The following is a 55,602-nucleotide window of genomic DNA, read 5'->3' as shown; positions in this document are numbered from 1 at the left end:
GCGAGATTGGCGGGAATCGCGAAGCCGATGCCGATGTTGCCGCCGGACGGCGAGAAGATCGCGGTGTTGATGCCGACCAGCTCGCCGCGCAGGTTGACCAGCGCGCCGCCCGAGTTGCCCGGATTGATGCTGGCGTCGGTCTGGATGAAGTTCTGGTAGCCGAGGCCGCGCAGGCCGCTGCGGCCGAGCGCCGAGACGATGCCGGAGGTGACCGTCTGGCCGAGCCCGAACGGATTGCCCACCGCCACCACGAAATCGCCCACCCGCAGCGCGCCCGAATCGGCCAGCGGCAGGGCGCGCAGGTTCTCGGCCGGGATGCGCACCACCGCCACGTCGGTGTCCGGATCGGCGCCGATCAGCTCGCCGTCCAGCGTGCGGCCGTCGGCCAGGGTCACGGCGATGCCGTCGGCGGCCTCGACCACGTGGTTGTTGGTCAGCACCAGGCCCTGCTCGGCGTCGACGATCACGCCCGAGCCGAGCGACTGCCGCACCTGCTCCTGCGGCAGGTCCGGGAGGCCGAAGAAGCGGCGGAAGAACGGATCCTCGGCGAGCGGGTGGCGCACCCGCACCACCTGCCGGCTCTGGATGTTGACCACCGCCGGTGTGACGCGCTCGAGCATCGGCGCCAGCGTCGGCAGTGGCTGGCCCTGCGGGTCGGCCGTCGGCAGCGCGGCCTGGGTGTGGGCGGACGCAAGCGTGGCAACGGCAGCCAGCAGCAGGGCGAACAGGGGCGCGTTCGGGCGCATCGCTCTCCTCGTCGGGCGGGGTGGGGGATGCCTGCGTTATGGGGAGCGTGCCCCACGAACGCAAGCACGATTCCCAACAGGCTGGCGGCATGCGCTTGAATCCCCAGTGAAGCCGGCATCGATCCGGCCACCGCGCAGCCCCCGGCCCGACGAGGGCGCGCCATCTCCGGCGCCTGTGCTCCGGGTGCCCGGCGCGGGCCGCCGCCGGCCCTGCCGGAATGCCGGTGTTTCATTTCATGTCCATGAAACAAAAGGAAAAAATCGAGTGACTGGCGATTGTTTTTCCAGGTTGACAGCCTTGGGGGCGAGGCGTAATGTCGGTCTTCGGGCCCCACACAACATCTTGGGGTCGAGTAGCGAGGGCGACCCCAAGGCTTGGGCCTTGGCCGGGGTCGGAGGCGAAGGCGCCAGCGTAGGGGACGAGGGCGCATGAGCACCGGAAAACTCAGCCGCTGAACGCGATTTCCGGGCGCCCCGGGCGCCTGGCGGGGTGGTTTTCCCTTTCGTCAGGCCCGGACAGGGAATTCGAACGACAACTCCCGGCGGGGTCGCGGCCCCGCCGGCCAGCGGAGGAAGGAGCACAATGAGCACGGTTCGCCTCGAGGCGGTGAAGACGGATGCGGCCATGGACATCGACATGCAGCCGGCGTCCTGGGACATCTGGGACAAGAAGTACCGTCTGAAGACCAAGAAGGGCGAGCCGGTCGACGCCACGATCGACGACACCTACCAGCGCGTCGCCCGGGCGCTGGCCGAGGCCGAGCCGACCGCCGAGAAGCGCAAGTACTGGTACGAGCGCTTCCTGTGGGCGCTGCGCCGCGGCGCCATCCCCGCCGGCCGCATCACCTCCAACGCCGGCGCGCTCGAGCACAAGCCGGCCACCTCGACGATCAACTGCACCGTCTCGGGCACCATCGCCGACTCGATGGACGGCATCCTGCAGAAGGTCCACGAGGCCGGCCTCACCCTCAAGGCCGGCTGCGGCATCGGCTACGAGTTCAGCACGCTGCGCCCGCGCGGCGCCTTCGTCGCCGGCGCCGGCGCCTACACCTCCGGCCCGATGTCCTTCATGGACATCTTCGACAAGATGTGCTTCACCGTGTCCTCCGCCGGCGGCCGGCGCGGCGCGCAGATGGGCACCTTCGACGTCTCGCACCCGGACGTGAAGGACTTCATCCGCGCCAAGCGCGAGGACGGCCGGCTGCGGCAGTTCAACCTGTCGCTGCTGATCACCGACGAATTCATGCAGGCGGTGGAGAACGACGCCGACTGGCCGCTGGTGTTCCCGGTCAACCTGCAGGAGAAGGACGACATCGATCTCGGCAACCCGGAGCAGGTCGTCTGGCGCGACTGGCCGATCAAGGACAACTACATCGTCCGCGACGACGGCCTGGTGGCCTGCAAGGTGTATGGCCATGTCCGCGCCAAGCACCTGTGGGACATGATCATGAGCTCGACCTACGACTACGCCGAGCCGGGCTTCATCCTGATCGACCGCGTCAACGAGATGAACAACAACTGGTGGTGCGAGAACATCCGCGCGACCAACCCCTGCGTCACCGCCGACACCTGGGTGCAGACCGCCGAAGGGCCGCGCCAGGTCGGCGATCTGCTCGGACGCCAGTTCCTGGCCCGGGTCGACGGTGCGGACCATCTCACCGGTGCCGAGGGCTTCTTCCGCACCGCCACCAGGCCGGTGGTCCGCCTGCAGACCGTCGAAGGCTACGCCTTGCGCCTGACCGCCGACCACCGCGTGCGGCGCGTCGTACGCCAGACCCGCTGGTCGCTGGAGACCGAATGGTGCCAGGCCGGTCGGCTGGCCGCCGGCGACCGTGTTCTGCTCAACAACCACCGCGAAGGCGCCGAGTGGGCCGGCGCGCGCAACTTCGAGGAAGGCTTCCTGCTCGGCCTGCTGGTGGGCGACGGCACCCTCAAACGCGATGCTGCCGTGCTGTCGGTGTGGTCGCAGGCCGCCGCGGTCAATGCAGACAGCGGCGCCCCGGTGGCACTGATGGACGAGACCCTGCGCTGCGCCCGCCGCCTGCCGCATCGCGCCGACTTCGCCGGCTGGATGGAAGTCGAGGGTCGTGGCGAATACCGCCTCAAGCTCGCCGCGCTGCGCGACCTCGCCTTCGAGATGGGCATGCAGCCGGGGAGCAAGGCGATCACGCCGGCGATGGAAAAGACCTCCAGCGACTTCCACCGTGGCTTCCTGCGAGGCCTGTTCGACGCCGATGGTTCGGTGCAGGGCAGTCAGGACAAGGGCGTGAGCGTGCGCCTGAGTCAGTCCGACCGGGCGACGCTGGAGGCCGCGCAGCGCATGCTGTTGCGCCTCGGCATCGCCTCCCGCCTCTACCTCGAGCGGCGTCCGGCTGGCGAGACGCTGCTGCCCGACGGACAAGGCGGCCAGCGGGTCTATCCCAACCGCGCCCAGCATGAGCTGGTGATCAGCGGCGACAACCTTGCCGTGTTCGCCGAGCGTGTCGGTTTCGCCGACGCGGACAAGGCCCAGCGCCTCAAGGGCTTGCTCTCCGGCTATCGCCGCCAGCTCAACCGCGAGCGCTTCACCGCGACGGTCGAGGCGGTGTGCGACGATGGCGTCGAGGATGTCTTCGACGTGCAGGTCCCGGGCATCAACACCTTCGACGGCAATGGACTGCACGCCCACAACTGCGGCGAGCAGCCGCTGCCGCCCTACGGCGCCTGCCTGCTGGGCTCGGTCAACCTAACCAAGTTCGTGCGCGACCCGTTCACCGACAAGGCGCGCTTCGACTGGGAGGAGTACCGCGAGGTCGTGCGCGTGTTCACCCGCATGCTCGACAACGTGGTCGAGATCAACGGCCTGCCGCTGGAGCAGCAGCGCAACGAGATCCTGCGCAAGCGCCGCCACGGCATGGGCTTCCTCGGCCTCGGCTCCACCGTGACCATGCTGCGGATGAAGTACGGTTCACCGGAGAGCTGCGAGTTCACCGAGGCCGTCGCCCGCGAGATGGCGCTGGCCGGCTGGGAAGTCGCCCTGTCGCTGGCCAGGGAGAAAGGCCCGGCGCCGATCATGGAGGAGGAGTTCGAAGTCACCGCCGAGATGCTGCGCAAGCGTCCGGAGATGCTGCAGGACGGCTGGCAGGTCGGCATGAAGATCAAGGGCAAGGTGCTGCATGCCCGCTACTCGCGCTACATGCAGCGCGTGGCCGAAGTCGCGCCCGAGCTGGTCGCCGAGCTGGCCGAGGTCGGCGCCCGCTTCACCCACCACAGCTCGATCGCCCCCACCGGCACCATTTCGCTCTCGCTCGCCAACAACGCCTCCAACGGCATCGAGCCGAGCTTCGCCCACCACTACAGCCGCAACGTGATCCGCGAGGGCAAGAAGACCAAAGAGAAGGTCGAGGTCTACTCCTACGAGCTGCTCGCCTACCGCACCTTGGTCAATCCCAAGGCCATGCCGTTCTCCGACGACCCGGAGGCGAAGCTGCCCGACTACTTCATCGCCGCCGACGACATCACGCCGAAGGAGCACGTCGACATCCAGGCCGCCGCGCAGAAGTGGGTGGACTCGTCCATCTCCAAAACCGCCAACGTCCCCACCGACTTCCCCTACGAAGATTTCAAGGACATCTACCGCTACGCCCACAAGCAGGGGCTGAAGGGCTGCACCACCTTCCGCTTCAACCCGGCCGCCTTCCAGGGGGTGCTGGTGAAGGAAGCCGACCTGGAGAACACCACCTACCGCTTCGAACTGGAAGACGGCTCGGTGGTGGAAGTGAAGGGCAACGAGCAGATCGAATACGACGGCGAGATCCACACCGCCGCCAACCTGTTCGACGCCCTCAAGGAAGGCTATTACGGCAAGTTCTGAGGGCCGCCCGCCCGCGCGGCGCCGCGGGCACGGTGCAAGCCGCCGCGCGCCGCGCTAATTTCTACCTGCCGGTCCGTCGTCCGACGGGCCGGCCGTCGAAGAGACGTTTCGTTTCCGCTCAACCGATCGCCCGTGACGAGGAGGGGCCTATGAGCAATGGCAACGGAGTGACTTCCACCCTGGCCAGCGCCGCCGAGAACGCGGTGGAGGCTGCCCAGAACCTCGGCAGTACCGTCAAGCACAAGGCCGAAGAACTGGCCGCCGGTGCCGCCGCCACCGCCGCGCAGGCGCAGCAGGCCGTGGTCAAGACCGTCGGCGCGGTCAAGAAAAAAGCCGTCGCCACGGTCAAGAAGGCCAAAGCCGCTGTGAAGAAGGCCGAAGGCGAGGCCAAGAAGACCGTCAAGAAGGTCGTCGGCACCGCCAAAAAGAAGGTCGCTGCCGCCAAGAAGGCAGTCGCGAAGAAGACCGGTGCCGCCAGGACGGCAGTCGCGAAGAAAGCCGGCACGACCCGGAAGGCGGCCGCCAGGAAGGCCGTGACCACCAGGAAGGCCGTCGCCAAAAAGGCCGGTGCCGCGAAGAAGGCGGTGAAGAAGACCACCGGCAAGGTGGCCAAGACGACCAAGAAGGCCGCCAAGTCCGTCAAGAAGACCGCCGTCGCCGCGAAGAGGAAAACCGCCGCGGTGAAGAAGACCGCCGCCGCCAGGGCGGGCGGCAGGAAAGCCGCTGTGAAGAAGACCGCGAAGAAGACCGCGAAGAAGGGCGCGAAGAAGTAAGCAACCGCACGCGCCCAGGCGGCCCGGGCAGGCCGTCGCCAAGGCACCTTCTGCCCCGAGCGCCGCGCAGACCGCAACGCGCGCGCACCCGCCCTCCCGGAACATCGGGAGGGCACTCGAACAACCGCGCCCTGCCCCTTCGCGGGGCAGGGCGGGGCGGTCACCCCGCCACCCGCACACCTCACAAGGCGCCCGAGCGCCTCACCGCAACGCAGGAGTCGCACCCATGGCCGTCAAGATCAGCAAGAAAATCACGGGCTACAGCGTCATCAAGCCGGAAGACAAGGCCAAGGACACCGCCGCTCCCGCGCCCGCTCCCGTCGCCGAGGCGCCGGCCGCCGGCGAGCGCGGCAACATCATCCAGATGCACGAGCAGATCGAGCGCCCCGACGTGCTGATCGGTTCCACCTACAAGATCAAGTCGCCGCTGTTCGAGCACGCCCTGTACGTCACCATCAACGACATCGTGCTCAACCCCGGCACCGAACACGAGCTGCGCCGTCCCTTCGAGATCTTCATCAACTCGAAGAACATGGACCACTTCCAGTGGGTGGTCGCCATCACCCGCATCATGTCCGCCGTGTTCCGCAAGGGCGGCGACGTCACCTTCCTGGTCGAAGAGCTAAAGGCCGTGTTCGACCCGCGTGGCGGCTACTTCAAGGCCGGCGGCGTCTACATGCCCAGCATCGTCGCCGAGATCGGCGCGGTGGTCGAAGACCACCTGAAGATGATCGGCCTGATCCGCGACCCCGAACTCGATGAGCACCAGAAGGCGCTGATCGCCGAAAAGCGCCGCGCCTACGAGGCCCAGTCAAAAAAAAACACTGACCTGAGCCCCGCCCCCGGCGCCAACGAGTCGGTCGCCGTCACCGGCGAAGGCGCCACCTTCCCGCCCAGCGCCACCATGTGCCACAAGTGCAGCACCAAGGCGGTGGTGATCATGGATGGCTGCGCCACCTGCCTGAATTGCGGTTACAGCAAGTGCGGGTGAGCCAAGCTGGCGTACCGGCCTGACGGACGACTTCTGCGGTCATCTGCGTCATGGACCTTCTCTTCGACAGCCTCGGCCCCGATGCGCGTGCGCCGGAGGTGTCGGCGGCGCTGGATGCGCTGGCGGCGGTGGACGAGGCCGGGCGCGGTGCGGTGTTCACGCGGCCGGAAGTGGCGGCGGCGATTCTCGATCTTTCCGGTTACACGGCCGACCGGCCGCTGCATCGGCTGCGGCTGCTAGAGCCGGCGTTCGGCGAGGGCGATTTTCTGTTGCCGGCGCTGGATCGGCTGCTTGAGGCTTATTTCCGCGCGGGCGGGTCGCCGGCGCGGGCGTGCGTGGAGTTGGCCGGGGCGATCCGGGCGGTGGAGCTGCATCGTGACAGCCTGGTGCGCACGGCGGGGCGGGTCGAGGCGCGGTTACAGCGCGCGGGCGTGAGCGCGCGGGACGCGCAGGCGCTGACGGCGGAATGGCTGGTCTGCGACGACTTTCTGCTCTGCGCGTTGCCGGGCGGCTTCGACGTTGTGGTCGGCAATCCGCCGTATGTGCGGCAGGAGCGGATTCCGGGGGCTCTGCTCGACGAGTACCGGCGCCGCTACCGCACGCTCTACGACCGCGCCGACCTGTACGTGCCCTTCTACGAGCGCGCGCTGGATCTGCTGACACCGGGCGGGGTGCTGGGCTTCATCTGCGCCAATCGCTGGGTGAAGAACAAGTACGGCGGCCCGCTGCGGGCGATGATCGCCGGGGGCTTCCATCTGCTGCACTACATCGACATGGAGGGCGTGGATGCCTTTCATGCCGAAGTGATCGCGTATCCGGCGATCACGGTGATCCGCCGTCCGCAGGGCGGCGAAGTCGCGCCGCCGACGCGGGTCGGCACCGGCGCGGTGGCGCATTACGACGAACTGCCGGCGCTGGTGCGGGCGCTGCGCGCGCCGACGGCGGCATCGCCACGGGTGGAGGAGATCGCCTTGCACGGCGAGGGCGATGCGCCCTGGCTGCTCGACGATGTGCCGCGGTTGAAGTTGCTGCGGCGGCTGGAGGCCGAGTGGCCGACGCTGGAGCAGGCCGGCTGCCGTGTCGGCATCGGCGTGGCGACCGGCTGCGATCGCGTGTTCATCGGCGACTACGACACGCTGCCGGTGGAGCCGGCGCGCAAGCTGCCGCTGGCGATGGCGCGCGACCTGATCGAAGGCGAGCTGTGCTGGGGCGGCCGGGGGGTGGTCAATCCGTTCGAGGCCGACGGCCGGCTGGCCGCGCTGGACGACTACCCGGACTTTGCCGCCTACCTGCAGGCCCATCGGGAGGCGGTCGCCGGCCGGCATGTGGCGGGCAAGAATCCGGGCGGCTGGTACCGCACCATCGACCGCATCTATCCGGCGCTGGTGGCGCGGCCCAAGCTGCTGATTCCCGACATCAAGGGCGAGGCCACCGTCGTTTACGACGAGGGGCGCTGCTATCCGCACCACAACCTTTACTACGTGGTCTCGGACGACTGGGATCTGCGCGCGCTGCAGGCGGTGCTGCGTTCGTCGGTGGCGGTGATGTTCGTGGCCACCTACTGCACGCGCATGGCGGGCGGCTTCCTGCGCTTCCAGGCGCAGTATCTGCGCCGAATCCGGTTGCCGCGCTGGCGCGACGTGCCGGACGCGCTGCGCGCCGAGTTGGTCGCCGCCGCGACGGCGCGGGATGGCGATGCCGTCGATGCACCGGTATTCCGCCTGTACGGACTGAGCGCGACCGAGGGCGAGCTGGTGCGGCGTATCGCCCACGAGGCACAGGTCACGGTCAGAAAACGGAAGGGACGCCAGAGCGATGCACGCACGGCTGCTGCCTGAGGATTTCGATGCCTGCGTGGCGCGGGCGGTGCGCGATTTCTGGTTATCGCGCGGCAACGCCCGCACCGGCAAGACGCAGGGCGGCACGCGGGACGCCGTGGTCGGCGGCAAGAACATGGACGGCTTCGTCGGCCTGGTGCATCGCGTGGCCGCACATTGCGGCTTGCCCGATTCGGCCGTGCATGTGCGCAAGTCGCGGGTGGTGTTGCCGGGCTTCTTCCGCGCGACCAAGAACTGGGATGTGCTGGTGATCCACGAACGCCGCCTGCTCGGCGTGTTCGAGTTCAAGTCGCAGGTCGGCTCGTTCGGCAACAACTTCAACAACCGCAGCGAGGAAGTCATCGGCTCGGCCGCCGACCTGTGGGTGGCGCATCACCACGGCGCTTACGGCGATGGGCCGCGACGCAGCCGCACTCGGGTCACGGAGGGTGTGCCGGCCCTGCTCAATCCCAGCCTGATGGTCGATCCCAGGCCGCCGTTCCTGGCCTGGCTGATGCTGCTCGAGGAATGCGAGGCCTCGCTGACACCGGTGCGCTGCGAGGAGCCGCATTACCCGGTGTTCGATGAATTCCGCGAGGCATCGTATGCACATCGCTACCAGATCCTGTGCGAGCGGCTGGTGGAGCGACAGTTGTACTCGGCGGCCGCGCTGGAGCTGAGCCCGGCCGGCAGCGATCGACACCGCGCGCTGTCGCCGGCAACGAGCATCCGCAACCTGTTCGCCGAGTTCGCCGGCAAGTTGCTGGCCGCGCAGGCTTGACCGCCCGGCTCCGGGCCTGTTCGTTCGTGCCGGGCGGAGGCGCCCGTGTGCCGGCTTCGCGGCAAGGGCGTGGGGTGTCGAAATCCGGGCTGTCCGTTCGTCGTATCAGGGATGCCATGGGCTGGAGTAGCCTGCCCGGGCGATTCCGTGGACGAGCGACGAGAGGAGACGGGTCATGCCTTATGTGGATGGTTTCGTGCTGGCGGTGCCGACCGCCAACCGGCAGAAGTTCATCGAGCATGCGCGCGCCTGCGATGCGGTGTTTCTGGAGTACGGGGCGACGCGGGTGATGGAGTGCTGGGGCGACGACGTGCCGACCGGCAAGGTCACCGACTTTTTCCGCGCGGTGCAGGCCAAGGACGACGAGACGGTGGTGTTCTCCTGGATCGAGTGGCCGGACAAGGCCACCCGCGATGCCGGCATGGCGAAGGTGATGGAGGATCCGCGTCTTTCACCGGAGGCCAATCCGATGCCGTTCGACGGCAAGCGGCTGATCTACGGCGGTTTCATGCCGGTGGTCGAGATCGCCGGACGCGACTGACCCGGTGGAGGGGCGAGCGGCCGGTCGGGCCGGCGGATGGCGGCTGCGTCGTGCCGGGCGCCGCCGCGTTCGACTGCCGTTGTGGCAGCGGTGTCTACCCTGCAAGACCCGACCCGACGAGGAGACCGCGATGATCCGGCTGCGCCCCGCCACGCCCGACGATCTCGACCTGCTGCGCCGCTGGGACGAGCAGCCGCAGGTACTGGCCGCCGACCCGAACGACGACTGGGGCTGGGAGACCGAGTTGGCGCGCGAGCCCGACTGGCGCGAGCAGTTGATCGCCGAGGCCGATGGCCGGCCGGTCGGCTTCGTGCAGATCATCGATCCGGCGCGCGAGGACAGCCATTACTGGGGTGAGGTGGAGGACGACCTGCGCGCGATCGACATCTGGATCGGCGAGCCGGACGCGCTCGGCCGGGGCTACGGCACGCAGATGATGCGACAGGCACTGGCACGCTGTTTCGCCGCGCCGGAGGTGACGGCGGTGCTGGTCGATCCGCTGGTGACCAACACCCGCTCGCACCGCTTCTACGAGCGCTTCGGCTTCGTACGCGTGGCGCGGCGGCAGTTCGGGCTGGACGATTGCTACGTGTACCGGCTGGAGCGCGCCGCGGCGCGTTCGCTGGGCTTGCTCGCCACGCCGCGTTGAGCCGGTGCGGGGCTTGCCGCTGCAGGCCGCGTCTGCCCGATCACCTCCAGCAGCGGGCGCCGCAGGCTGTGGTGCGCGAGCGGGCCGAGGCCGATGTGCAGCATCCCAGGCACCGCGTCGTCGCGCATGGCCGTGGCGGCGCGCGTACTGGATCGGCTGGATCGCGGAGGCGCTGCGCAGGCCGAGCGCGACGGCCTGCAGCCGCCGCCGCCGGCAGGCGCGGCCGGCCTAGCCCCAAGGGGGTGTCACGGCGGACGACGATCACGACGAGCAGCGGCATGCCGGATTGCCGGTGGTACTTGTCGCGAGAGCGGGACTGCGGCATGGTGGCGGGCACCGGTCTTCACGGAGGAAGTCATGACGCAGGGCATTCGCGGGTGGTGCGCGCTGGTCATCCTGGCGCTGGCGACGACGGCCCACGCCGCCGAACGGACCGAGCTGCAGGTCAGTTACCGGCTCTGGCTCGACGCCGACGGGCAGGTGCGGGCGCTCGCCCCCAAACACGAGCTGCACCAGGCCCTGGACGCGGCCTTGCGGCGCAGCATCGCCGGCTGGAGCTTCATTCCCGGCGCCGTCGATGGCGAGCCGCAGCCAACCGAGAGCTGGCTGCACCTGCGCCTGCGCGCGACCCAGGTCGAGGCCGGGCGGCTGGCGCTGGACCTGCTCTCGGCGGAGGTCGGGCCGGGCTACGCCAAAACCGTGCCGCCACGTTATCCGACCAGCGCGCTCATGCAGCGCATCGAGGGCGAGGTCGAACTGCGTGTCGAGATCGACGCCGAGGGCCATGTGCTCGCCGTGCAGCCGGCGCGCGAGCATCCGCGTCGCCTCAGAACCCTGGTCGCTGCCGCCACGGAGTCGATGCGGCACTGGCGCTTCGAGCCCGAGCGCGTGGCCGGCCACGGCGTCGCCACCACGGTGACCGTGCCGGTCTGCTTCCGGGTGCATGTGGAGGGCAGTCGGCCGAGCAACCCCTGCCAGCACCGCAACGACGAGCCGCCACGCGCCGAGCGCGTCGCGGCGCAGCTGCGGACGCCGGTGGAAGGCGTACGGATCGAAGTCGGCGGTTGACGGACGCACTGCGGCGGCGATCCCAGGGAGGGGCGACATGCGGAATTTTCCGAGGCTGCTGGTGCTGGCGGGCATGTTGGGCGCCGTTCCGGCGATGGCCGAGTCGCGCTGGCTGTACAAATGCGAGGCGAAGGCGGACGGACAGGTGAGCATCCAGTCCGAGCCGTGCCCGCCGGACAGCCGCGAGCACTGGCGGCGCGCCGTCCAGCCCGAGCCGCCCGCGCCGCGGACCAGCCAGGCCCCGCCCTCGCTGCCGACGAACACCGCGCCGGTGTGGATCCGCGAGTCCGGCCCCACCCGCGCCCAGCGCCAGGCGCAGGCACGGCGCGCGCGTTGCGAGCAGGCCAAGGCCCACGCCAGGCGCGAGCGCGACCTGCGCTGGCGCGAGTTGAAGATCGAGGATCTGCGGCGACTGGACCGCCATGTGGCGGAACACTGCCGCTGAGACGTGCCATCTTTCGACAGGGGGGAACGCACATGAGGGGGATGACGATGTGGCGGCGGGGCGTCGCGCTGCTGGCGCTGGCGTGGTCGTTTTCGCTGGCGGCGGAGACGGTGGTGCCACTGCAGATCGGCGGCGCCGAGCTGAAGTTCGCGGTCGGTGAGGGCTACCTGCGCAGCAGTGAGGCCGCCCCGGAGCTGCATGCCACCATGGCGGCGGCCCTGCCGCCCGAAAACCGGCTGGTCGAGGCGTTCATCACCGAAGGCGATCTCCGGCGCCAGGCGCTCGGGCTGCCTGGGGAGCTGGCGGTATTCCAGGTGCAGGTGCTGCGCCATGTCGAGGCGCTCGGTGTCAGCGAGGCCGACTGGCAGCGGGTGCGGCCGGAGCTCGCGCGCAGCTTCGGGATGATCGATGTGGACGCGCTGGCGCGCACCACCGGGGATGAAGCCAGTCAGCGGATGAGCGAGGCCACCGGCCTGGAGGTTGGCGTCCGTTTCGGTGAGCTGGGCAAACCGCAGCCCTACGGCGACGATCCGCGGTCGCTGCGCTTCGTCCTGCGGATGCCGGTCACGGCCGCGGTGGCCGGGCAGACGCAGCAGATGACGCTGCAGCTCGCCGGCGCGGTGGCCCACATCGGCGGCAGGCTGGTGTTCGTCTACGCCATCCTGCCGGATGCCGGGGGCGAGGATGCCTCGCGGGTGCGCGCGGCGCTCGACGGTTTCGTCGACCGGGCGCTGGCGCTGAACGCCGCGTCCTGAGGCCAGGACGCGGCGGTTCGCTCAGGGCAGGATCGGCGCGCTGGCGCCCAGGCCCGGGCCGAGCACGACGGCGTTGCCGAGCACGCGCTGCATGCCGTGGCTGGCGCCGCGGAAGACCGGGGTGGTGGCGAACAGGATCACCTGGCCGCGGCCGAGCGCTTCGCGGGTCAGCCAGGCGGTGTTGGCCAGGCGCTCCTGCGCCTCCGGCCAGAGCAGGCCGCTCATGCGCAGGTGCAGACTCTGGCCGGGCGGGATGCCGGCCCAGCCGAAGGCGGTCCATTCGCGCTTGTCGCCGCCGGACACGAAGGCGCCGAGGCGGAACGGCGCTTCCACGCCATCGCCAGCCATCAGCGGGGCGTTGGCGTCGACCAGCACCGGCAGCACGCCGTCGCAGCCGAGCGTCAGCCAGCTGGTGTCGGCGCAGCGGGCGGCGAGGAAGGCGCCGCGCGGCGCGAACAGCCGGCGCCACTGCTCGCGTGCTTCGCGCGCCTTGAGGTCGTCCTTGTCGTTGCCGATGTCGCTCGGCCACGGCGCCGGCTGGCCGGCGACGGCGGCGTGGCTCCACAGCCGGGCGCCGACCTGCTCGCCGGCCTGCGTGGCCAGCCACTCGCGGGCGAGCCAGCCGCGGTAGGGGGCGAGGTCTTCCAGGGCGGTGTCGAGGGTGCGCGCCTTGACCGGGCCGTCCTTCATCGCGAGGGCGGCGCTGGCGGCGCCGATGGCGACCAGGGTGCCGCCGGCCTCGGTCCAGCCCTTGAGCGCGTCGCGCACGCCGCTGTCGAGCGGGCCGCTGCGCTCGGGCAGCACGATGACGTTGTAGGGACGCAGGTCGGTGCGGGCGAGCGCGGCCTCGTCCAGCAGGGTCGGGGTGAGGCCGAGGCCGTGCTCGAGGTAGTGCCAGACGAAGCCGAAGTTCTGCGAGCCGACCGCGCCCTTGCCGAGGATGGCGACGCGCGGCGCCTGCAGCAGGCCGAATTCGCCGCCGCCGAGGTCGGGGAAGTCGCCCGGGCCCTGGCCGCTGCGCAGCGCCACGATGCCTTCGCGCAGGTGCGGCAGGGCGGCGGCGAGCGCCTGGCGCAGGTCTTCCGCGCTGCGGTCGCGGTGGTCGTAGCGGGTCACCACCACGCTGCCGCGCGGGTAGCGGCGGCCGTCGAGTTCGAGCGGCTTGAGCGCGACGCGCGGCTGCAGGCCGGCCTGCAGCAGCGCCGAGGCGGCACGCAGCGCGCCGTCGTCGTGGCCGGGAATCAGATAGCCGACCTCGGACGCCGCCGGCAGCGCCGCGCCGGCGACGGCGGGCTCGCCGACGCGCTCGGCGTCGCCCGGCATGCCGCCTTCCAGCGTGTAGGCCTGCACGCCGAACATCATCGGCAGGTTCCAGGCGGTGACGTCGTACATGGTGCCGCTGCCGGTGCGCAGCAGCTCCTCGCGCTCCTTGCGCAGCGAGCCTTCGTCGATGCGCTGGTCGAACTCGAACAGGTTGGCGACCAGCCGCGCCAGCGGCTGGCGGTTCGGCACGATCAGGCTGCCGGCCGGCAGGGTCGGGCTGGTGCGGCGGCCGAGCGTGTCGGTGGCGGCGCCGGGGCGCCACTCGCGGGTGGTGCGGTAGACCTCGATGTTCTGCAGCGCGAGCAGGTCGAGCAGGGTGGCGAGGCGGGTGGGATGGGCGTCGCCGGGGATCGCGTACAGCCGGCGCGCGTACTCGCCGCTGCCGCCGGTCACCTGCTTGCGGTCGTCCCAGAACGCCTGCAGCAGTTGCCGGTGGTTGGCGCGCAGCGACTGCAGGTTGGCCCAGGCGCTGCCGAGCTGGCGTGCCACGCCCTCGCTGTAGTGCAGCACCTGGCCGTTGGCCTGGCGCACACCGTGGTCGGCGACGCGGGCTTGCTCGTAGAGGATGTTGACCGCGCCGCGCATGCCGCCCCAGGCGTCGGAGTAGCCGGGATACCAGCCCTCGTTCCACTCGCCCGAGTAGTAAACCCAGCCGCGGCGATCGAAGGCTTCGGCCTGGTCGCGCGAGAAGCGCTCCAGGTACTCGCGGAAGCGCGGCGGGAAGTGCCGGTTGACCGGCGCGCGTGGCGGCGAGAACAGGAAGGTGTCCTGTGCACCCATCTCGTGCGCGTCGACGAACAGCAGCGGATGCCAGCGCTTGAGCAGCGCCAACCGGCCGCGCGTCTCCGGCTGGGTGCCGTAGATCCAGTCGCGGTTGAGGTCGAACACGTAGTGGTTGCCGCGTCCGAACGGCCAGGACGTGCCGCGCGCGAGCTGCTGGCCGTCGTGGCTGGGCTGGGCGGTGCGGAAGCCGCGCAGGTCGCCCACGGCGCGGGCGCGGCCGTCGGGATTGAGCAGCGGGTCGACGATGACGATGGTGCTGTCGAGCAGCGCGCGCGTCTCCCCGTCGTTGCCGGCGATCAGGTGGTAGACCAGGCCGAGCGCGGCGTCGCCGCCGGAGGTTTCATTGCCGTGGATGCTGTGCGCGATGTAGGCCACTGCCGGCGCGCGGGCGATGATCTCGCGGGCGCGCGCCTCGCTGGTGCGGCGTGGGTCAGCCAGTTCGTCCAGTTCATCCTGCAGCGCGTCCAGCCGCGCCAGATTGGCCGGGCTGGACACGATGGCCACGCTCAGCGGGCGGCCCTGGTGGCTGCGCGCGTAGGTGTGCACGCGCAGACGGTCGCTCTGCGCGGCCCAGGCGAGCAGGGCGGCGTGGATCTCCTCCGGCGTGGCGGCCTGGCTGCCGTGGGCAAAGCCGAGCAGCGTATCGGGCGTGGCGATGCGGGCGTCGTACTCGCGCGCGCCGAATACCTGCTGCAACGGCGCGGCCGGCACGGGCTGGGCAGCGAAGGCGAGCGGCGAGGCGAGGGCGAGGCCGAGCAGCAGTCCACCGAGGTGGCGCAGGCAGGATCGTGGCATGGGCAGGCTTCCGCGGCGTGACAGCGCCCGATGATGCCGCAGGCCCGGCGAGGTGTGAACGTGCCGGCTGGCAGGGGGTGGCCTCGGCGCGGGTCTTGCCCGCTGTGCCGGCCCGATCGGCACGGCGCGAAAGGGCTGCCATGGCCTGAGCGCCAACCGTTGCCAGAGCCAGTACAGCAGCTCCGCGCAGGCGGGCCTGCCGAGCTTGTGATATCGGGCTGCGTGGGTACCAGCCGTGCCACCGCCTCATCGCCATCTGGCGCCAGTAGTCGCGCGATGTCCGGCACGACGTGCCAGAATCGGTACATGGATGTTCCGGAGTGGCAAGCGGTGGGTGAAGTCCTCGCGGATGCGTTCGAGGTCTTCCGCGATCCGAGGCGAGCGGCGCAATGGGGCGCGGTGCTGCTGGCGTTGGCCGGCGGCTGGCTGCTGACCCGCAAGCCGGGACGGCTGCATGCCGCCGGCGGCTGGGTCGGCGACCTGGCCGAGCGACTGTGGCGACCGGGCGCGATCGTGCTGCTGGCGCTGCTCGCGGCCGCTGCACTGGCATTGGCCGGCTGGCCGCATGCCGGGCCGCAGATGCTGGCGGTGCTGGCCGCGTCGCTGGCGGCGGTTCGCCTGCTGCTCTACCTGCTGCGGCGCGGGATGAACCCCGGACCGCTGCTGGACGCCTTCGAGCACACGGTCAGCGGCGTGATCTGGGCGGTGGTGGCGCTGTACCTGCTCGGCTGGCTTGGGCCGGCGCGCGACCTGCTCGACGGCTTGGCGCTCAGCTTCGGCGAAACGCGCTTCTCGCTGCTCGACCTGCTCACCATCGTCGTCGTGGTGGCGCTGCTGCTGCTGGCCGCCGGCCTGCTCTCGCGACTGCTCGAACGGCGGGTGATGGCGGCCGGCGAGGTGTCGATCGGCGTGCGCGTCGGCGTGGCCAAGGTGCTGCGCTTCACCCTGGTGCTGCTGGCCCTGCTGGTCGGCCTGAACATCGTCGGCGTCAACCTGACCTCGCTGGCGGTGTTCTCCGGCGCGCTCGGTGTCGGCATCGGCTTCGGCCTGCAGCGGATCGCCTCCAACTTCATCTCCGGCTTCATCCTGATCATGGACCGCTCGATCCGGCCGGGCGACGTGATCACGGTCGGCGACAGCTTCGGCTGGGTGAAGGAGCTCAACGCCCGTTACGTGGTGGTGCGCAGCCGCGACGGCGTGGAGACGCTGATCCCGAACGAGAACCTGATCACCTCGGAGGTGATCAACTGGAGCTACTCGGACAAGGCGGTGCGGCTCAAGGTGCCGGTACAGGTCAGTTACGACGACGACCCGATCCGCGCGATGGACCTGCTGGTCGAGGTCGGCCGCGGCCACCCGCGGGTGGAGGACGCGCCGGCGCCGGTGGCACGGCTGATGGGCTTCGGCGACAGCGGCATCGAGCTGGAGCTGCGGGTTTGGATCGACGACCCGCAGGAAGGCGTCAACAACATCCGCTCCGAGCTGAACGTGGAAATCTGGAAGGCGTTCAAGCGGGAGGGCATCACCATCCCGTATCCGCAGCGCGATCTGCACCTCAGAAGCCTGCCGGCCGGCTGGCACGGGCACGCCGGCCCGGCGCCGGACTGACCGCCCGCGCCGGCTTCCTGCGTCTGTATCCGACGGGGGAGTTCGCCAGCATGCCGGCGGCGTCGGGTCGCGGCCGGCGGGAGGTCATGCCATGCGTTTCGATGTGTTCCGCTGGCTGTTGCTGCCAGCCTTGGGCCTGTTCGCCTTCGATGCCGTCGCCCAGCGCGGCAGCAGCAAGAACGCTCCGCCCGAGCTGCCGCGCTGCGCCGCGCCGGTCGGCACGGTCGCCATCGACGAGCCGGCCCATCCGTGGTGGCGCGACTACCAGCTCGGCAGCCCCGAGGCCTTGATCAAGATGATGGCGCAGCGCTCGAACTGCCTGCGGGTGGTCGATCGCGGGCGCGGCATGCAGATGCGCAGCGGCGAGCGCGCGCTGGCCGATTCGGGCGAGCTGCAGCGTGGCGCCAATGTCGGCCGCGGTCAGGTATCGGCGGCCGACTACGTGATCGTCCCGGACATCGTCGGCAGCGACGCCAATGCCGGCGGCGCCAACGTCGGCGGCGCGATCGGCGGCATCGTCGGCGGCCGTTTCGGTGCCGCACTGGGCGGGCTGCGCACCAAGAAGATGGAGGCGCACACGCTGCTCACCCTGCTCGACCTGCGCACCACCGAGCAGCTCTACGTCGCCGAGGGCATGGCGCAGAAGACGGATATTTCCTTCGGTGGCGGCGGATATCGCGGCGGCGCGCTGGCGGTGGGCGGCGGTTACGCCGACACCGAGATCGGCAAGGTCATCACCGCCGCCTACACCCGCGCCTTCATCGACCTGGTCGGCTACATGCAGGGCATGAGCGGCAATGCGGCGGCCACGGCGCCGGTGCAGGCCTACGTGGTCACCGCCGCGACCGACCTCAAGCGCACGCCATCGGACGCGTCAGGCAGCGTGCGCGGCTTCAAGCCCGGTGATCTTGTCTATCCGACCGGCGGCAAGGAAGGCATCTGGTGGGAGGTCGAGGACGAGAACGGCAACCCCGGCTGGGTGTCGTCGGCGGCGATCTCGCCGCGCGGGCAGTGAGCCTGGCGGCGGACGGGGCAGCGGACGGGCTTGCCTGCGGCGGATCGGGACGGCAGGGTGACACGAGCCTGCCGCGAGTCGCACGGGAGTCCGGTCCATGCTGCGCAGCCTGCTCAATTTCCTGGTGGTCGCCGTCATCGCCTATGCGCTGTATCTGGCGCTGTTGTTCCTGCAGCAGCGCCAGCTGATGTTCCCTGGCGCCGGCATGCGCTGGGACGACAGCGCGGCCTGGTGGCCGCCGCGGGCGCAGGACCTGCGCATCCCGGCCTCGTTCGGCCAGGTGCGCGGCGTGCTGCTGCCCGCGCATGGCGCGGCGCCGACCGCGCCGGCGGCGCTGTACTTCCACGGCAACGCCGAGACGGTCGAGCAGAACCTGCCCTTGCTGGCCGGCGTGGCCGCGCTCGGCGTGCACGTGTTGCTGCTGGAGTACCCCGGCTATGCCGGTGCCGATGGCAAGCCGACCCGGGAAACGCTCAACGAGATGGCGCGGCTGGGTCACGACTGGCTGGCCGCGCGCCCGGAGGTCGATGCCGCCCGCATCGTGGCCATCGGCCGCTCGGTCGGCAGTGGACCGGCCATCCAACTGGCCGACGAGCGTCCCGTGCGTGCGCTGGTGCTGCTGGCCGGCTTCACCTCGGTGGCCGACCTCGCGCGCCGGATGGGCGCGCCGGCCTTCCTGATCCGCGACCGTTTCGACAACCTGGCGCGCATCGGCGGCTTCGACGGCCCGGTGCTGCTCTTCCACGGCCGCCGCGACCGGATCATTCCCTACGCCCACGGCCGGCGGCTGGCGGCGGCGCATCCGCGGGCCGAACTGGTGACGCTGGACTGCGGCCACAACGACTGCCCGTACTTCGATGCCGCCTTTCTCGCCCGGCTGCGCGACTTTCTGATGGCCGAGGGCGTGCTCGATGCCGATATCCCCGGCGCGCAGCGGACCGGGGACAGCAGCCACATGTGATTGGTGAGCGGGCCGGTCAGACCCGCCCGGCGACCGGAATCAGCGCCCCGGTGATGGCCGAGGCACCCGGCGAGAGCAGGAACACGACCACCTCGGCCAGTTCGGCCGGCTTCACCCAGCGCGAGAAATCGGCCTTGGGCATGTCGGCGCGGTTGGCCGGCGTGTCGATGATGCTGGGCAGGATGGCGTTGACCTGGATGCCGCGGTCCTTGAGCTCCTCGGCCAGGCTCTCGGTGAGCCGGTGCACGCCGGCCTTGGAGGCCGCGTAGGGGCCGTTGCCGGCGCCGGACTTGAGCGCGCCCAGCGCGCCGAAGTTGACGATGCGCCCGCCGCCGCGCGCCAGCAGGTGCGGCAGCGCGGCCCGGGTGGCCGACACGGCGGTGAGCAGGTTCACGCGGTGCAGCAGGTTCCAGGTGTCGAGGCTGCCTTCGGCGAGCGGCTCCCAGCGATAGGTGCCGGCGAGGTTGACCAGCGCATCCACGCCGCCGAAGTGCGCGGCGATGCGCTCGAACGCGGCGCGGGCGGCATCGGCGTCGGCGATGTCGATGCCGGGCAGCAGCAGCCGGCCGTCGTCCGCGGAATCCGCGGCTGGCGCATCGGCGCGGTCGATCACGGCGACTTTCGCGCCCTGCCGGCGCAACGCATCCACCACGGTGGGGCCGAGGCCGCCGAAGCCGCCGGTGAGTGCGACGATCTTTCCTTCCAATTGCATGGATGGGCTCCTCAGAAGCGGCCCGCATGGGCATGCGGCGCGCCCCGGAAAGTCTAGCAGTCTGTCGGAAAACACACAGGACGAGGTGTTTTCCGGGTTGCGCACCCGGCATCGTCCGGGTTCGTTCGACCGCTTCGCAGTGGGCCGGACTTCGGTCGCCGGCTGGCTGATCCTTCCCGTGCCCGTGGATCTTTGCAGAGCCCTGGGTTGGCAGCGAAGGCAGTACCCGACGCCCCGCAGACACCGTGGTCCGGCCCGGCGGCAGAGGCAGGCCCACACCAGCCGCTGCCCGGCGTCAGGCCCCGGTCCGGATCTGCGCCTGGGGTGCAGCAGGCCTGCAGTATGCTTCGTGCGGGGCCACACAGCGGTGGTCGTCAAGTGCCTGGGCGTGCGTAAACCATTGCCGCGGGCATACGAGGATCGAGGGCAGATGGTGCAACTGGTCGGATTCGACGGCGACGACACCCTCTGGCACAGCGAGGGCTATTACCAGGCCGCGGGCGAGGCGTTCCGCACGCTGCTGTCGCGCTACGTGGACCTCGACGAGGCGCACATCAACGACGTGCTGCTCTCGGCCGAGCGCCGCAATCTCAAGCTGTTCGGCTACGGTGCCAAGGGCATGACGCTGTCGATGATCGAGACGGCGATCGAAGTGACCGCCGAGCGCATCTCGGCGGCCGACATCCACCGCATCGTCGCGCTCGGCAAGGAGGTGCTGGCGCACCCGGTCGAGCTGCTGCCGGGCATCCGCACCGCGGTCGAATCCGTGGCGGTGCGCTGGCCGGTGGTGCTGATCACCAAGGGTGACCTGTTCCACCAGGAGGCCAAGATCGCCAGCTCCGGGCTGGCCGATGTCTTCACCCGCATCGAAATCGTCTCGGAGAAGAACCCCGAGTGCTACGCCCGCGTGCTGCGCGAGTGCGGGGCCGGCGCGGAAGGCTTCGTGATGGTCGGCAACTCGCTGCGCTCGGACATCGAGCCGGTGGTGCGCCTGGGCGGCTGGGGCGTGCACATGCCCTACCACGTGACCTGGGCGCACGAGCTGGAGAACGGCCTGCAGCCGGAACACGCCTCGCGCGTGGTGCGGGTCTCGCGCAGCGAGGAGATCCCCGGCGCGGTCGCCCGCATCGCCGCCGTTGCCGCGTAGGCGCCTCGCGTGGCCGATGAAACGGCGCCGGGCGCCATGCGGCGCCCGGCGGCACATCGCGGATGACGGCGCACGGTCAGGCGGCGACCGCCTCGCCGCCGGCGCGGCGACGGCTGTCGATTTCCCGGCCACGCAGGTCGGTGATGCGGCGCACCAGCTTGCGGATCGCCCGGTCCACCGCGTTGGGGATCAGTTCGGAGCGCGCCTCGGCGTGCAACACTTCGCCGTCCACCAGCTTGGCGCTGACCCGGCAGCGGCGGTCGACGCCGCCCTTGGGGCCGTTCTCGTCGACGAGCTGCACTTCCAGGCGCTGTATGCGGTCGTCCAGGCGGTCCAGCAGATGCCGGGTGCGGCGTTCGACGGTGGCGACGTTGTCGATGCCGGCCTGGGTGGTGCGGCTGAGAACTTCGATGCGCATACCTGCCTCCTTCGTGGCGCTTGCATGGGCCGTGGCGGTCACGGCCCTGTCACCATACTGAGCGTGGCCGTAAGAAAAAGTTTCGGCGCTTCGTCACGGTTCGGGCCGTTCGCAGCGCGCGCCGAAATCGACCCGGGGCTGAACGACGCCCACCGTTCAGGCCTGGGTTCAAAGCGGATTCACCCGGCGCGGGCGAGGCTGGCGGCCAGTCCACTGGAGGAGACCGCCATGCGTGCGAAGGCCCTGATCGTTTCGCTGGCCGTGGCCGCGCTGATCGGCCTGGCTGCCCCGGCGCCGGCGCAGGCCAGCGGTGTGCGGGTGTACGTGGACGTGGGCGACGTGATCTTCACGTCCGGTCGCGCCTACCATCGCCACAGCCGCGAGCCGCTCTACGTCGAGTATCACCGCTACGGCCCGCCGCGGTATTACCGGGTCGTCGAGCATCGTTACTACTACGGCCCGCCCGGCCCGCCGCGTTTCGTGCCGCCAGGCCACTACGTGCGCCATTACGGCCCGCCGCCGAAGCGCTACAAGCATCGCCACCACTACCGTCATGACCCCTACTACCGGGGGCGCGGCGAGGTGGTGATCCGTTACCGCTACTGACGTCTGGGGCAGGCCTCGTCCCCGCCGACTTCCCGGTCGGCGGGGCGACGTGGATCCGGCGCTGCGCGCGGCACGGAATTTGCTCCTGTCCGGTTGTCTTCCACGGGACAACCGGCCATGAGCGTGAATCTCGATCTGATCCAGCTCGGCATCCTTTCCGCCCAGGCGCTTGCCCTGGCGCTGCTCGTCATCTCCCTGTTCGCCGCCCGGCGCTGGCTGGGCATCGCCCCGCTGTGCATGAGCCTGGCGGTGCTGCAGCAGGCGCAGGCGCTGACCGGGCACGGCGGCGGGGTGGCCGGCCTGCCGGTGTCGCCGGGGGCGGCGGTGTTCTTCACCGCCAGCCTGTTCGCCGTGCTGCTGATCTACATCCGCGAGGACGGGCGCGAGGCCGGAAAGCTGGCGCTCGGGCTGGCGGTCGCCAATGCCGTGTCGGCGCTGGTGATGGTGGTGGTCGGCTTCCAGCCCGGCCAGCCGGGTGCGCTGCTCGTCGAGGGCCCCGGCGCTGGCGAGGCGCTCGGCAATGCCCGCTTCCTGCTGGTCAGCGGCGCGCTGCTGCTGCTCGGCAGCCTGCTGATGGTGGCGGTCTACCGCCGCCTCGACGGGGTGGTGCGCTCGCCCTTCCTGCGCGCCAGCGCCGCCCTGGTCGGCGTACTGGCGCTGGACGCCGTCCTGTTCGCCGGCCTGCTGATGCGGCAGGTTCCGGGGCTGGGCTGGGCGCTCGGCGTCACCATCCTGGCCAAACTGGTGCTGGCGCTGTTCTTCGCCGCCACCCTCGCGGTGTACCTGCGCCTGGCCGGTCGCGTCGAACCGGCCGTCGCCAGCGACCGCCTCGCCGGCAGGGCGCTGACGCATCTGAGCTACCGCGAGAAGTTCGAGCTGGCCCGGCGCGAGCTGCGCCGCGATGCCCTCACCGGCCTCTACAACCGCGGCTACTTCGACGAGTACTTCCCCGATGCCATGGCCCGCGCCGAGCTGGAGGAGCGGCCGATTTCCCTGCTGCTGGTCGATCTGGACCACTTCAAGTCGGTCAACGACCGTTTCGGTCACGCCGCCGGCGATGCCGCGCTGCGTGCGGTGGCCGATGCGCTGCTCGGCCACCTGCGGCCGACCGACCGGATCTTCCGCTACGGCGGCGAGGAGTTCGCCGTGGTGCTGCCAGACACCGGCCCGCAGGACGCACGCCGCGTGGCCGAGCGCGTCCGCGCCATGCTCGACATGCCGGCCAGCGCAGCGGTGCCGGCGGCGCTGAGCGCCACCATCGGTGTGGCCTCGGCACCCGAGGACGGGCTGACCCCCGACGCCCTGTTCGCCGCCGCCGACGCCCGCCTGTATCAGGGCAAGCGCGAGGGCCGCAACCGGGTGGTCGACGCCAATCCGCCGTCGCCTTCAAACCCTGCGGTCGTCCTGAGCATCGAACAGGCACGTCGGGCCAGGAGACTGCAGCCGTGCTGAAACTCGTGGGATGGATCGTGTTGGGCCTGCTGGCCCTGCTGGTGCTGGGGTGGGTGGGCGCGCTGGCGCTGCCCGGACCGTTCCTGTTCGGCCACCTCGTGGACGGCGCGCCATGGTCGTGGCAGGCGCCCGGACTCGGCGGCCTGATCGGTGGTCTGGTCGGCGGCGTGGCGGGTTTTCTGGCCGGAGCCGTTGGCCTGTTCATCGGGCTGGCAGTGCTGTTGCTGGTGCTGCCGGCCGTGCTCGGCGCGCTCGGTCTGGCCGCCTTCGTCGTGTTCGCGGTGGTGGCCGGGCTGGTGCTGCTGTTCGCCGCGCCGGTGCTGCTGCCGCTGCTGGTGGTGGTCGGCATCGTCTGGCTGGTGGTGCGCGCGGCGCGACCGGCGCCGCCCGCGCCGCGGAGTTGATGCCGCCGCGACCGCGCCGGGGGTAGGATGGCGGCACCGCCTCGACCGGCCTGCCGCCATGCGCCGCCTGCTTCCCGTACTCGCGATCCTGATCCTGCTCGGCGCCTGCCGGCGCGACGAGGGCGAGGCCGGCCCCCATGAGCACGCCGCCGTACCGGCCGCCGCCGGAGCGGTGTACGAGCGTCGCTGGCAGGCCGTGCTGCCCTGCGCCGACTGCGCCGGCATCGACACCGAGCTGCTGCTGATCCAGCAGGGCGAGCGGCGCGAGTACGTGCTGACCGAAAGCTATCTCGGCGTCGAGGACGACGGCGACACGGTCTTCCACAGCCAGGGCGCGTGGGCGGTGTCGCACGGGTTCGACGCGGACCCGCAGGCGGTCGTCTATACCCTGGATGCCGACGACGCCACCCGTCGCCGCGCCTTCCTGCGTCGCGACGACGACGGGCTGGAGCTGCTCGACCGCAGCGGCCGACGGATCGACTCCCGGCTCGACTACACCCTGCGTCCGGTCGTCAACGAGCGCTGAATGCCGTGACGGCGGTTTCAGAACCGATTCAGCGCGCCGCGCCAGACTGCGCCCCAGGCACACCGATCAGGAGTGGAGCGATGCGTAACCATCGATGGTTCATCCCCGTGCTGGCGCTGTGGCTCGGCCTGTCGGCCGCCGCAGCCGCGCAGGAGCACTACGCTTTCGGCTTCAGTCCGCGCAGCGGCGACGCCTGGGTGGACGCGCGACTGGGCGACCTGAACGTGTTCGCCCGCGGCGACCTCGACGGCTTCGTCGACGAGGTGGTGGTGAGTTTCGGCGCTCCGCGCTACCTGGTGCGCGAGTACGTCGTCGACCGCCGCTGGGCGCCGGCCGACGTCTACTACGCCTGCGCCATCGCCCACTACACCCGCCGTCCCTGCATCGAAGTGATCCGGATCTGGGAGACCGACCATGGTCACGGCTGGGGCGTGGTCGCCCAGCGCCTGGGCATCAAGCCTGGCTCGCCCGAGTTCCATGCACTCAAGGGCCATGTCGGCAAATCGCACGGCCGCTGGCAGGGCGGGCCGCCGCACGGGCGCGGCGGCCCGCCGGCGAAGGCGGCCGGCCCCGAACGCGGCCACGGCGGCCCGCCCGCCCACGCCGGCGACAAGGGCAAGGGCAAAGGCAAGGGTCGCGACTGATCGGCATCGCCGCCGTCGCCGGGCGCGGCGCTCAATCCAGCCGCTTGTGCACACGCAGGGTGGACAGGGTCAGGAACACGGCGGCGAACAGGCCCAGCGCGGCCAGGTCCGGCCACAGTTCGATCAGGTCGGCGCCGCGCAGCATGATGCCGCGGATCAGCCGCATGAAATGCGTCATCGGCAGGATCTCGGCCAGCCACTGCGCGAACGCCGGCATGCCGGCGTAGGGGAACATGAAGCCCGACAGCAGGATCTGCGGCAGGAAGGTGAAGAACGCCAACTGCATGGCCTGGAACTGGCTGCGCGCCAGTGTGGACAGGAACACGCCCAGCGCCAGGCTGGCGACGATGAACGCCAGCGCGGCGAGGTAGACGTCGCCGAGCCCGCCACGGATCGGCACGTCGAACACCAGCCGCCCGAGCAGCAGCACCAGCGTCACCTGCACCAGCCCGATGCCGACGAAGGGCAGTACCTTGCCCACGGTCAGTTCCCACGGTGACACCGGGGTGGCGATCAGCATCTCCAGGTTGCCGCGCTCGCGTTCGCGCACCAGCGCGACGGCGGTGAACAGCACCATGGTCATGGTCAGGATCACGCCGATCAGGCCAGGCACGGTGTTGACCGGCGCGCGCCGCTCGGGGTTGTGGAAGTTGACCACCTCGACCGGCGCCACGCGCTTCGTCCAGCCGGCCACGCCATGCACCGGGTAGGCCGCGAGCTGGCGCGCGGCGGCCTGGATCACCTGGTCGGAGCCGTCCACCACCACTTGCAGTGCCGGGCGGTCGCGGCGCGCCAGCCGGGCTTCGAGGTCGGCCGGCAGCACCAGCGCCAGGCTGATGTCGCCGCGGCGCATCAGCTCGTCGATCTCCTGCGGCGAGCGCGCGTGGTGGCGCAGGCGGATCACGCCGCTGGCCTGCATGCCGGCGACCAGCTCGCGCGACTGCGCGGTGCCGGCCTGGTCGAGCACACCGGCCGGCAGGCCGCGCACGTCCAGGTTGATGGCGAAGCCGAACAGCAGCAGCTGGAGCGTCGGGATGCCGACGATCATGGCGAAGCTCAGGCGGTCGCGGCGCAGTTGCCGCAACTCCTTGACGACGATGGCGAGCAGGCGGGTGAGGCTCATGCCGCGCGCGCCTCCGTGCGCCGGCCGCGGGTGGCGGCGACGAACACGTCCTCGAGATTCGGCGCGGCGGGCTGCACCTGCACGCGGAAGCCGGCAGCGTGCAGCGCACGCGCCAGCGGGCCGGGCTCGCCGGCGGTCACCAGCACGCGCAGGTGCACGCCGATCTGGGCGACGCCGAGCACGTCGTCTCGTCGTAGCAGGAAAGACTCCACGCTGCGCAGATCGTCGCCGTCGATGCGCAGCACCGCGCCGGGCAGGCCGGCGCACAGGTCGTGCGGCGTGCCGTCGGCGACCAGCCGGCCGCGGTCGAGGATGGCCAGGCGATGGCAGCGCTCGGCCTCGTCCATGTAGTGCGTGGACACCAGCAGGGTGGCGCCGGCGTCGGCCAGCTCGAACAGGCTGGCCCAGAAATCGCGCCGCGACTGCGGGTCGACCGCGCTGGTCGGCTCGTCGAGCAGCAGCAGCTCGGGTTCGTGCAGCACGCTGCCGGCCAGCGCCAGGCGTTGCTTCTGGCCGCCCGACATGGTGCCGGCGAGCTGTCGGCGCATGGTGGTGAAGCGGTAGCGCTCGATCATCTCGTCGATGCGCGCCTTCGCGCGGCGGCGCGGGATGCCGTGCACGGCGGCCAGGAACTCCAGGTTCTCCTGCACGGTGAGGTCTTCGTACAGCGAGAACTTCTGCGTCATGTAGCCGATCCGGCGCTTGAGCGCCTCGGCCTGCTCGGGCACGCGCAGGCCCAGCACTTCGATCTCGCCCGCGCTCGGCCGCAGCAGCCCGCACAGCATGCGCAGGCTGGTGGACTTGCCCGAGCCGTTGGGGCCGAGAAAGCCGTACACCTGCCCGCGCGGCACGTCGAGGTCGAGCCGGTCGACCGCGACCAGGTCGCCGAAGCGGCGGGTCAGCCCGCGGGCGCGGATGGCGGGCTCAGCGCGCATCGCCGGTCACGGGCGTGGCGGTGAGCGGCAGGCCGGCGGGCAGCGTGCGCGCGGTTTCATCCAGGACGATCTCGGCGCGGTAGACCAGCCGGCTGGCGTCGTCGCCGGCGAGCGCGAAGTAGGGCGTGAACGCGGGCTCGGCGGCGATGCTGCGCAGCGTGCCGGCGAACGGCGTGTCGATGCCCTCGACCGTCACGCGGAAGCGTTGGCCTTCCGCCATCCGCGCGCGCTGCGCGGCCGGCACGAACACGCGCGCGTAAGCTTCGCCGGTGAGCAGGGTGGCGACGGCGGCGCCCGGTGGCGGCTGGTCGCCGGGTTTGAACGGCAGCGCGTCGACACGGCCGTCGCGCGGTGCGCGCAGGTCGAGCCGCTCGCGGGCGATGCGGGCCTCGTCCACGGCGGCGCGGGCGGCGGCGACCGCGGCCTCGGCCTGGTGCAATTGCTCCTCGCGGGTGCCGCGGGTGAGCTCGCGCAGTTGCGCGTCGGCGGCGCGGGCGTCGGCCTCGGCGCGGCGGCGCGCGGTGTCGGCGCGGTCGAGCTCGGCCTGGGCGATCAGTTCGCGCCGGCGCAGTTCGGCGAGACGGCGCTGTTCGCGCTGAGCGTCATCGGCGGCGGCCTGGGCGCGCGCCAGCGCGGCGCGGGCGGCGTCGAGCGTTTCCGGGCGGGCGCCGTGGATCAGTTCCGACAGCCGCGCCTCGTGCTGGCGCAGCTCGGCTTCGGCGCGCGCCAGGCGGGCGTCGGCGCGGCGCGGGTCGAGCCGGGCCAGCAGCTCGCCGGCCGTGACCGGCTGGCCTTCGCGCACGGCCAGTAGCAGCACCGGCTCGGACAGTTCGGCGGGCACCGCGATGCGCTCGTATTCGAGCTGGCCGGGCAGGTGGGGGCCGTCGTCGCCAGCACAGGCGGCCAGCAGCAGCGCCGCGAGCAGGGGCAGGGCGCGGGACGCGGATTCAGTCGTCATGATCGAGCTCCAGCCCGTTTTCCAGCAGGGCGAGGGTGTGCAGCAGCAATTGCTCGCGGCCGACATCGCCGGCGTCGAAGATGTCGCGCCAGATCGGCGCGGCGGCGAGCGGGAACAGGGTCAGGCCGACCAGCGAGACCACCAGCAGGCGCGGGTCGAGCTCGGCGTTGAGGCGGCCATGCCGCTGGGCCTCGGCGAAGCGTTGCGCCAGCGCCAGCGGCACCATCGGCGCGATGCGCTCGCGCAGCAGGCCGCGCAGCGCGCCGCCTTCGCTCAACACCTCGCGCACCCACAGCGGGGGCAGCCAGGGGTGCGTCTCGGCCAGCGCAAAGGCGGCCGCGACGAAGCCGCGCACCAGCGCGCGCAGGTCGCCGCCGGCCTGACCGATGGCGCCGCGCAGGCCGGCCAGCGCCGGCATCAGCCGGTCCTCGATCACCGCTTCGACCAGTTGCTGCCTGTCGCCGAAGTAGTAGTGCAGCAGCGCCGGGGTGACCCCGGCCTGATCGGCGATCGCGCGCAGGGTGCTGGCGGCGATACCCTCCTTGACGAAGCGATCCAGCGCCGCGTCGAGCAGCCGCTCGCGGGCGTCCAGCGCCTCGGCCTGCGGCTCGGACGGGCGGCCGGGGCGGCGTCCGCGGCGGGGTGGGGAGCGTTTGTCCATGAAAATAATTAAACAGACAATTAAATAAAGCGCAAGCGCCGACACGCACGCGGCGGGCGCGGTTCACGGGCCGTCGCCACCGCGTCGCTACAATGCGCCGATGACATCGCCCCTGCCGCCACTGGACCGGATCCGCCTCTGCGTCGCCCCGATGATGGAGTGGACCGACCGGCATTGCCGCTATTTCCACCGGCTGCTGTCGCCGAACGCGCGGCTGTACACCGAGATGGTGCACGCGCAGGCGGCGATCCGCGGCGACCGCGCCAAGCTGCTCGGCTTCGACCCGGCCGAGCGGCCGCTGGCGCTGCAGCTGGGCGGCAGCGAGCCGGCGGCGTTGGCGGAGGCGGCGGCGATCGCGGAAGGCCTCGGCTACGACGAGGTCAACCTCAATGTCGGCTGCCCGTCCGACCGCGTGCAGGCGGGGCGCTTCGGCGCCTGCCTGATGAAGGAGCCGGCGCTGGTCGCCGATTGCGTGGCGGCGATGCGGGCGCGGGTGGCGATCCCGGTGACGGTGAAGTGCCGGCTGGGCGTGGACGAGATGGAGGACTACGACGTCTTCCGCGCCTTCGTCGACCAGGTGGCGGCGGCCGGCTGCGGATTGTTCGTGGTGCACGCGCGCAAGGCCTGGCTGCAGGGGCTGAGCCCAAAGGAGAACCGCGAGATCCCGCCGCTGCGCTACGAATGGGTGTACCGGCTCAAGCGCGAGCGGCCGGCGCTGCGCGTGCTGATCAACGGCGGCATCGCCACGGTGGAGGACGCGCTGGCGCACTTGGCGCACGTCGACGGCGTGATGCTGGGGCGCGCGGCCTATCACGACCCCTACCTGCTGCACCGGCTCGACCGGGCGCTGTTCGGCGACGCCGCCGACCTCGTCCCGCGCGCCGAGCTGCTGCGGGGGATGGAGGCCTACGTGCGCGGGCACCTCGCCGCCGGCCACGCGCTCAAGCACATCACCCGCCATCTGCTCGGCCTGTTCCACGGCCAGCCGGGCGGGCGCGCGTTCCGGCAGGTGTTGAGCGAAGGCGCGCACCGCGACGGCGCCGACTGGGCGCTGGTCGAGCGCGCCATCGCGCACACCCGGCGCCCCACCGCGGCGGTGGCCTGAGCATGCTCACCGGCGACGCGTCGGCGTTCGTCGCATTCGCCCGTGCGCTGCCGGCGGACCTCGGCCCGGCCTGCGCGCGCGGCGCGTTCCTGGTGACGCCGGAAGGCTTCGCCCTGGCCGCGCAGTCGGCCGAAGACAACCGCTACATGGACCTGTCGCGGCGCGTCGACCCGCAGCGCGCGCTGGCCCAGCACCGCGCGCTGCAGCGGGCCTTGTCGGAGACGCTGCCGACGGTGGCCTTCGCCGGCCGCGCGGACACGCCGGACGCGGTGTTCCCCAACAACGTCTTCGCTACCGCCCGCGTCGGCGGCGCGGGACGGGCGATCCTCGGCCACATGCGGCATGCGGTGCGCCGGCGCGAAGCCGAGCGCGCCGACATCGTCGGCTTCTTCCGCGACGTGCTCGGTTACGCGCTGCACGACCTGCGCGCGCAGCCGGGCATCTGCGAGCTGACCGGCTCGCTGGTGATCGACCGCGCACGCGGCATCGGCTTCTGCGGGCTGTCCGAGCGCTGCGACGAGACCGGCGCGGCGGCGATGCATGCCGCCTTCGGCCTGCGCGCCACGCTGATGTTCGCGCTGGCGCCGGGCGAGTACCACGCCAACGTGGTGATGAGCGCGCTGGCCGGCCGCGCGCTGGCGATCGCGCCGGACGGCTTCGCCGACCCGGCCGTGCCGGCGGCGCTGGCCAGGCTGTATCCGCACACGGTGACGCTCTCGCGCGAGGAGAAAACCGGCTTCGCCGGCAACTGCATCGCGCTGTCCGAAACCCGGGTGTGGATGAGCGAGGCCGCGGCCGACGCGCTGGTGCCGGCCACCCGGCGCGCGTTCGAGGTCGCCGGCTTCGCGCTGGCGACGGTGCCGCTGGACGAGATCGAGAAGGCCGGCGGCAGCCTGCGCTGCTGCGTGGGCGAGATTTTCTGACGCCGCTCCCGCAGCGCGGCCTCACGCTGCACCAAGCTGTCTGGCGCCTGAGCCGCGCCCGGTTCATTTAAGCCCGGATTCACCCCCGGGCCCCCAGACTTCCGGCGCATGACGGCTATCCCGCCGTCGGTTTGGCCGTTAACATCCCGCCCATGCGACTGGACATCCGCCAAATGCTGCTTGCCGCCGCGCTGCTGCTCGGCGCCGGCGTCGTGGCCGCCGAGGACCCGCCGGCGCGGCAGATCGACCGTGGCCTGCCCGAGGCGGTGCGCCGCGCCGAGCGCGAGACCGGCGGCCAGGTGCTGAAGGCCGAACGCGTGCGCGGCGGCGAGGTCAACCGGGTGAAGGTGCTGACGCCGGAAGGCCGTGTGCGCGTGCTGCACGACGATGCGCGGCGCGGCCGCGACGACGACGACCGCCGCCGCCGCGAGCGCGACGACGGCATGGACTACTGATCCGGCCGCCCGCCGGACCGCTGCAAGGAGAACGCCCATGCGCATCCTGCTGGTCGAGGACGAAGCCCCGCTGCGTGAAACCCTGGCCGCGCGCCTCAAGCGCGAAGGCTACGCCGTGGATGCAGCCCAGGACGGCGAAGAGGGCCTGTACCTCGGCCGCGAGGTGCCGTTCGACGTAGCCATCATCGACCTTGGCCTGCCGAAGATGTCCGGCATGGAACTGGTCCGCAACCTGCGCGCCGAGCAGCGCAAGTTCCCGATCCTGATCCTCACCGCCCGCTCCAGCTGGCAGGACAAGGTCGAGGGCCTGAAGGCCGGCGCCGACGACTATCTGGTCAAGCCGTTCCACGTCGAGGAACTGCTGGCACGGCTGAACGCCCTGCTGCGCCGGGCCGCCGGCTGGAGCAAGCCGACCCTGGAATGCGGGCCGATCACGCTCGACCTGGCTGCCCAGTCGGTCAGCGTCAACGGCGACCCGGTGGACCTGACCAGCTACGAGTACAAGGTGCTGGAGTACCTGATGCTGCACGCCGGCGAGCTGGTCTCCAAGGCCGATCTCACCGAGCACATCTACCAGCAGGATTTCGACCGCGACTCCAACGTGCTCGAGGTCTTCATCGGCCGCCTGCGCAAGAAGCTCGACCCGGAAGGGCAGATCAAGCCGATCGAGACCGTGCGCGGCCGCGGCTACCGCTTCGCCATCCCGCGCAACGAATAAGGCGCACGGATGCGCTGGCGCTGGCGGGCCATCTCGCTGCAGGCGCGCCAGCTGCTGGCCGCCAGTCTGGGCCTGATCGCCTTTCTCGGCCTGACCGGCTACGCACTCGACCGCGCCTTCACCGAAACCGCGCAGAGCGGTCTGCAGGACCGGCTGCGCAGCTACGCCCTGGCCTACCTCGGCGGCATGGACATCACCCGCGGCGGCATCCTGCTGCCGCCCGAGGTGCCGCCCGACCCGCGCTTCAACCGCCCCGGCAGCGGCCTGTACGCGGCGGTGATCGGCGACACCATCGAATGGCAGGCGCCGTCGGCGCTCGGCCAGACGCTGCCGCTCGATCTCGCGCTCGACCCCGGCGTCGAGCGTTTCGAGGGCCCGCTGGCCAGCCAGAGCGAGGGCGAGAACGGCGGCGCCGGCGGACAGCCGGTGTACCGCTATGCGCTCGGCATCTTCTGGGAGCAGGGCGAGCACGCCTTCACCTTCTTCGTCTTCGAGGACGCGCGCGTGGTCGGCGAGCAGATCGCCGTGTTCCGGCAGGCGCTGTGGCGCTACCTGGGTGGTGCGGCGCTGCTGCTGCTGCTGGTGCAGGTGCTGGTGTTGCAATGGAGCCTGCTGCCGTTGCGCCGGGTCGAGCGCGAGCTGGGCCGGGTGCAGCGCGGCGAGGCCGAGCGCCTGTCCGGCCGCCACCCCCGCGAACTGGAGCCGCTGACCGGCTCGATCAATGCTCTGGTGCGCAGCGAGCGCGAGCACCTGGACCGCTACCGCAACACCCTGTCCGATCTCGCCCACAGCCTGAAGACGCCGCTGGCGGTGCTGCGCTCACGGCTGGAGAACGGCGCCGGCGAGGCCGAGCTGCGCGAGGAGGTGAGGCTCCAGGTGCAGCGGATGAACGACATCGTCTCCTACCAGCTCTCGCGCGCCGCGACCACCGGCCACCAGCTGTTCGCCGCGCCGCTGGAGATCGCCGGTCGCGCCGAGGAGATCGTGCGCAGCCTGGAGAAGATCTACGCGGCAAAGGGTGTGCTGTGCGAATTCGAGATCGACGCCGCCGCCCGCTTCCACGGCGAGGAGGGCGACCTGATGGAACTGCTCGGCAACCTGCTGGAGAACGCCTTCAAGTGGGCCTCGCACCGGGTGGTGCTGACGGTCGCCAGCCACCCCGATCCGGCGCATCGCCGCGCCGGGCTGGAGCTGGTGGTCGAGGACGACGGCCCGGGCATTCCGCCGGACCAGGTCGAGCGCCTGCTGCAGCGCGGTGTGCGCGGCGACGAGCGGGTGCAGGGTCACGGTATCGGCCTGGCCATCGTGCAGGACATCGTCCGCGCCTACCGCGGCGAATTGAGTGTGACCCGTTCGGAGGAGCTCGGCGGCGCGCGCTTCCGGCTGTACTTCCCGCCCGGGTTGTAGGGCGCGCGGGGCTTCGTCGGCCTCAACAGCGAAAGCACGCACGGAGACGACGGAGAAAAACGGGGGGAGCGCGGAGACGATCAGGGATTTCCTCCGCTTTCTCCAGCGTTTTCTCCGCGTTCTCCGTGCGTGCTTTCCAGGCGCTCAGGCCGCGCGCGAACGGAACGGCGAGGGGCCGTAGAAGCGCTCCAGGTGCGCCGCGACGGCCGGCATGGCGTCGGCCAGCACCTGCGGCGCGGAGAAGTGGTATTCGGTGCAGACCGCGAAGAACTCTTCCGGCGCGCTGGCGGCGTAGGCGTCGATGGCCGGTTCGCGCTCGTGGTCGAGGTCCTCGCACAGCGCGTCGTAGGCGGCCTGGAAGTCGCGCGCCCACTTGCGCTGCCAGTCGCGCGGCAGCGGCGGGGTGCCGTCCATCACGCCGTCGAGCACGTCCAGCTTGTGGGCGATCTCGTGGGCGGCGACGTTGAAGCCGGCGTCCGGCTCGGCCAGGTCGGCCTCGATGTCGCCCCAGGACAGGATCACCGGGCCACGGTCCCAGGCTTCGCCGGCCAGCTCCTCCTCGCCCTCGGTGAGCACGCCGGTGTGTTCGTCGAAATGGCTGCGGTGGGCACGGAAGGTGTCCGGGTAGAGGATCAGCTCGGACCAGCCGGCCAGGCCGCCGTAGCCGAATTCGAGCACCGGCAGGCAGCACAGCGCCGCCAGCACGTGGGCCTGGTGGGCGTCGATGGCGAAGTCACCGGCCGGGACGATGGCCTTGTCGCGCAGGAAGCGGCCGACCAGCGCGCGCAGGCGCTCGCGCCGCGCCGGGTCGAGCGCGGCCGCCCAGGGCACGCGCGCGACCACGCGCGACCACTCGGCGTCGTCCAGATGGACGGGCTCGGGCGCGAAGGCGCGGCGCAGGCGTCGCAGCAGGGAGATCATGCCCGCAGGGTGCGGGCGTCGCGTCGGCGAGGCAAGCGCCGGCGGGTGTTCAGCGGAACATTCCCGGCAGCAGGCTCTGCCAGCGGGCCGGGCTGCGTTGCGGCTTGGACGGGGGCTGCATCGGATCGCCCGGGCCACGCGCCGGCGCGGTCGCGGCGGCGTCGGTGGCGTCTTCGCGGGCGGCCGGCGCCGGATTGGCGTTCTGGCCCTCGCCCTGGGTGACCGGGCAGCCCTCGCTGGCGCCGTCCGGGGACAGGCGCGCGTTCTCCAGCGCGTGGGCGCTGGGGAGGAAGCACAGCAGCAGGGCGAACGGCAGCAGCAGTCTCATGGCGCGATCCTCGGGAACACCGGTCGGCAGGGCGTCGGGCAGGGCCGGCGTCGGGCAATGCCCATTCTAGCCGCATTCCCCGGCCGGGGTGCCGGCCCCGTCACCGTTTGCCGCAGCCGGCGCACGTCATGGCGCGGGCCGCTCACGCTGCGCTGCAGCATGGCGGATCGGATCGACTGGTGCAGACTCCGGCGGGCATGAACGCCCAGCTCGATTCCGCCCGGCCGCTGCCGCGGCGCATTTCCGCCCCGGCCTTGCGCCGGGCCCTGATCGCCGGCGCGCGCAAGGTGATCGCCCACCGCGAGACGCTGAACCGGATCAACGTCTTTCCGGTGCCCGATGGCGACACCGGCAGCAACCTCGCCTTCACCCTCGGCCACGTGCTCGGCGGCGCGCTCAGCCGGCCTGCCGGCTCGCCGGGCGAGCTGCTCGGGCGGGTCGGCGAGGACGCCATCGACGGCGCGCGCGGCAATTCCGGCGCCATCCTCGCGCAGTTCCTGCAGGGGGTCGCCGAGGCGGTCGGCCGCGACACGGTCGCACTGGACACCCGCACGCTCAGCCTGGCGGTGCGCAAGGGCGCGCACTCGGCCCGCGCGGCACTGAGCGAGCCGCGCGAGGGCACCATCCTGAGTGTCATCCACGCCTTCGCCGAGGCGCTGGAGCATACCCACGACGATCTGCGCGAGTGGTTCGGTGGCGCACTGGAGCGGACCCGCACGGCGCTGGCGAACACGCCGAAGCAGCTGGCCGTGTTGCAGAAGGCCGGTGTGGTCGATGCCGGCGCGCAGGGCTTCGTCGATCTGCTCGAAGGCATCGCCGAGTTCATCGCCTCGCGGCGGGTGGCGGCGGCCGACGCCGAGGCCGACATCGCGGCCGACTTCGAGGCTCAGAGCGCGCATCGCGAGGCCTGCGGGGACCCCGACCATCGCTGGTGCAGCGAGTGCCTGCTGCTGGGCGATGCGGTCGCCGCGCCGATCGACCGCGAGGGGCTGCGTGCCGAGGTGCTCGCGCTCGGCGCGAGCTGCGTGGTGGTGGCCGGTTCGGCGGCGCGCGTGCGCCTGCACGCGCACGTGGCCGACCCGCAGCGGCTGTTCGAGGTCTGCGCGCGCTTCGGCCGCGTCGAAGGCTGCAAGGCCGACGACATGCTGGCGCAGCAGCGCGCCGTCGCGTCCGAGGGCGAGGGCGTGGCGATCGTCACCGACAGCTCCGCCGATCTGCCGGCCGGGCTGGCCGAGCGCCTGCACATCCACGTCGTGCCGTTGCGGATCAATTTCGGCGAACGCGACTACCTCGACAAGGTCAGCCTCAGCCCGGGCGAGTTCTACGCGAAACTGCGCGGCGAGTCGGTGCTGCCGCGCACCAGCCAGCCACCGCCGGGCGATTTCCGTCGCCAGTTCGAGTTCCTGCTGTCGCACCACCCGGCGCTGGTTTACGTCGGCCTGTCGCGCGCGGTCTCGGGCACCTTGCAGTCGGCCGAAACCGCCGCCGCACGCGTCGATGCCGCGCGCAGCCATGTCTTCGACAGTGCCAACGCCGCCGGCGGCCAGGCGCTGCTGGCGATCCGCGCCGCCGAGCTGGCGCAGGAGGGCGCCGCCTCCGACGAGATCGTCGCCGAGCTCGAACGCCTGCGTCCGTTGACGCTCACCTGGGCCATCGCCCGCGACCTCAGCCATGGCGTGCGTGGCGGCCGCGTGCCGCGCTGGGCCAAGCCGTTGATCGAGGGGCTGGGCATGACGCCGGTGGCCAAGGTGAGGCCGGACGGCCGGCTCGGCGTGGCCGGCGCGCTGTTCGGCCGCCATCGCGTGCCCGAGCGCTTCGCCGACTATCTGGCCAGGCGGCTGCCGCGGACGCGCTGCCGGCTGATCGTCGGCCACTGCGACAGTGCCGCCGACGGCCAGGCGCTGCTCGACGCATTGCGCGCGCGGCTCGACTGCGCCGAGGGCTGGCTGGTCGAGACCGGCCCCGCCGTCGGCGCCCATGCCGGCCCGGGCGCGCTGGTGGTGTCGGTGCAGCCGGTGGCGGGGCATTGACCTGGCAGCATCGACGGTGCAGCCGTGGCGTGACTGCTGTGGTGCGCCGTCGCCCACGCGCCCCATAATCGCGGGATGATCACCGCACTGGTTTTGATCCTCGCCGCCTACCTGCTCGGCTCGCTGTCGGGCAGCCTGCTGCTCGGCCGCCTGCGCGGCGTCGACATCCGCACCCAGGGCAGCGGCAATGCCGGCGGCACCAATGCCTTGCGCACGCAGGGCTGGCGGTTCGCGCTGGGTACGGTGCTGGTCGACGTCGGCAAGGGCGTGCTCGCCGCCTGGCTGGCGCGGCGCTTCGCGGGCGATGCCGACGTGGCGTATCTGGCCGTGCTCGCCGCGGTCGCCGGTCATGTGTGGCCGGTCTTCCACGGGTTCCGCGGCGGCAAGGGCGCCGGCACCCTGGTCGGTGGCCTGCTGGTGCTGTGGCCGCTGGCTGTGCTGCCGCTGCTGGCGGTGTGGCTGCTGTGCCTGACCATCACCGGCTATGTCGGCCTGGCGACGATCCTGGCGGCGGCCGCACTGCCCGCGTTCGCCTTCGCCATCGGCGCGGACGGCACACGGCTGGCCTTCGCGCTGGCGGTGGCGGCGTTCATCGCCTTCACCCACCGTGCCAACCTGGCGCGGCTGCGCGCCGGCAACGAGCACCGCTTCGAGCGCGCGCGGGTGCTGGCGCGGCTGTTCGGGAAACGCCCGGCGTGAGCGATCGCGATCTGCTCGCGCGACTCGCGCAGGGGCCGTGCTCGGGCGCGGCGCTGGCGAAGGAGCTGGGCCTCACCCGCGCGGCGGTGTGGAAGCGCATCGAGGCCCTGCGTGCCGACGGCGTCGAGATCGAGGCCCGGACCGGGCGCGGCTACGCGCTGGCCGCGCCGGTGACCTTGCTCGACGCCGGTCGCATTGCCGCGCTGCTGCCGCCATCGCTGCGGGCACGTTGGCCGGTGCCGGAGGTGGTGTGGGAGATCGACTCCACCAACGCCGAGCTGATCCGTCGCGGCGCGGACTGCCCCGATGGCCTGGCGCTGTTCGCCGAGCGCCAGCGTGGCGGTCGCGGCCGGCGCGGACGCCATTGGGCTTCGCCGCTGGCGGCAAACCTCTACCTCTCGCTGCATCGCCGTTTCGATGGCGGCGTGGCCGCGCTGGGTGGGCTGAGCCTGGTGGTCGGCATCGCCGTGGCCGAGGCGCTGCGCAGGCTCGGATACGGGGCGGTCGCGCTGAAATGGCCGAACGACCTGCTTGCCGACGGACGCAAGCTCGGCGGCATCCTGATCGAGCTGGGCGGCGAAGTCGGCGGCCCGATCCAGGCGGTGATCGGCCTCGGCCTGAATGTGCGCATGCCGCGCGCCGCGGCACAGGCCATCGACCAGCCCTGGACCGATCTGACGGCGCTGCGGCCGGCGGCCGTGCCCGACCGCAACGCGCTGGCGGCGGCGCTGCTGGCGTCGCTGTGGCCGGCGCTGGACGATTTCGCCCGCGACGGGCTGGCGCCGTTCCTGCCGCGCTGGGCGGCGCTGGACGCCTTCGCCGGCCGTGAAGTACGCCTGCTGCTCGGCGATGCCGTCCGCGAGGGGGTCGCGCTCGGCATCGCCGCCGACGGTGGCCTGCGCGTGCGCCATGGCGACGGTGGCGAGCGCGTCTATCACAGCGGCGAAGTCAGCCTGCGCGCGGGCGCCACGGAGTAGCGCCTGGCCGGCATTCGCGTCGGGCGCTTGCGTGCGCGGCATCCACTCCATGAAGCTCGTCCCGATTCCCGATTCCCGATTCCCGATTCCCGATTCCCGATTCCCGTGACCTGGCTCTTCGACCTCGGCAACACCCGCCTGAAGTGGGCGCGCTTCGACGACGGCGGCCTGCGTGAGCACGGCGCGCTGGCGCATGGCGAGCCCGGCTTCGAGCACGCACTCGATGCGTGCCTGGCCGAGCTGCCGCGCGCCGAACGTGCGCTGCTCGCCAGCGTCGCCGGCGAGGACCTGGCCGCCCGCGTCGCTGCCCTGGCCGCCCGCCACGGGGTGCCCTGCGAGCGCGTGCACACGCAAAGCGAGTTCGCCGGTCTGCGCATCGCCTACGCCGAGCCGGCGCGGCTGGGGGTGGATCGCTTTCTGGCCCTGCTCGGCGCGCACCGGCGCGGGCCCGGGCCGTGGCTGATCGTCGGCGTCGGCACCGCGCTCACTGTCGACCTGCTGGCCGATGGCGAGCACCTTGGCGGCCTGATCGCACCGTCGCCGGCGCTGATGCGCGAAATGTTGGCCTCGCGCGTGCCGGCGCTGGATGTGGCGGGCGGCGAGCGGGTGGATTTCGCGCGCTGCACCGAGGACGCGCTGGCCGGCGGCACGGTCGGCGCCGCGCTCGGATTGATCGAACGCAGTCACGCCCGCGCCAGCGAATGCCTGGGCACGACGCCGGCGCTGCTGATTGCCGGCGGCGGCGGCGACTCGCTGCTGGCCGCGCTGCGCGTGCCGGCCGAGGCCGCGCCCGATCTGGTGCTGGAAGGGCTGGCCGTCCGTGCCGCCGTGACCGGCTAGAATTCCCGGATGCTCGTCCGCCTGCTGTTCGTCCTGCTGTTCGCCATGAACCTCGCCGTCGCCGGCTGGTGGTGGCTGCGCCCGCAGGCCGAGACGCCCGTCCCCGCGCCCACCGATCCCGGCGTGCCGGCGCTGGTGCTGCTCGGCGAGGCCGAGCTGGCGTCGGCGCCGGCGATCGAGGCCGAACCGGACTCGCCGCCCGAGCCGCTGTCGGCCACGCCGCGCTGCCTCACCCTGGGTCCGTTCCCGAGTCCGGCCGATCTGCGCCGGGTGATGAACGCGCTGCAGCCGGTCGCCGGCCATCTGCAGTTGCGCGAGACGCGCAGCGCGCAGTTGCGCGGCTACCGCGTGTTCCTGCCGGCATCGGCGAGCCGGCAGCAGGCGTTGGAGACGGCGCGCCAGCTGGCCGCGCGCGGCCTGAACGACTACTACGTGGTCGCCGCCGGCGACGAGCAGAACACCATCTCGCTCGGCCTGTTCCGCGACCTCGCCAATGCCGAGCGGCGGCGCGAGGAAGTGCGCGCGCTCGGTTTCGAGCCACGGCTGGAGCCGCGCACCGAGGAAAGCGCGCAGTGGTGGCTGGACGCTGCCGTGCCGGAAGACTTCGACGTGCGCGAGCTGCTGCGCCCCTGGCCCGGCAGCGAGGCGCGCGACGTCGCCTGCCGCTGAGCGGCGCCACCACCCCGGCATCCACTACAATGCCCGCCATGCCGGTATAGCTCAGTCGGTAGAGCAACCGCCTTGTAAGCGGTAGGTCCCCAGTTCGAGTCTGGGTGCCGGCACCAGGTCGAACGCGACCGCGGGCCCGGCCAGTGCGCCGGGCTCTCCCTACCGGCCGGCCGGGCAGGCGTCGATCGGGCGTGGCGGGCGACGGTGCCGGCCCGCGGGCTTGCCGACGGCGTCGGCGAGCAGGCCGAGCGTCGGGCATTCGTCGCCGTCATGACGGGAGCATGCCGCGACCAGCCGCACCAGCTCGGCTTCCAGTCGGCGCAGCGCTTCCAGGCGCTCGCGTACCTGTGCCAGCTTGTGTTCGGTCAGGCGCCGTGTCCGCTCGCAGGCGCGATGCCCGGCGATCTTCGACAGATCCGCGATCTCGTCGAGGCTGAACCCCATCGCCTTGGCGCGACGGATGAACCGCAGCCGCTCCAGATCCGCCGGACCATAGCGGCGAATGCCGCCGAGCGGGCGGACCGGTTGGTCGAGCAGACCACGGCGCTGGTAGTAGCGCACGGTCTCGACATGCACGCCTGCGGCCGCGGCCAGGCGGCCGATGCTGAACGGCTTGGCGGCCATGACTTGACTCCGTACTCGGGTACGGAGTCCAGCATAGCGCCATGAAGCCGACTTCGTCCCGTTCACAGTGGCCGGCGCTGGGGGCGGCGCTCCTCGCCGCGGCCGCGGCCTCGGTCTGCTGTGTCGTACCGCTCGTGCTGGTGCTGCTGGGTATCGGTGGCGCATGGGTCGCCAGCCTCACCGCGTTCGAGACTTTTCGCCCCGGGCTGAGCGTCGTCGCGCTGCTGTGCCTGGGCTGGGCGTTCCGGGTGGCTTACGCACGCGCGCCGCGTTGCAGCGCCGACGTGGACTGCGTCGATCCGCGGCGACTGCGCCGACGTCGGCGTTGGCTGTGGGTGGCGGCGGCGCTGGTCGCGTTGCTGTTGCTGTTTCCGTATTACGTGGGTTGGCTGCTGTAGGAGGTGGAACATGCGCAAACGTGTCGTGGCTGCCGTCCTGGCCGGATGGCTCGCGCTCGCCGCCGCCGCCACGCCCGAACGCGTCGTGCTGTCGGTGCGGAACATGACCTGCCCGGCGTGCGGCATCACGATCCAGAAGGCGCTCGCGAGACTGGAGGGCGTGGGGGAGGTCGTCGTCGATCCGCGCGCCGGAACCGTGGCCGTCGTCTTCGATCCGCAGCGGGCCGATGTGCCCGCCATCGTGAAGGCGGTGACCGATGCCGGCTTTCCTGCCCACGTGAGCGAACGCGATGATTGAGCTGCAACTGCAAAGCACGCTGACCTGTCCGGCCTGCGGTCACCGCGTGACCGAGACCATGCCGACCACGGCCTGCCAGTACTTCTACGATTGCCCGGCCTGCCAGGCCCTGCTGCGGCCCGAGCCGGGCGACTGCTGTGTGTTCTGTTCGTACGGCACGGTGCCGTGCCCGCCGGTCCAGCGGCAGGGGCGCTGCTGCGATTGATGCGGGAGCGGCGGCCGCCCTGCCGCGGCCGGCGTGTCGCCGCATGGGTGCGAGGCTTCACTCCTGGGCGAACATCACCCGGTTGCGACCGGCGCGCTTGGCGCGATACAGCGCCATGTCGGCCTGCGCGTAGAGGGTGCCGGCGATGCGTTCCACGGTGTCGCCCGACAGTGGCCCGGGAAGCAGGACGGACACGCCGACGCTGATGCTGACCTCCACCTGGCCCCGGCCGATGTCGATCGGGCTGCATGCCTCGATCTTCGCACGCAGGCGCTCGGCCAGTTCGGTGGCGTGCTCGGGGCCGATGTCCATGGCGACGACGGCGAACTCCTCGCCGCCGACGCGGGCGATCAGGTCGTTGGGGCGGATCGCCTGGTCGAGCAGCTGCGCCACCGTGCACAGCACGTGGTCGCCGACCGGGTGGCCGAGCTGGTCGTTGATCTGCTTGAAGTGGTCGATGTCGATCAGCATCAGCGCCAGCGGGCGGCGCTGGCGGCGGGCGCGCTCGACCTCCAGTGCGTACTGTTCGTCGAAGTGGCGGCGGTTGCTCAGGCCGGTCAGCGGGTCGGTGATCGTCAGCCGCTCCAGCTCGGCATTGGCCAGGCTCAATTCGCGGGTGCGCAGTTCGACGCGCTGCTCCAGGCTCTCGGCCAGCTCGCGCAGTTCGCGCTCGCGCGCGGTCAGGTCGTCGACCAGGCCGGACAACGCCTCGGTCAGCTGCCGCGCCTCGCGGTAGCCGCTGGCCGGCGGCAGGCGTGCGCCCGACTCGTGCGCGCGCAGGCGCGCGGCGGCCTCGGCCAGGGCGTGCAGCGGGGCGCCGATGCGGCGGGCCATCGCGATGGCGGCCAGCACCGAAAGCAGGATCAGCGCCAGCGCCGCACGCAGGATCTCGATGCGCAGGGCGGTCACGCCGGAGACCGCATGCGAATGGGGTATCCGCACCAGCACGCCCCAGCCCAGGTGCGCGCTGCGCGCGTAACCGGTGAGGTAGCGGCCGCCGCCCGGCCAGACCTCGTCGAGATGGCCGCTGCCGGCACGGGTCAGGGTGCGCATGCCCTCGCTGTCGAGTTGCCGACCGAGCAGGGGCTCGGGACCGAGCAGGACGCGGCCCTCGCTGTCGGTCAGTATGACCTCGGCCGGATCCTGACCGGCGACGGTCCGGTTCAGCTCCGCGTGCTGTCGTTCCGCCCAGTCCCAGGACAGGTAGGCGGCGAGCACGCCCAGCAGCCGGCCGTCGCTGCCGTGGACCGGCATGGCGATGTCGAGGAAGCGTTCCGGCGCGCCGGCCCGGGCATCGGGCGGGCCGGTGGGTGCCGGACGGTCGCGCACCTTGCCCAGGTACAGGCCGTCGCGGGCGGCGAGGAACCAGTCGAGGCCGGACACGTCGTCGCCTTCGAACGGGCCGCCGGCGGCCAGCAGCACGCGACCCCCGGCATCGGCGAAACCGAGCCAGGCATAGTCGGGCACGTTGTGGCGCAGCCGGTCGAGCAGTGCCTGCGCGGTCTCCCGGTTCAGGCTCGGATCGCGCAGCGCGGGCAGTATCGCCAGCAGCTGGAGTTCCTCGATGCGCGCGCTCAGGCCGGCATCGAACCGGGCGGCGAGGTGGCGCGCGTGTGCCGCCTGTCGCGCACCGACTTCCTGGCGCAACTGCTGGGCGGCGCGGTGGTCGATCAGCAGGGCGAGGGCGACCGCCAGCACCACGGTCAGGGCGCCGTAACTCAGGCCGAGCCACAGGCGCAGCCCGACGCCGCGTCCGCGGGCATCGGCCCGTGCCCGATCCGTGCGGGGAGGAGATGGGGTCACGGGCGCGACTATACGCGACTATGCGGTGCCGGGCCGGCATGGCCAGCGGCCGCTCGGGATTGCCGGCCGTTATCATTCGGCCGATCCCTGTCGCGACGAGGACGTTCCATGCAGCGCTTTCCACCCGTTTCCCTGATCGGCGCGCCGACCGACATCGGCGCCGGCCATCGTGGCGCCTCGATGGGCCCGGAGGCGTTGCGCGTGGCGCGGCTGGGCGAGGCCCTGGCCGCCCGCGGCCTGGAGGTGGTCGACCGCGGCAACCTGAGCGGGCCGCACAACCCCTGGTTGCCGCCGGTGGACGGCTACCGCCACCTGGCCGAGGTGGTGGCCTGGAACCGGGCGGTGATGGAGGCCGTCGGCGCCGAGCTCGCGCAGGGGCGGCTGCCGGTCCTGCTCGGCGGCGACCACTGCCTGGCGGTGGGCTCGATCACCGCGGTGGCGGCGCATTGCCGCCAGGCCGGCCGCAAGCTGCGGGTACTGTGGCTGGACGCCCATGCCGACTTCAACACCAGCACCATCACGCCTTCAGGCAACGTCCACGGCATGCCGGTGGCCTGCCTGTGCGGTCACGGCCCGCGCGAGCTCACCCATCTGGGCGGCACGGCGCCGGCGCTGGATCCCGCGCAGATCCGCCAGATCGGCATCCGCTCGGTCGATCCGGGCGAGAAGAAGCTGGTGCACGACGTCGGCCTGGACATCTACGACATGCGCCACATCGACGAGTTCGGCATGCGCCGGGCGATGGAGGAGGCGCTGGACGGCGTCGACGGGGACACCCATCTGCACGTCAGCTTCGATGTCGACTTCCTCGACCCGAGCATCGCGCCGGGCGTCGGCACCACGGTCAAGGGCGGGCCGACCTACCGCGAGGCGCAGCTGGTGATGGAGATGATCGCCGACACCGGCCGGCTCGGCTCGCTGGACATCGTCGAACTCAATCCCGCCTTCGACCATCACAACCAGACCGCCGAACTGGCCGTCGACCTGGTCGAGAGCCTGTTCGGCAAGTCGACGCTGATGCGGGCGTGAGCAGCCGCGCGGGCCGGGAGCGCGCCCCCCGATCCCGCCAGCGGCCCGACCGGCGGTAAACTGCCCGGCCCGCCATGGAATACCCGTCGCGCATGAGCGCCAAGACCCGCGTCCTCACCGGCATCACCACCACCGGCACCCCGCACCTGGGCAACTACGTCGGCGCGATCCGCCCGGCGATCGCCGCCAGCCGCGCCGACGACGTGGAGAGTTTCTTCTTCCTCGCCGACTACCACGCTCTGATCAAATGCGACGACCCGGCGCGGATCGCGCGTTCGCGGCTGGAGATCGCCGCCACCTGGCTGGCGGCCGGCCTGGATCCCGAGCGCGTGGTGTTCTACCGGCAGTCGGACATTCCCGAGATCACCGAGCTGACCTGGCTGCTGACCTGCGTCACCGCCAAGGGCCTGATGAACCGCGCCCATGCCTACAAGGCGGCCACCGACGCCAACCAGGCGATCGGCCAGGATCCGGATGCCGGCGTCACCATGGGCCTGTTCTGCTACCCGGTGCTGATGGCCGCCGACATCCTGATGTTCAACGCCCACAAGGTGCCGGTGGGGCGCGACCAGGTGCAGCACATCGAGATGGCGCGCGACATCGGCCAGCGCTTCAACCACCTGTTCGGCAACGGCCGCGAATTCTTCGTGCTGCCGGAGGCGGTGATCGACGAGGCGGTGGCCACGCTGCCCGGCCTCGACGGCCGCAAGATGTCCAAGAGCTACGACAACACCATCCCGCTGTTCGAGGGCGGCGCCAAGCGTTTGAAAGAGGCGATCCTGAGGATCGTCACCGACTCGCGCGCGCCGGGCGAGCCGAAGGAGCCCGAGGGCACGGCCCTGTTCACGCTCTTCCAGGCCTTCGCCGAAGCCGACGAGAGCGCGGCCTTCGCCGCCGATCTGCGCGCGGGTCTGGCCTGGGGCGAGGCCAAGCAGCGCCTGTTCGAGCGCATCGAGCGCGACATCGCGCCGCTGCGCGAGAAGTACGACGCGCTGATGGCGCGCCCGGCCGACATCGAGGACATCCTGCAGACCGGCGCAGCCAAGGCGCGCGCCGTCGCCATCCCGCTGCTCGCCGAGCTGCGCGCGGCGGTGGGCCTGCGCAGTTTCCGCGACATCGCGCGCGCCGCGACGCCTGCGGCGGACAAGACCGAAGCGGCGAAGCCGCCGCAGTTCAAGCAGTACCGCGAGCGTGACGGCCGCTTCCACTTCAAGCTGATCGACGGCGAGGGGCGGCTGCTGCTGCAGAGCGCGGGCTTCGCCGCGCCCAGGGAGGCCGGCCAGCTGATCGCGCGGCTCAAGCGCGGCGACGCGGTGCTGTCGTTGCAGGGCGAGGCGGTGCACGTCGACGGCGCGGCCATCGGCGAGCTCGGCGACGGCGTGCATCTGGACGACGTGCACGCCGCACTGGTCGCGCTGGCGGTCGTCGAAGGTTGAGGAGAAACCAACGTCCCCGCGAAAGCGGGGACCCGGTGCGCACTATCGGCGACCGGGAGGCGCTGGATTCCCGCTTTCGCGGCATGACGCCTGCGTGCAGATCTTCCGCTCACCGCTCACCGCTCACCCCACACTGCTTTCACTCACTCCTCACTCTTCTCACTCGCTTCTCGCCTCACGTGCCCTACCTCGCCCTGATCCTGTTCCTGCCCTGGTTCGCCGTGCTCGGCGCGCTGTTCTGGCTGTTCCCGCGCCAGCCGCGCCATGCCGCCCGGCGCGGTTTCGATGTCGCCGTGCTGCTCGCGGCCGCCGTGCTGAGCTTCCTCGGCATGCGCTGGGGCTACCTCGGCGCCAGCCCCGAGGCCGGCGCGATCTGGAAGCAGGTGTTGGCCTGCCTGGTCGCCTACGGCGCCTTCCTCGCCGTGCTGGGTCTGGCCTGGCCGCTGCGGGCGCGCTGGCTGCGGGCGATTTGAGTTCCGCCGCCGGCGGCCGATAACTTCCGTGTCCGGGAACGGCGGGGGACATCGTGGCCGACGGGAACGCAAGGCATGGCATGCGGGTGCTGCACACGGCGGGCGACCGCCGCGCGGGGAGCGCCGCGCCGCAGCCGCCCGTCCCTTGTCGTGCGGGCAGTGCGCCGTTCGCTGGCGCCTTCGACGATCTGGCGCGGCTGGCGGCCGCGCTGTGCGCCGCGCCGGTGGCGGTGATCGCGCTGGGCGAGGCGCAGGGCGTGCGGATCGCCGGCAGCGCCGGGCTCTCGTCCGGGCAGGCGGCACGCATCGCGGCACGCTGCGCGCGGGTGCGCCAGCATGAGCTGCCGGCACTGGTCGCCACCGCCCTGCCGGGCACGCCGTTGCACCTGTGCGCCGGCGTCGCGCTTGCCGACGGCGGCGTTTCCGCCGGCACCCTGTGGGTCTTCGACCACACCCCGCGCAGCCTCGATGCCCGGCAGCTCGACCTGCTGGCGGCGCTGGCGCGGCAGGCGCTGGCTTCGACCGAGCTGCAGCGCCTGCGTACGGAACTGGCCGAGAGCCGGCGCGCGCGCCAGGCGCTGGAAAACGAGCTGCGCACTTTCCAGCGCGAGCTGGTGTCGGCCAACGTCAAGCTGCTGCGCGAGGCGCGGCAGGATGCCCTGAGCGGCCTGCCCAACCGGCGCGCGCTGGAGGATCTGCGCGAGCGTTTCAGGCGCGGCGAGTTCGATGCGATGGGGCGCTTCGCCGTGGTCGTCATCGACATCGATCACTTCAAGCGCATCAACGACAGTCACGGCCACGCCGTCGGCGACGAGGTGATCCGCCGGCTCGGCCAGGCCATCCGCGGCTGCGTGCGCGGCCAGGACGTGGCCGGCCGTCACGGCGGCGAGGAGTTCGTCGCCTTCCTGCCCGGCGCCGATCTGGACGGCGCGCGGCGCATGGCCGAGCGCCTGCGCGAGGCGATCGCGCGGATCGACGCGCCCTGCGCCTTCACCGTCTCGATCGGCGTGGCCGCCGGAAGCATCGGCGCGGATGATCTGGATGCGGTGATGGAGCGCGCCGACCGGGCGCTGTACCGCGCCAAGCGCGAGGGCCGCGACCGCATCGTCGCGGCGCAGGGTGACGCCGGATAAGCCGCCATGCCCGCGAAGGCGGGCATCAACGACTTTGCGGGCATGGCATCGAAAGGCACGGGATCCCCGCTTGCGCGGGGATGACGATCGAACGCGGTTGTCGCTTGCGTCGGCCTGGGGCGATGCTCAGTCCCGGCGGTCCGCGCCGGCCGGGAACGCCGGGCGTTGCGGACGCGCCACGCAGAAGCGGTGGCCGGTCGGCGCCTGCATCCCCACCCGGCGGCCACCGCGCGGGCGCGAGACCTCGACTGCGCCGAGATTTCTCCGTCCGCTCGGCGTCGTTCCGCATTTCTCCGTGCGTGCCTTGGCGCTGAAGGTGCGTTCGTTACTGCGGCAGCGCCAGGTCGTCCAGCATCGCGCGCAGGAAGCGCGCCGCCTCGCCGCCGGTGCAGGCGCGGTGGTCGAAGGTCAGCGACAGCGGGATCACCTTGTGCGTCTCGATGCCGCCCATCACCGGCACCAACTGGTGGCGGCCGCGGCCGGCGGCGACGATCGCCACGCACGGCGGCACCACCACCGGCGTCGCGTAGCGGCCGGCGAACATGCCGAAGTTCGACAGCGAGATGGTGTAGCCGCCCAGTTCGGAGGCCGGGATGCTGCGGTCCTCGACCTGCGCGCGCAGGCGGTCGATGGCCTGGCGGATGCCGGCGGCGTCGAGCACGTCGGCATTGCGCAGCGCCGGCACGAACAGGCCGTCGGCGGTGTCCACGGCGATGCCGATGTCCACGTGCGGGTGCAGGGTGCGGGTGAGTGACTCGCCGTCGAACCAGGCGTTGAGCGCCGGTACGGCCTTGCAGGCGCGCACGATGGCGCGCACCAGCCGCACGGTGATGTCGTTGCCGGGCGTCCAGGCGTGAATGTCGGCGTCGTCGGCGAGCGTGGTCGGCACGACCTTGCTGTGGGCGTCGGCCATCACCCGCGCCATGTTGCGGCGCACGCCCTTGAGCTGTTCGGGCTGGCCGCTGGCCGCCGCGCCGGGCGGCGAGGTGCGCATCGGCTTGCCGCTGGCCGACAGCGGGGTGCGCTGGGCGACGCCCGGGGGCGGCGCGGTTCCGGCAGCCGTTGCCGCACGCGCCGGCGTCGGCGCGGCGCCGAGTCGCGCCGTGCCCGCGGCGGCGGCCTGCTTGACGTCCTGCATCGTCACCACGCCACCTTCGCCGCTTGGCCGTACGCGGGTCAGGTCGACCTTGAGCTTCTTCGCCAGCGCGCGCACCGCCGGCATCGCCTTGACGCCGCCGACGCTGCTGGCCTGCTCGGCATGCACGCGGTCGCCGACTTCCATCGCGCCGACCACGGTGCCGGCATCGCCGGAAGATTCCTCCGTCTCGATCACGCCGCCGTCGTCGGAGGCGACCACCTTGCCGCCATCCTCCGGCGCCGGCGCGCCGGCGCCCTTGGGCGGGCCGTGGTGGTGGCCGGTGTCCTGGCCTTCGGCGCGCTGGGGCAGGCTCGGGTCGATCTCGAACTCGGCCAGCACCGTGCCGGTGGCGATCACGTCGCCGGGGCCGCCGGCCAGCCTGAGCACCTTGCCCGAGCACGGCGCCGGCACCTCGACCACGGCCTTGGCGGTTTCCATCGACACCAGCGGCTCGTCCAGCCGGATGGTGTCGCCGACCTTGACGAACCATTCGACGATGGTGGCGTCGGGCAGGCCTTCGCCGAGGTCGGGGAGGTGGAATTTCTTTGTGTCGGCCATGGGGTGCTCCAGAATCGGGAGGTAACCGGGAACCGTGAACCGGTAGCCGGAGGTGGGGCGGTCCGGTTACCGGCTACCGGTTGCCCTGCAATTCAACCGGCGGCGATCGTCTGCTTCGCCGCCGCGACGATCTTCTCCACGCTCGGCAGGTACTTCATCTCCAGCCGGAACAGCGGGATCGGGGTGTCGTAGCCGGTGACGCGCTCGACCGGGGCGAGCAGGTCGTACATGCACTCCTCGCTCAGCCGGGCGGCGATCTCGGCGCCGAAGCCGGCGGTGCGTGGCGCCTCGTGCACGATCACGCAGCGGCCGGTCTTCGCGACCGATTCGGCGATGGTGTCGAAGTCCAGCGGCTTGAGCGTGGCGACGTCGATCACCTCGGCGTGGATGCCTTCGGCGGCCAGCGCGTCGGCGGCTTCCAGGCATTCCTTCACCTGTGCGCCCCAGGTCACCAGCGTCACGTCGCTGCCGTCGCGCAGCACGAAGCACACGTCCAGCGGCAGCGCCTCGCCGTCGTCGGGCACCTCCTCCTTGTACTGGCGGTAGATGCGCTTGGGCTCCATGTAGATGACCGGATCGGGGTCGCGGATCGCCGCCAGCAGCAGGCCGTAGGCGCGCGCCGGCGAGCTGGGCAGCACCACCCGCAGGCCGGGCACGTTGGTGAACATCGCCTCGTTGGCCTCGCTGTGGTGCTCGGGCGCGCGGATGCCGCCGCCCCAGGGCACGCGCAGCACCATCGGGCAGGTCAGCCGGCCGCGGGTGCGGGTGCGGAAGCGCGCGGCGTGGCAGACGATGTGGTCGAGCATCGGGTAGACGAAGCCGTCGAACTGCACCTCGGCGACCGGGCGCATGCCCTGCGAGGCCAGGCCGACGGTGAGGCCGGCGATGGTGGTCTCGTCCAGCGGTGTGTCGAGCACGCGCGCCTCGCCGAAGCGCTGCTGCAGCCCGGCGGTGGCGCGGAACACACCGCCGTTGACGCCGACGTCCTCGCCCAGCACGACCACGCGGTCGTCGTGGGCCATCTCGTGGGCCAGTGCCTGGGTGATGGCTTCGATCAGGGTGATGGCGGCCATTACTTGCGTGCCTCCCAGGCGAGCGCCTGCTCGCGCTGGCGCGCGAGGTCGGCGGGCATGTCGGCGTAGAGGTGGTCGAAGATGCTCTCGATCGGCTGCACGGGGGTTTCCAGGTAGGCGTTGACCTCGGCATCCACCAGCGCGCCGCACTCGGCCTTCCAGGCCTCCTCCTGTTTCTCGTCCCACGCCTTCCTGCCGATGAGGTACGCCTTGAGGCGTTTCATCGGCTCGCGCTCCCAGGCGGCCTTGACCTCGTCGTCGGGCCGGTAGCGGCGGGCATCGTCGGCGGTGGTGTGGTCGGACAGACGGTAGGTGACCAGTTCCAGCACGCTGCCGCCTTCGCCGTTCCGCGCCTGCTCGACCGCGGTCCGCACTGCATCGAGCACGGCGATCAGGTCGTTGCCGTCCACCTGCAGGCAGTGCAGACCGCCGGCCAGACCCTTCTGCGCCAGTGTCTTCGCTCCGGTCTGCGCGCGGCGCGGCACCGAGATCGCCCACTGGTTGTTGACGATGCACAGCACGAACGGCAGGCCGTAGGCGCCGGCGGCATTGATCGCGGCATAGGTGTCGGTCTTGGAGCTGCCGCCGTCACCGACACAGGCCAGTGCCACGCGCGCCTCGCCGCGCAGCTTGAACGCCAGCGCCGCGCCGGCGGCGTGCAGGCACTGGGTGCCGATCGGCACGCACCAGGGGTAGTCGTGCTTCGGTCCGGAGAAATCGTTGCCGCGCTCGTCGCCGCCCCAGTACATCAGCACTTCGCGCGGCTTCACCCCGCGCATGAACTGCGCGCCGTACTCGCGGTAGGAGGGGGCGAACACGTCCTCGGGCTTCAGCGCCGCGCCGATGCCGACGTGGGCGGCCTCGTGGCCGAGGCAGCTGGCGTAGGTGCCGAGCTTGCCGGTGCGCTGCAGCGCCACCGCCTTGGTGTCGAAGGTGCGCACCAGCAGCATCTGCTTGTAGAGGGCGACCAGGCGGTCGGTGTCCTTGGCGAAATCGGGCAGGTCCTTGCGGACCGGCGTGCCGTCCTCGGCCAGGTATTGCAGGTAGTGGATGTCGTAGCTGGCGACCGTGGTCATCACGCCGGGCCTGCGGGGAGTGGAAACCCGCTAGATAGCAGCCCGGTGCCGACCGAGGCAAGGCGCACTGCGGCAGATGACTGTTTCTGAAAGGTTTTTCTGGATCGCAAAGCGAAGGGCGCGGCCGAGGCCGCGCCCTTCGTCATCCCCATCCGCATCCTCAGCGCGCCGCGAAGCCGGGCAGGCCGACGATGCGCACGCTGCTCTCGGCACGGTTGTCGTGCGGTGCCGGGTCGGTGCTGGCGCTGGCCGCCTCGGCGCGCACGCCGAGGAACGCGCGCGGCGCGTCGCGGCGCACGCCGCTGCGCAGGGTGAACACGGCAGCCTCGCCGGCCTCCAGGCGGGTGCCGTTGCGGCAGACGATGCGCAGGCCGGTGCCGGCTGTCAGCGGGGCGTCGCAGTCCCAGCCCGCCGGTGCATCGACGGTCGGGTCGTTGGCGGCGCTGTCGAGCACGAACTCGACCGTCGGACGCAGTGCCGGCTGCGGGCCGGCATGGCTGACGCGGGCGATGAACTCGGCGACCTGGCCGACACGCACCGGCGTCGCCGGACCGCTCAGCGTCATCTTCAGGTCGGCGCTGAGGAAGGCCGGCGGCAGCAGGTAGGCCAGTACCGGGTCGTGGTCGGAGGTGCGGGTCGGCAGCGTGCCGTCGCCGGCATGGTCGGCGCCGAAGTCGGCGTTGATGCGCGGATGCTCCAGCCAGATCTGCACTTCGTCCTGCAGCGGCTGGTTGACCAGCACGTGGTCGAGCGTCTGCGCGCTGCCGGCGAACACGTAGGAGTAGCGCTCGTCGGCGGGCGTGGTGGTGGTGAGGTTGAGCAGCGGGCGCTTCAGCGGGCTGTCGGCGTGCAACAGCACGCGGTCGGCCGGGGCCGGTTGGCCGGTGACGATGCCCATCACGTCGACGTAGCCGTCGTTGAACTCGAAGGCGTTGAAGTCGCCGAGTAGCAGGATCTTCTCCTGCGGATCGGCGTTCTGGCGCTGCTCGATCAGGTCGGCCAGCCACAGTGCCTGCTGCAGGCGCTTGCCGCGACGGCGGTTGCCCTCGGTGACCCAGCTGTCGTTGCGGCTGGCCAGGCTGTTGATGTCGATCAGCGACAGCAGGTGGTTGGCGATGACCGTCAGCTCGAAGCGTGCCCCGTTGTCGGCGTTGAATGCTGCCATCAGCCGCAGCGGCGGGCGGTCGTTGAGCACGGCGGTGGCGCTGCCGTCGGGTGCGACCAGGCGGGCGTCGACGCCCTCCTGCACCACCGCCAGCGCTTCGACCCGCGGCAGGCCGCTGGCGACCGGCGCGGTGCGCAGCAGGAAGCCGAGGTTCTGCGTGCCGGTGGGCGCCGGGATCAGGTGGGCTTCGTACTGTGGTGCCTCCGGGCAATGGCCGAACTCGTCGTCGTTGAGCGACTGCGCCAGGCGCTGCGCGGTGGCGAGGTCGCGGATCTCGACCAGGCCGAGCAGGTCCGGGGTGCGCAGGTACTGGCAGATCGCCAGCGCCAGCTTGCGCAGGCGCAGCGTGTTGGCCGGGCTGTCCTCGGCGAGGTTGAGGTTCTCGATGTTGAAGCCGGCGATGCTGATGGCGCCTTCCGGACGCGGCGCGACCGGCCGCGGCACCGCGCCGCCGGCAAAGCCGAGTTCGAGACCGGGATCGGGCAGCAGGGTGTAGTCGCCCGAGTCGTAGTAGAGCACGCCGGTCAGGCCGGTGATGACGGTGCCGACATCGACGTCGATCGGCGTCGCGCCGGTCTGGGTGGCGCTTTCCACGCGCAGCCGCTCGGGGTTGGTGTCGAACCACGGCGGGGTCACGCCGGGCGGCAGCGGGGTGACGTCGAGCACGCCCATGCCTTCCTCGCGGAACGGGCGCGGGGTGCCCGGCAGCACGCCGAAGAACACGCCCTGGGCGTTGCTCGGGCCGACCACTTCCAGCGCCGGCACGCTCACGCGCATGGTCTCGTAGCGGGCCAGGTAGTCGGGCGCGTTGTCGGGCGAGAGCGCGGTTTCATCGAGTACGACCGGCTCCGGCAGCGGCTGGCCGGTGGCGCGCAGGCTCACGCTCAGCGGGCTGCCGAGCTGGGTCAGCGGCAGGCCGTGCGGAGTGCGCAGGAACTGGGTGACGCGACCGGCCACGCGCACGCGGTGACCGACCTGGGCCGCTGCCGGGACGTTGTCGTTGCCGGTGAAGACGAAGATCCCTTCCGCGCTGAGCGGATCGTCGTCCTCCTCGCCCGGCGCGCTCTGGATCACGAAGCCGTTGCGGCGGGTGGCGGTGACGATGCCCTCGGTGACCACCTGCTGACCCAGCAGCGGTGACACCGTGCCCGGCCCCTGGATCGCGCCGATCGGGGTCAGCGCCACGGTGGTGTTGACGATGCGGCCGATGGCGACCGTATCGACGCCCTCGGCGCCGTCGAGTTCGCTCACCGTGACCGTCAGCGTGCGGGTGGTGCCGGGTTCGGGGTTGCCGAGCACGTCGACGGCGAACTCGTAACGCTGCTCGCCGGCCGGAATGACCGCTTCGGCCTCGCTGCGGGCGACGTAGTGCACGCCGGCCTGGGCGGTGCCGTCGGCGGTGGCGATGGCGAAGCGCACGTCCTGTTCGGCCGCTGTGTCGAGTTCGACCACGAACAGCAGCGGCGACGGCACGCCGTCCTCGCCGATCTCGACCGTGGCGTCGGCCACGCTCAACGCCGGCAGCGTGCCGGCGGCCTCGAAGGCGATGCGCAGGTCGTCGATGGCCAGGCCGTGGTCGGCGCCGGCGTTGTCGATGTCGACCCAGCGCAGCCAGATCTCGTGGCCGTCGGGCACGCGCACCTCCAGCCGGCCGGCGACGGCGGCGCGGTTGGCGGCGGCGTTGCCGTCGAGCGCGCCAGCGGTGGCGGTGGCGACCGGGCCGGTGAAATCGAGCGCGGAGACGCTGGTCCAGCCGCTCGCCGGCGTGTTGATCGCGGTGATCTCGCCGGCCGGTGCGATGCGGTACTGGAAGGCCAGCGAGTGCTGGGCGGTATTGCCGCCGTTGCGCCACTGTTCGCCGGTATAGGCGATGTCCAGCGCGGTCAGGGGACGGCCGCTGGCGTTGGCCAGGCGCACGCCGTAGTAGAGCGTGCCGGTGCTGCCGGAGGCGACGCTGCCCAGCGCCCGGTCGGGGCCGGTGCCGAAGCTGTACAGCGCGCCGGCATTGGAGCTGCCGGTGCCGGCGTTGTAAGTGGCACGGCTGCTGTACCAGCCGGGCAGGGTGGCGTTGTCTTGCCAGGCGTGGCCGGTGCCGCTGGCGGCGAGCGCGTCGAAATCCTGTTGGTAGACGGTGCCCGGCGCGGTGACGACGACCTGGGCCTGGGCGGCGGGCACGGCGCCGAAGGCCAGCAACAGCATGGACAGCGCGCCGAGGCGCGACGGGATGGACAGCATCGGATTTTCCCCAGTTGCGATGCCGGCGGGCCGGCGGGTGAGATCGGTGTGACCGGTGTCACAGAACGCCTGGCGATTCTAAGCGGACACCGGCGACGCTGGCATGACAGCCGGATGACACCGGCATGGCCTGGCCCGGCCGATGGCATACCATTGCCTTTTCCGCCTCCGGTGCCGCGGCCATGACCCACGACAGCAACCAGCGCCCGCTCGAGCGCGGGATCACCACCGACCTGCGCGACAAGATGACCTACGGCGGCTATCTGCGGCTGGACGTGCTGCTGAGCGCGCAGCAGCCGGTCAGCGACCCGCCGCATCACGACGAGATGCTGTTCATCGTCCAGCACCAGGTGTCGGAGCTGTGGCTGAAACTGATCATCCACGAGCTGCGTGCGGCCCTGCGCCATCTGCAGGCCGACGAGCTGGGGCCGGTGCAGAAGATCCTGGCGCGGGTCAAGCAGGTGCAGCGGCAACTGTTCGAGCAGTGGTCGGTGCTGGAGACGCTCACGCCCAGCGAGTACCTGGAGTTCCGCGGCGCGCTGGGCTCGTCCTCGGGCTTCCAGTCGCTGCAGTACCGGCTGGTGGAATTCATGCTCGGCAACAAGAACGCCGAGATGGTGAAGGTGTTCGACCACGATCCGGCCGCGCGCGCCGAACTGGAGGCCGCGCTGGCCGCGCCCAGCCTCTACGACGAATTCCTGCGCCACCTGCACCGCAAGGGCCACGCGGTGCCGGCCGAGTGCGTCGAGCGTGACTGGTCCAGGCCGCACGTGCGCAACCCGGCGCTGATCCCGGTGTTCAAGCGCATCTACGAGGACACCGCCGCGCACTGGTCGGCCTATGCCCTGTGCGAGCAACTGGTGGACGTGGAGGAGAGCTTCCAGCTCTGGCGTTTCCGCCACATGAAGACGGTGGAGCGGGTGATCGGCTACCGGCGCGGCTCGGGCGGCTCCTCGGGCGTGGGCTTTCTCAAGCAGGCGCTGGAGCTGACCTTCTTCCCCGAACTGCTGGACGTGCGCACGGTGCTGGGCACGCCGGATTGAGCCGGCCGCCCGGTTCCATCGGCGGCATGACCCGCTTTGCCTGCAAGCGGCTTCAGCCGCGACCGGAAAACCACGCAGGCATCCGGTCGCGACTGAAGCCTCTCCTGCAGCGTGTGGGCTGGTTTCTCGCGATCGTGTCGGCGCTGCGCGCTGGGTGTTTCGTGCGCTTGCGGCTTCTCGCGAACTGGCCGGCGCGTTGCGCCGGGTGTTCCGTGCGCCTGTGGGTTTGTCGCGATCTGGCCGGCCTTTCAGGCCGGGTGTTCCGTCCGCCTGCCGGCGGCCGGGTCACTTTCTCTTGCTTGCCCAAGAGAAAGTGACCAAAGAGAAGGGCACCCCAGGTGCTCGCGCCCTCC

The 55,602-nt window shown here is 71.5% G+C and carries 53 protein-coding genes and 1 tRNA gene (1 of these 54 only partly in view); 38 read left to right on the top strand and 16 right to left on the bottom strand.

Translation table 11 applies throughout. The features are described from left to right. Positions 1-746, bottom strand: the 5' portion of a protein-coding gene (locus tag HNQ58_RS06420) for a DegQ family serine endoprotease (protein ID WP_183948088.1). 622 nt of this gene lie to the left of the window's left edge; only the first 746 of its 1,368 coding nucleotides appear in the window; its start codon is at positions 744-746; its stop codon lies off the left edge, out of view. A gap of 583 nt (positions 747-1,329) precedes the next feature. Between HNQ58_RS06420 and HNQ58_RS06415 the strand changes: the two genes are divergently transcribed. The 10 genes from HNQ58_RS06415 (at position 1,330) to HNQ58_RS06370 (ending at position 12,419) form a co-directional block, all read left to right on the top strand. Next, complete coding sequence (locus tag HNQ58_RS06415) at positions 1,330-4,599, top strand: LAGLIDADG family homing endonuclease (protein ID WP_183948087.1); 3,270 nt, start codon at positions 1,330-1,332, stop codon at positions 4,597-4,599. 149 nt (positions 4,600-4,748) lie between these two features. Beyond that, a complete protein-coding gene (locus HNQ58_RS13615; protein ID WP_183948086.1) occupies positions 4,749-5,372 on the top strand; it encodes a hypothetical protein in 624 nt (207 codons plus the stop codon). Between the two features lie 226 nt (positions 5,373-5,598). Further along, positions 5,599-6,363 carry a TSCPD domain-containing protein gene (locus HNQ58_RS06405; protein ID WP_183948085.1) on the top strand — a complete coding sequence of 255 codons (765 nt, stop codon included), beginning with the start codon at positions 5,599-5,601 and terminating at the stop codon, positions 6,361-6,363. 50 nt (positions 6,364-6,413) lie between these two features. Next, complete coding sequence (locus tag HNQ58_RS06400) at positions 6,414-8,201, top strand: Eco57I restriction-modification methylase domain-containing protein (RefSeq protein WP_183948084.1); 1,788 nt, start codon at positions 6,414-6,416, stop codon at positions 8,199-8,201. Further along, positions 8,179-8,961, top strand: a complete 783-nt coding sequence (locus tag HNQ58_RS06395) for a PaeR7I family type II restriction endonuclease (RefSeq protein ID WP_183948083.1) — start codon at positions 8,179-8,181, stop codon at positions 8,959-8,961. The genes HNQ58_RS06400 and HNQ58_RS06395 overlap by 23 nt, the downstream gene beginning before the upstream one ends. A gap of 175 nt (positions 8,962-9,136) precedes the next feature. Next, entirely contained in the window at positions 9,137-9,502 is a 366-nt protein-coding gene (locus HNQ58_RS06390) for a DUF1428 domain-containing protein (RefSeq protein ID WP_183948082.1), read from the top strand. 130 nt (positions 9,503-9,632) lie between these two features. After that, a complete protein-coding gene (locus HNQ58_RS06385) occupies positions 9,633-10,151 on the top strand; it encodes a GNAT family N-acetyltransferase (RefSeq protein ID WP_183948081.1) in 519 nt (172 codons plus the stop codon). Between the two features lie 357 nt (positions 10,152-10,508). Then, positions 10,509-11,219 (top strand): energy transducer TonB, encoded by a 711-nt coding sequence (locus HNQ58_RS06380; protein ID WP_183948080.1) that lies wholly within the window; start codon positions 10,509-10,511, stop codon positions 11,217-11,219. Positions 11,220-11,256: 37 nt separating this feature from the next. Then, entirely contained in the window at positions 11,257-11,664 is a 408-nt protein-coding gene (locus HNQ58_RS06375) for a DUF4124 domain-containing protein (RefSeq protein ID WP_183948079.1), read from the top strand. Between the two features lie 32 nt (positions 11,665-11,696). After that, positions 11,697-12,419 (top strand): hypothetical protein, encoded by a 723-nt coding sequence (locus HNQ58_RS06370; protein ID WP_183948078.1) that lies wholly within the window; start codon positions 11,697-11,699, stop codon positions 12,417-12,419. A 21-nt stretch (positions 12,420-12,440) separates the two neighbouring features. Here HNQ58_RS06370 and HNQ58_RS06365 read toward each other — a convergent pair whose 3' ends face one another. Further along, positions 12,441-15,320, bottom strand: coding sequence for a M14 family zinc carboxypeptidase (locus tag HNQ58_RS06365; protein ID WP_183948077.1), 2,880 nt, complete (start codon positions 15,318-15,320; stop codon positions 12,441-12,443). 330 nt (positions 15,321-15,650) lie between these two features. On the opposite strand from HNQ58_RS06365, the gene HNQ58_RS13610 reads away from it, so the two are divergent. The 3 genes from HNQ58_RS13610 to HNQ58_RS06350 all read left to right on the top strand — a co-directional run bounded on the left by HNQ58_RS13610 (position 15,651) and on the right by HNQ58_RS06350 (position 18,904). After that, a complete protein-coding gene (locus HNQ58_RS13610; RefSeq protein WP_221301183.1) occupies positions 15,651-16,928 on the top strand; it encodes a mechanosensitive ion channel domain-containing protein in 1,278 nt (425 codons plus the stop codon). Positions 16,929-17,019: 91 nt separating this feature from the next. Continuing rightward, complete coding sequence (locus tag HNQ58_RS06355) at positions 17,020-17,943, top strand: SH3 domain-containing protein (RefSeq protein WP_183948075.1); 924 nt, start codon at positions 17,020-17,022, stop codon at positions 17,941-17,943. A gap of 97 nt (positions 17,944-18,040) precedes the next feature. Continuing rightward, on the top strand, positions 18,041-18,904 hold the full coding sequence (locus tag HNQ58_RS06350) for an alpha/beta hydrolase (RefSeq protein WP_183948074.1): 864 nt from the start codon (positions 18,041-18,043) through the stop codon (positions 18,902-18,904). A gap of 16 nt (positions 18,905-18,920) precedes the next feature. Here HNQ58_RS06350 and HNQ58_RS06345 read toward each other — a convergent pair whose 3' ends face one another. After that, positions 18,921-19,616, bottom strand: a complete 696-nt coding sequence (locus HNQ58_RS06345) for an SDR family oxidoreductase (protein WP_183948073.1) — start codon at positions 19,614-19,616, stop codon at positions 18,921-18,923. A gap of 430 nt (positions 19,617-20,046) precedes the next feature. Between HNQ58_RS06345 and HNQ58_RS06340 the strand changes: the two genes are divergently transcribed. Continuing rightward, positions 20,047-20,763, top strand: coding sequence for an HAD family hydrolase (locus HNQ58_RS06340; protein WP_183948072.1), 717 nt, complete (start codon positions 20,047-20,049; stop codon positions 20,761-20,763). A 76-nt stretch (positions 20,764-20,839) separates the two neighbouring features. Here the strand turns inward: HNQ58_RS06340 and HNQ58_RS06335 are convergent, their stop codons facing one another. Continuing rightward, positions 20,840-21,181, bottom strand: a complete 342-nt coding sequence (locus HNQ58_RS06335; protein ID WP_183948071.1) for an HPF/RaiA family ribosome-associated protein — start codon at positions 21,179-21,181, stop codon at positions 20,840-20,842. A gap of 228 nt (positions 21,182-21,409) precedes the next feature. Here HNQ58_RS06335 and HNQ58_RS06330 point away from each other — a divergent pair, with 228 nt between their 5' ends. From HNQ58_RS06330 to HNQ58_RS06310, 5 genes are all read left to right on the top strand, one after another. Further along, entirely contained in the window at positions 21,410-21,787 is a 378-nt protein-coding gene (locus tag HNQ58_RS06330) for a UrcA family protein (protein WP_183948070.1), read from the top strand. A 117-nt stretch (positions 21,788-21,904) separates the two neighbouring features. Beyond that, positions 21,905-23,239, top strand: coding sequence for a GGDEF domain-containing protein (locus HNQ58_RS06325; RefSeq protein ID WP_183948069.1), 1,335 nt, complete (start codon positions 21,905-21,907; stop codon positions 23,237-23,239). After that, positions 23,233-23,643 carry a hypothetical protein gene (locus tag HNQ58_RS06320; protein WP_183948068.1) on the top strand — a complete coding sequence of 137 codons (411 nt, stop codon included), beginning with the start codon at positions 23,233-23,235 and terminating at the stop codon, positions 23,641-23,643. The genes HNQ58_RS06325 and HNQ58_RS06320 overlap by 7 nt, the downstream gene beginning before the upstream one ends. 58 nt (positions 23,644-23,701) lie before the next feature. Further along, entirely contained in the window at positions 23,702-24,169 is a 468-nt protein-coding gene (locus tag HNQ58_RS06315; RefSeq protein ID WP_183948067.1) for a copper resistance protein NlpE N-terminal domain-containing protein, read from the top strand. A gap of 80 nt (positions 24,170-24,249) precedes the next feature. Next, the gene (locus HNQ58_RS06310; RefSeq protein ID WP_183948066.1) at positions 24,250-24,813 is read left to right on the top strand and encodes a hypothetical protein; all 564 of its coding nucleotides are present in this window, start codon (positions 24,250-24,252) and stop codon (positions 24,811-24,813) included. Positions 24,814-24,844: 31 nt separating this feature from the next. Here HNQ58_RS06310 and HNQ58_RS06305 read toward each other — a convergent pair whose 3' ends face one another. Genes HNQ58_RS06305 through HNQ58_RS06290 form a run of 4 tightly spaced genes read right to left on the bottom strand, consistent with a single transcriptional unit; the run spans position 24,845 to position 28,490 of the window. Continuing rightward, the gene (locus HNQ58_RS06305; protein ID WP_183948065.1) at positions 24,845-25,936 is read right to left on the bottom strand and encodes an ABC transporter permease; all 1,092 of its coding nucleotides are present in this window, start codon (positions 25,934-25,936) and stop codon (positions 24,845-24,847) included. Then, entirely contained in the window at positions 25,933-26,853 is a 921-nt protein-coding gene (locus tag HNQ58_RS06300) for an ATP-binding cassette domain-containing protein (RefSeq protein WP_183948156.1), read from the bottom strand. Before HNQ58_RS06300 ends, HNQ58_RS06305 begins: the two co-directional genes overlap by 4 nt. Positions 26,854-26,860: 7 nt before the next feature. Continuing rightward, positions 26,861-27,829, bottom strand: a complete 969-nt coding sequence (locus HNQ58_RS06295) for an HlyD family secretion protein (RefSeq protein WP_183948064.1) — start codon at positions 27,827-27,829, stop codon at positions 26,861-26,863. Beyond that, complete coding sequence (locus tag HNQ58_RS06290; protein ID WP_183948063.1) at positions 27,819-28,490, bottom strand: TetR/AcrR family transcriptional regulator; 672 nt, start codon at positions 28,488-28,490, stop codon at positions 27,819-27,821. Before HNQ58_RS06290 ends, HNQ58_RS06295 begins: the two co-directional genes overlap by 11 nt. A 100-nt stretch (positions 28,491-28,590) precedes the next feature. Here HNQ58_RS06290 and dusA point away from each other — a divergent pair, with 100 nt between their 5' ends. From dusA to HNQ58_RS06265, 5 genes are all read left to right on the top strand, one after another. After that, positions 28,591-29,595 (top strand): tRNA dihydrouridine(20/20a) synthase DusA, encoded by a 1,005-nt coding sequence (gene dusA / locus HNQ58_RS06285; protein ID WP_183948062.1) that lies wholly within the window; start codon positions 28,591-28,593, stop codon positions 29,593-29,595. Positions 29,596-29,597: 2 nt separating this feature from the next. Continuing rightward, positions 29,598-30,518, top strand: coding sequence for an arginine deiminase-related protein (locus HNQ58_RS06280; RefSeq protein WP_183948061.1), 921 nt, complete (start codon positions 29,598-29,600; stop codon positions 30,516-30,518). A 152-nt stretch (positions 30,519-30,670) separates the two neighbouring features. After that, the gene (locus tag HNQ58_RS06275) at positions 30,671-30,973 is read left to right on the top strand and encodes a hypothetical protein (RefSeq protein ID WP_183948060.1); all 303 of its coding nucleotides are present in this window, start codon (positions 30,671-30,673) and stop codon (positions 30,971-30,973) included. A 37-nt stretch (positions 30,974-31,010) separates the two neighbouring features. Next, entirely contained in the window at positions 31,011-31,691 is a 681-nt protein-coding gene (locus tag HNQ58_RS06270) for a response regulator transcription factor (protein WP_183948059.1), read from the top strand. 9 nt (positions 31,692-31,700) lie between these two features. Next, a complete protein-coding gene (locus HNQ58_RS06265) occupies positions 31,701-33,098 on the top strand; it encodes an ATP-binding protein (protein ID WP_183948058.1) in 1,398 nt (465 codons plus the stop codon). Positions 33,099-33,242: 144 nt separating this feature from the next. Here HNQ58_RS06265 and HNQ58_RS06260 read toward each other — a convergent pair whose 3' ends face one another. Further along, positions 33,243-34,019: a M90 family metallopeptidase gene (locus tag HNQ58_RS06260; protein WP_183948057.1), complete on the bottom strand. Its 777-nt coding sequence runs from the start codon at positions 34,017-34,019 to the stop codon at positions 33,243-33,245. A 49-nt stretch (positions 34,020-34,068) separates the two neighbouring features. Next, on the bottom strand, positions 34,069-34,347 hold the full coding sequence (locus HNQ58_RS06255) for a hypothetical protein (RefSeq protein ID WP_183948056.1): 279 nt from the start codon (positions 34,345-34,347) through the stop codon (positions 34,069-34,071). Positions 34,348-34,526: 179 nt separating this feature from the next. On the opposite strand from HNQ58_RS06255, the gene HNQ58_RS06250 reads away from it, so the two are divergent. From HNQ58_RS06250 to HNQ58_RS06225, 6 genes are all read left to right on the top strand, one after another. Beyond that, entirely contained in the window at positions 34,527-36,377 is a 1,851-nt protein-coding gene (locus tag HNQ58_RS06250; protein WP_183948055.1) for a DegV family protein, read from the top strand. Positions 36,378-36,452: 75 nt separating this feature from the next. Then, entirely contained in the window at positions 36,453-37,076 is a 624-nt protein-coding gene (plsY, locus tag HNQ58_RS06245; RefSeq protein ID WP_183948054.1) for a glycerol-3-phosphate 1-O-acyltransferase PlsY, read from the top strand. Beyond that, on the top strand, positions 37,073-38,053 hold the full coding sequence (gene birA / locus HNQ58_RS06240) for a bifunctional biotin--[acetyl-CoA-carboxylase] ligase/biotin operon repressor BirA (protein WP_183948053.1): 981 nt from the start codon (positions 37,073-37,075) through the stop codon (positions 38,051-38,053). Before plsY ends, birA begins: the two co-directional genes overlap by 4 nt. Positions 38,054-38,158: 105 nt before the next feature. After that, on the top strand, positions 38,159-38,893 hold the full coding sequence (locus HNQ58_RS06235) for a type III pantothenate kinase (RefSeq protein ID WP_183948052.1): 735 nt from the start codon (positions 38,159-38,161) through the stop codon (positions 38,891-38,893). A 9-nt stretch (positions 38,894-38,902) separates the two neighbouring features. Further along, a complete protein-coding gene (locus HNQ58_RS06230; protein WP_183948051.1) occupies positions 38,903-39,562 on the top strand; it encodes an SPOR domain-containing protein in 660 nt (219 codons plus the stop codon). Positions 39,563-39,602: 40 nt separating this feature from the next. After that, a tRNA-Thr gene (locus HNQ58_RS06225) sits at positions 39,603-39,678 on the top strand. A gap of 43 nt (positions 39,679-39,721) precedes the next feature. On the opposite strand, the gene HNQ58_RS06220 is transcribed toward HNQ58_RS06225, so the two are convergent. Continuing rightward, entirely contained in the window at positions 39,722-40,186 is a 465-nt protein-coding gene (locus tag HNQ58_RS06220; protein WP_183948050.1) for a MerR family transcriptional regulator, read from the bottom strand. Between the two features lie 41 nt (positions 40,187-40,227). Here HNQ58_RS06220 and HNQ58_RS06215 point away from each other — a divergent pair, with 41 nt between their 5' ends. From HNQ58_RS06215 to HNQ58_RS06205, 3 genes are read left to right on the top strand one after another with little or no spacing between them, the layout of a single operon-like run. Next, positions 40,228-40,584, top strand: coding sequence for a mercuric transporter MerT family protein (locus HNQ58_RS06215; protein ID WP_183948049.1), 357 nt, complete (start codon positions 40,228-40,230; stop codon positions 40,582-40,584). Positions 40,585-40,594: 10 nt separating this feature from the next. Continuing rightward, positions 40,595-40,882, top strand: a complete 288-nt coding sequence (locus tag HNQ58_RS06210; protein WP_183948048.1) for a heavy-metal-associated domain-containing protein — start codon at positions 40,595-40,597, stop codon at positions 40,880-40,882. Continuing rightward, on the top strand, positions 40,875-41,087 hold the full coding sequence (locus HNQ58_RS06205; protein ID WP_183948047.1) for a GDCCVxC domain-containing (seleno)protein: 213 nt from the start codon (positions 40,875-40,877) through the stop codon (positions 41,085-41,087). The genes HNQ58_RS06210 and HNQ58_RS06205 overlap by 8 nt, the downstream gene beginning before the upstream one ends. 57 nt (positions 41,088-41,144) lie before the next feature. Here HNQ58_RS06205 and HNQ58_RS06200 read toward each other — a convergent pair whose 3' ends face one another. Then, positions 41,145-42,890 carry a diguanylate cyclase gene (locus HNQ58_RS06200; protein ID WP_183948046.1) on the bottom strand — a complete coding sequence of 582 codons (1,746 nt, stop codon included), beginning with the start codon at positions 42,888-42,890 and terminating at the stop codon, positions 41,145-41,147. A gap of 108 nt (positions 42,891-42,998) precedes the next feature. On the opposite strand from HNQ58_RS06200, the gene rocF reads away from it, so the two are divergent. The 4 genes from rocF to HNQ58_RS06180 all read left to right on the top strand — a co-directional run bounded on the left by rocF (position 42,999) and on the right by HNQ58_RS06180 (position 46,961). Further along, positions 42,999-43,919 (top strand): arginase, encoded by a 921-nt coding sequence (gene rocF, locus HNQ58_RS06195; protein WP_183948045.1) that lies wholly within the window; start codon positions 42,999-43,001, stop codon positions 43,917-43,919. Positions 43,920-44,011: 92 nt separating this feature from the next. Then, positions 44,012-45,355: a tryptophan--tRNA ligase gene (locus tag HNQ58_RS06190; protein WP_183948044.1), complete on the top strand. Its 1,344-nt coding sequence runs from the start codon at positions 44,012-44,014 to the stop codon at positions 45,353-45,355. A 179-nt stretch (positions 45,356-45,534) separates the two neighbouring features. Further along, entirely contained in the window at positions 45,535-45,828 is a 294-nt protein-coding gene (locus HNQ58_RS06185) for a hypothetical protein (protein WP_183948043.1), read from the top strand. A gap of 80 nt (positions 45,829-45,908) precedes the next feature. Then, positions 45,909-46,961, top strand: a complete 1,053-nt coding sequence (locus tag HNQ58_RS06180; RefSeq protein ID WP_183948042.1) for a GGDEF domain-containing protein — start codon at positions 45,909-45,911, stop codon at positions 46,959-46,961. 325 nt (positions 46,962-47,286) lie between these two features. On the opposite strand, the gene HNQ58_RS06175 is transcribed toward HNQ58_RS06180, so the two are convergent. The 4 genes from HNQ58_RS06175 to HNQ58_RS06160 form a co-directional block, all read right to left on the bottom strand. Further along, positions 47,287-48,657 carry a dihydrolipoamide acetyltransferase family protein gene (locus HNQ58_RS06175; protein ID WP_183948041.1) on the bottom strand — a complete coding sequence of 457 codons (1,371 nt, stop codon included), beginning with the start codon at positions 48,655-48,657 and terminating at the stop codon, positions 47,287-47,289. Between the two features lie 92 nt (positions 48,658-48,749). Then, positions 48,750-49,730 (bottom strand): alpha-ketoacid dehydrogenase subunit beta, encoded by a 981-nt coding sequence (locus tag HNQ58_RS06170; protein WP_183948040.1) that lies wholly within the window; start codon positions 49,728-49,730, stop codon positions 48,750-48,752. Beyond that, positions 49,730-50,806 (bottom strand): pyruvate dehydrogenase (acetyl-transferring) E1 component subunit alpha, encoded by a 1,077-nt coding sequence (gene pdhA, locus HNQ58_RS06165; RefSeq protein WP_183948039.1) that lies wholly within the window; start codon positions 50,804-50,806, stop codon positions 49,730-49,732. The genes HNQ58_RS06170 and pdhA overlap by 1 nt, the downstream gene beginning before the upstream one ends. A gap of 160 nt (positions 50,807-50,966) precedes the next feature. Continuing rightward, complete coding sequence (locus HNQ58_RS06160) at positions 50,967-54,206, bottom strand: endonuclease/exonuclease/phosphatase family protein (protein ID WP_183948038.1); 3,240 nt, start codon at positions 54,204-54,206, stop codon at positions 50,967-50,969. 182 nt (positions 54,207-54,388) lie between these two features. Between HNQ58_RS06160 and HNQ58_RS06155 the strand changes: the two genes are divergently transcribed. Beyond that, a complete protein-coding gene (locus tag HNQ58_RS06155) occupies positions 54,389-55,249 on the top strand; it encodes a tryptophan 2,3-dioxygenase (protein WP_183948037.1) in 861 nt (286 codons plus the stop codon). The last annotated feature ends 353 nt before the right edge of the window (positions 55,250-55,602 follow it).

Source organism: Rehaibacterium terrae (assembly GCF_014202935.1).
In the GTDB taxonomy this organism is placed as follows: Bacteria; Pseudomonadota; Gammaproteobacteria; order Xanthomonadales; family Xanthomonadaceae; genus Rehaibacterium; species Rehaibacterium terrae.
The sequence above is the reverse complement of the archived record's forward strand: the minus strand, read 5'-3'. Positions and strand labels throughout refer to the sequence as shown.

Bases quoted from the DNA above. Each gene is read 5' to 3' on its own strand.
- HNQ58_RS06370 (WP_183948078.1), top strand. From the start codon at position 11,697: ATGAGGGGGATGACGATGTGGCGGCGGGGCGTCGCGCTGCTGGCGCTG.
- HNQ58_RS06335 (WP_183948071.1), bottom strand. From the start codon at position 21,181: ATGCGCATCGAAGTTCTCAGCCGCACCACCCAGGCCGGCATCGACAAC.
- HNQ58_RS06210 (WP_183948048.1), top strand. From the start codon at position 40,595: ATGCGCAAACGTGTCGTGGCTGCCGTCCTGGCCGGATGGCTCGCGCTC.
- HNQ58_RS06385 (WP_183948081.1), top strand. From the start codon at position 9,633: ATGATCCGGCTGCGCCCCGCCACGCCCGACGATCTCGACCTGCTGCGC.
- HNQ58_RS06375 (WP_183948079.1), top strand. From the start codon at position 11,257: ATGCGGAATTTTCCGAGGCTGCTGGTGCTGGCGGGCATGTTGGGCGCC.
- HNQ58_RS06160 (WP_183948038.1), bottom strand. From the start codon at position 54,206: ATGCTGTCCATCCCGTCGCGCCTCGGCGCGCTGTCCATGCTGTTGCTG.
- HNQ58_RS06155 (WP_183948037.1), top strand. From the start codon at position 54,389: ATGACCCACGACAGCAACCAGCGCCCGCTCGAGCGCGGGATCACCACC.
- HNQ58_RS06365 (WP_183948077.1), bottom strand. From the start codon at position 15,320: ATGCCACGATCCTGCCTGCGCCACCTCGGTGGACTGCTGCTCGGCCTC.
- HNQ58_RS06275 (WP_183948060.1), top strand. From the start codon at position 30,671: ATGCGACTGGACATCCGCCAAATGCTGCTTGCCGCCGCGCTGCTGCTC.
- HNQ58_RS06230 (WP_183948051.1), top strand. From the start codon at position 38,903: ATGCTCGTCCGCCTGCTGTTCGTCCTGCTGTTCGCCATGAACCTCGCC.
- rocF (WP_183948045.1), top strand. From the start codon at position 42,999: ATGCAGCGCTTTCCACCCGTTTCCCTGATCGGCGCGCCGACCGACATC.
- HNQ58_RS06260 (WP_183948057.1), bottom strand. From the start codon at position 34,019: ATGATCTCCCTGCTGCGACGCCTGCGCCGCGCCTTCGCGCCCGAGCCC.
- HNQ58_RS06265 (WP_183948058.1), top strand. From the start codon at position 31,701: ATGCGCTGGCGCTGGCGGGCCATCTCGCTGCAGGCGCGCCAGCTGCTG.
- HNQ58_RS06400 (WP_183948084.1), top strand. From the start codon at position 6,414: ATGGACCTTCTCTTCGACAGCCTCGGCCCCGATGCGCGTGCGCCGGAG.
- HNQ58_RS06380 (WP_183948080.1), top strand. From the start codon at position 10,509: ATGACGCAGGGCATTCGCGGGTGGTGCGCGCTGGTCATCCTGGCGCTG.
- HNQ58_RS06270 (WP_183948059.1), top strand. From the start codon at position 31,011: ATGCGCATCCTGCTGGTCGAGGACGAAGCCCCGCTGCGTGAAACCCTG.
- HNQ58_RS06205 (WP_183948047.1), top strand. From the start codon at position 40,875: ATGATTGAGCTGCAACTGCAAAGCACGCTGACCTGTCCGGCCTGCGGT.
- HNQ58_RS06405 (WP_183948085.1), top strand. From the start codon at position 5,599: ATGGCCGTCAAGATCAGCAAGAAAATCACGGGCTACAGCGTCATCAAG.
- HNQ58_RS06340 (WP_183948072.1), top strand. From the start codon at position 20,047: ATGGTGCAACTGGTCGGATTCGACGGCGACGACACCCTCTGGCACAGC.
- HNQ58_RS06295 (WP_183948064.1), bottom strand. From the start codon at position 27,829: ATGACGACTGAATCCGCGTCCCGCGCCCTGCCCCTGCTCGCGGCGCTG.
- HNQ58_RS06415 (WP_183948087.1), top strand. From the start codon at position 1,330: ATGAGCACGGTTCGCCTCGAGGCGGTGAAGACGGATGCGGCCATGGAC.
- HNQ58_RS06330 (WP_183948070.1), top strand. From the start codon at position 21,410: ATGCGTGCGAAGGCCCTGATCGTTTCGCTGGCCGTGGCCGCGCTGATC.
- HNQ58_RS06390 (WP_183948082.1), top strand. From the start codon at position 9,137: ATGCCTTATGTGGATGGTTTCGTGCTGGCGGTGCCGACCGCCAACCGG.
- HNQ58_RS06305 (WP_183948065.1), bottom strand. From the start codon at position 25,936: ATGAGCCTCACCCGCCTGCTCGCCATCGTCGTCAAGGAGTTGCGGCAA.
- HNQ58_RS13615 (WP_183948086.1), top strand. From the start codon at position 4,749: ATGAGCAATGGCAACGGAGTGACTTCCACCCTGGCCAGCGCCGCCGAG.
- HNQ58_RS06175 (WP_183948041.1), bottom strand. From the start codon at position 48,657: ATGGCCGACACAAAGAAATTCCACCTCCCCGACCTCGGCGAAGGCCTG.
- HNQ58_RS06395 (WP_183948083.1), top strand. From the start codon at position 8,179: ATGCACGCACGGCTGCTGCCTGAGGATTTCGATGCCTGCGTGGCGCGG.
- HNQ58_RS06170 (WP_183948040.1), bottom strand. From the start codon at position 49,730: ATGGCCGCCATCACCCTGATCGAAGCCATCACCCAGGCACTGGCCCAC.
- HNQ58_RS06345 (WP_183948073.1), bottom strand. From the start codon at position 19,616: ATGCAATTGGAAGGAAAGATCGTCGCACTCACCGGCGGCTTCGGCGGC.
- HNQ58_RS06310 (WP_183948066.1), top strand. From the start codon at position 24,250: ATGCGTAACCATCGATGGTTCATCCCCGTGCTGGCGCTGTGGCTCGGC.
- HNQ58_RS06180 (WP_183948042.1), top strand. From the start codon at position 45,909: ATGCGGGTGCTGCACACGGCGGGCGACCGCCGCGCGGGGAGCGCCGCG.
- pdhA (WP_183948039.1), bottom strand. From the start codon at position 50,806: ATGACCACGGTCGCCAGCTACGACATCCACTACCTGCAATACCTGGCC.
- HNQ58_RS06315 (WP_183948067.1), top strand. From the start codon at position 23,702: ATGCGCCGCCTGCTTCCCGTACTCGCGATCCTGATCCTGCTCGGCGCC.
- dusA (WP_183948062.1), top strand. From the start codon at position 28,591: ATGACATCGCCCCTGCCGCCACTGGACCGGATCCGCCTCTGCGTCGCC.
- HNQ58_RS06190 (WP_183948044.1), top strand. From the start codon at position 44,012: ATGAGCGCCAAGACCCGCGTCCTCACCGGCATCACCACCACCGGCACC.
- HNQ58_RS06280 (WP_183948061.1), top strand. From the start codon at position 29,598: ATGCTCACCGGCGACGCGTCGGCGTTCGTCGCATTCGCCCGTGCGCTG.
- HNQ58_RS06255 (WP_183948056.1), bottom strand. From the start codon at position 34,347: ATGAGACTGCTGCTGCCGTTCGCCCTGCTGCTGTGCTTCCTCCCCAGC.
- HNQ58_RS06325 (WP_183948069.1), top strand. From the start codon at position 21,905: ATGAGCGTGAATCTCGATCTGATCCAGCTCGGCATCCTTTCCGCCCAG.
- HNQ58_RS06350 (WP_183948074.1), top strand. From the start codon at position 18,041: ATGCTGCGCAGCCTGCTCAATTTCCTGGTGGTCGCCGTCATCGCCTAT.
- HNQ58_RS06290 (WP_183948063.1), bottom strand. From the start codon at position 28,490: ATGGACAAACGCTCCCCACCCCGCCGCGGACGCCGCCCCGGCCGCCCG.
- plsY (WP_183948054.1), top strand. From the start codon at position 36,453: ATGATCACCGCACTGGTTTTGATCCTCGCCGCCTACCTGCTCGGCTCG.
- HNQ58_RS06215 (WP_183948049.1), top strand. From the start codon at position 40,228: ATGAAGCCGACTTCGTCCCGTTCACAGTGGCCGGCGCTGGGGGCGGCG.
- HNQ58_RS06220 (WP_183948050.1), bottom strand. From the start codon at position 40,186: ATGGCCGCCAAGCCGTTCAGCATCGGCCGCCTGGCCGCGGCCGCAGGC.
- HNQ58_RS06355 (WP_183948075.1), top strand. From the start codon at position 17,020: ATGCGTTTCGATGTGTTCCGCTGGCTGTTGCTGCCAGCCTTGGGCCTG.